The organism is Sutcliffiella sp. NPDC057660 (genome assembly GCF_042800035.1).
Classification (GTDB): Bacteria; Bacillota; Bacilli; order Bacillales; family Bacillaceae_I; genus Sutcliffiella_A.
Genome location: NZ_JBHVHV010000012.1, coordinates 57,672 through 115,342, shown reverse-complemented (window position 1 = coordinate 115,342; position 57,671 = coordinate 57,672). Strand labels below are relative to the sequence as shown.

Sequence of the window (57,671 nt, the reverse complement as noted above, 5' to 3'; positions counted from 1 at the left end):
CTTAACATAGTTATTGATATTGTCATCGCCGAACCACTTGGATCCGATGAAAACCATCATGGCATTAGGATGCTCCCGAATAATGGTAGGAAGAGCCTGCAAAAGAACATGCGGTCCCTTTACCTTACTTAATCTTCCTACAAACAGAATCACCTTTTTATTCGTCAGACCCAGCTCTTCCCGAACCTGATTTCTTGCCTGTTTCCCTTTTGCTGTCCACAATGGCTGAAATGTATCAAGGTCCACACCCGAATAAACGGTCCGGACTTTGGATTTTGCAAAAGGAAATCTGTCTGTGATGGTTCTTCCAATAAAATCACTGACTGTAACAACCTTTGAAACAATATTCAAGCATTCCTTTCCTTCTGCCTCACTCAATTTTTCAAAGGTGAACATCTCATTATGGACACTTAAAACAACCTTTGTCTGTGGAGCAGCTTCTTTAACCTGCTTCACCCAAGTTGGTCTATTACATAAATGGATCACGTCATAGTTCTCCTGGCTGATATGAGAAAGAATGGAAGGAAGGTACTTCTTTTCATCGAAACGGATATAGCGGACATGCCCTCTTCTTTCTTCCTGCTCCAGTTCTTCATGCTGTATGGATAAAATTGTGACATCATGCTTTGTACCAATGATTTTTGCAACAGAATCAATATAGATCTGTATCGCACCACCACGAATAGCCGGCACTGGAAGCTTTTCTGTTGCAATATATGCAATTTTCATATGTTACCTCCATTCACCTAAAAACGGTAGTTTATAAGTATCGTATGGATGAGCCGCCATATTTGAAGCTTTTCCCTCTTCCCTTTTCGAAAAAGGGCGTTTCCACTGTAACAAATTCCTCTTGTTCTTTAACACTTTCTCTTAAAAAACCATACCTTAAAGAAAATGCACTTCCCAAATCGGGTGCAAAAACAATCTTAGGTGTCTGCAGCAAGCTAAAAGCTGCAGCTTAATAGAGGATGGTGGATCGTTTGTCAGATGAAAACAAGCAAATTCTTAATGAAGCTTCAGAAGAGGAATATGTGTTATCACCAGAAGAAGAACAACGACTGATTTCCTTGGCGGAGACAATACTGAAGAACTGGGAGGTCACCGTTACTCAAATCGAGGTGGTACAAGGTGGGCAAATGGCGCTTGTATGGAAAATACATACGAGCGAAGGACCGATTTGCCTGAAAAGAATTCATCGCCCTGAAAAGAAGGCTTTATTTTCCATAAATGCACAAAACTATCTGGCCTTGAAGGGAACACGAGTACCCGGCATCATTCCAAATAAACACGGTGTGCTCTATACAAAGCATGGCCCCTTCCTGTTTGTTGTCTATGAATGGATCGAAGGGCGTCCATTTGAATTGACCGTCCAGGAAGACCTTGAATTTATCATGAAAGGATTGGCGGAATTCCATACGGCTTCCATCGGCTATCGTCCACCAGATGGCATTCCCATTTTCACCAAGCTGGGTCGCTGGCCGAACCATTATATCAAGCGCTGCCAGCAGATGGAAACATGGAAACTCATGGCTCAAACTATGCCAGAGGATCCATTCTCACAACTTTATTTAGCAGAGATCGATCCATTTATCCAAGAGGGCAGAAGCACATTGGCACGCCTGCTGCAGTCAGAATATCCGGCGTGGGTATCCGAACTAAAAGGTTCCCCGACTCTCTGTCATCAGGACTATGGAACAGGAAATTCCCTGCTTGGCGACGACGGACAGATATGGGTTATTGATCTGGACACGGTTTCCTTTGACCTGCCGATCCGCGACCTTCGTAAAATGATTATTCCCCTGCTTGACACTACTGGAGTATGGAATGAGGAACAGTTCCATATCATGATCAATGCCTATGAATCCATCTCGCCTTTAACAGAAAAACAAAAGGAAATCATGTTCATTGACATGCTCTTCCCATATGAACTGTATGATGTGATCCGCGAGCGCTATGTCCGGAAAACTCCGCTATTGGAGACGGAACTGGCAGAGGCTTTTGAATATGAAAGAATTAAATCCGGGGCATTGAATCAGTTGATAAAATGAAAGAAGGGCCTGGGACAAAACTAAAAAAATCTAACAAAAAGAGGAATAATTTAAGTGCCGGCTCAAAATACCGCTATTGATTTCCGTGCAAGACTTCGCTTTCAGCGGGTGACCCGCGAGCCTCTCCGGCTTCGCCTGCTGGGTCTTGCATTGACTACTGCTCCCGCAGGAGTCTTCGTCTTGCACTCCAATCAACCGCTAGTGTAATCTAAAACCTAAACGCATATTTTAATACTTTTAAAAAACCGAACCAATTTGAACGGAAACTCAAATTAGTTCGGTTTTTACTTAGGCTAAAACACTTTTGTCCCAGCCTCATTTTAAATTTGCCATGTATTATTTTACATCATTTACCATCAAAGTCTGGTATACAGCCCCTGGATCCTGACCACCATGGCCAGGATCTAACACTATCACTTTCATCCGTTTGTTTCCCTCCTTTCTATAAAATATCCTAGATTCCTGTGCCTAGTATGGGTAGAGGTGCGAAATCGGAAGGGAATATGTCCATTTTTTATTAGGGGTTTTATATCAGTTCATGCAAAAAAAACACCGAAGACCCGGAAGTCCTCGGTGGTGCTGTCATTCATATCACAAAATATGGTAACCGGAATCCACGTGCAGGTTCTCACCTGTAATGCCGCGGGCAAGGTCGCTGAAGAGGAATAATGCAGCATCTCCCACTTCTTCTTGTGTGGTTACACGGCGAAGCGGAGCTTTCTCTTCTATTTCTTTTAAAATGGAATTGAAGTCACTTACGCCTTTAGCGGATAAAGTGCGGATCGGGCCTGCGGAAATGGAGTTGACACGGATGCCAACCTTTCCTAGGTCGTTTGCCAAGTATTTTACACTTGCATCAAGGCTTGCTTTTGCAACACCCATCACATTGTAGTTGGCAACCACTTTTTCTCCACCAAGATAAGTCAGAGTTACTATACTGCCCCCTTCAGTCATCAGGCCTTTTGCTTCCTTCGCAACTGCAGTCAAGGAATAGGAGCTGATGTTGTGTGCCAGCATGAAGCCGTCCCTTGTAGTATTCATGTAATCGCCTTGCAGCTCTTCCTTGTTGGCAAAAGCGATGCAATGCGCAAGTCCATGAATGGTTCCAACCTCTGATTTGATCTGCTGGAAACACGTAGAAATATCCTCATCCTTTGTTACATCACAAGGAAGTACCAAGGAATCATTACGATCAAGGGATTCTGCCAATTCACGAACGCTTTTTTCCAAGCGTTCTCCTGCATAAGTAAATACTAGTCGAGCTCCTGCATCATGCAAGGAACGGGCAATGCCCCATGCAATACTTCTTTTATTCGCCACACCCATTACTACGTATGTACGACCATTTAAGGATAAAGTCATTTTTATATCCTCCTATTTATATAAGTTATTAGTACCTAGTCATAATTATAGCATAATCCTGTCGAAATGCGAACTTTTCTTTTTCTTCCATCATAATTAGCCGATTCATCTACCTGTAAAATCGGCCCATTCATAATCTCATTAATCATAATCCCGCTCGAGGAGCACTTCCTTAGGCAATTCTGTTCCACGCGTGCCGCGGAGGTCTTCTTTGGCTTCGGTAGGATAGTAGATGATGAAGCTTCCGGGATTAATTTTTGCGAGCTTGCCCGGTATCTTCTCGAGCTGTGGATGCCATGCTGTCGTACCTTTCCTGGCACTGATGACCACTACAATGTCATCTTCCATTAACTGCGGTAAATGGTCCTCATAGAGGGATGTCCATCCTTCCACCCACTCCACTTCTGTCGGAGGATTCGGTTTGATTTCCCTCATATGTGCTTTATAAGTATCTGGGAACCCTTTGATGGCATAACAATGAATGGTCGCCCCAAGATTACTGGCAATCTGTTTGATGGTGGCAAGTGCATCCCAATAACCCGGCTTGTGATCAATTCCATTCGGCAGAACAAGGATGATACGCTTTGTCGTGTTCAATGGGTGACCAAGCTTGGAGATGAGAACAGTTACATTGGATTGATCCAGCACCTGGTCGATGACTCCACCGAATATTTTCTGAGGAGCCCTTCTCTCCCCATTCCATCCGGCAACTAGCGTGGTAATTCTTTCTTCCGCTATCGCCCGGTTGATTCCGATGGCTATGTTTCGATCCACCCTTGTAGTGACACGGATCGGGACATCTGCTCCGCTGGAATACGAAACAGCCTGACCGAGCATTTTTTCCGCTTTTGCAACATCGCCTTCAGAAGCCCAAATGTCCCTCTGTACAACGCTAAGCGCATATAGTGGGTGCTCTTTTGATAGGGACTGCCGTATGACAAATGCCAGATCAAGAAGTGATGCCATTGTATTGGGATTGGCAATCGGAATCAGAATCCGTTCCGGCGCATCCCCTTTTTTGATTGGACGCTGGTCCTCGATCAAAGCAAGCTTCCGGCCATATTTTTCAACCAGGTAAGGACCGATGATACATGTAATCAAAATCATGATGATGACACCATTAACAGTAGCCTGATCAAGCAGACCAACATTAAAGCCGACCAAAGTCGCTGCAAGTGTGGCTGCCGCCTGTGGAGTCGTCAATCCAAATATGACAAGGCGCTCATCCTTTGAATATCGATAGAACTTGCTCGTAATGAATGAAGCCATATACTTGCTGAACAATAACCCAAAAACAATCGCCAAAGTCAATATCCATGCTTTCGGATTGCCAACCAGGACACTTAGATCCATGAGCATACCTACCGACAGCAGGAAGAATGGAATGAATATCGCATTGGCAGTGAAGCGTATCCGATTCATTAATGGCCCCTGTTCAAAGATGAAGCGATTCAATGCCAACCCTACCAAAAATGCTCCGATGATAGGCTGCAAACCTGCTATAAGTGCCAGTGATCCGGCTGTGAACAACAGTACCATGACATAAATGAATTCAGTCGGTCCTTCCGTTGAAACGTTGCGGAAAAACCACCGTGAAATAAAAGGTGTACCCAGGAAAATGATGGCAACAAACACGATGAGGGAAATGGTCAATTTGATGCCAAAGTAAATATCAAGCTGCCCTGCTGCTGCACCTGTGATGACAGCCAATACCAACAGGGCAAACATGTCAGTTAGAATACTTCCACCCACAGCAGTCGTGATGGCTTTACTTTTCCCAATCCCCAGGCGGCTTGCAATGGGATATCCCAACAAAGTATGAGAGCCAAGGATCGAGCCGATCAGTATAGCCGCTGCCAAATTGTAGCCCAGGAGAAGACTGATGAAAATTCCTACAGCTTGAGGAATCCAATAGGATAGCATTCCAAAAACAATACTCCGGTTTTTGTATTTCTTAAAGCCGTCCAAGTCCATTTCCAGTCCTGCAATAAAGATGATGAAAACAAGCCCCACTGTTCCCAACAGCTCTATGGTCGAACTTCTTTCCAATAGGCCAAGTCCATTTGGCCCGATGATCACTCCAGCCAGAATTGGCCCGATTAAACCAGGAATCCGCAATAATTTCATGAAATAGGGAAATATGAAAAATGTGATCATGGCTATCGTAAATACGAGAACAGGCTCTTTGATTGGCAGTTCAAACATCCATATCATCTCCAATCATATGTCTATGTAATAAGCTTTTTTCTTAAAGTTTGTTGCTTTTGTCCGTAAATAATCGGCTTTTGGATTTTTTACAGTTATTAGAACAAAAAAATCAAGTAAGAAAAAAAGCGAGCAAACCGGAAAAAAGCACGAAAGTAAAGACTGTTACGTGTGTATGTTGCATTAGTCAAAAGCAACAATGTATGCGAAAACAGCAATATTATAAGGAGAAATTATACCACGCTTTACCAATCGGGAGTATAATTAAACGTAAAAATTAACAGAAAGATAAAGGATGTCACATTCTTCATAACGAATAAGTTGCTTTATATTTAGTATTCTCTAGGTTTTTTTATTCACTCATTAATAACTGAAAGGTGAGATTGTTCATGAAAGTAGATATAATCGGGGATATTCATGGTTGCCATGATGAATTAAATAAGTTATTAGAAAAATTGGGGTACGGAAAAAGGGACAGCCTTTTTGTACATCCTGAAAGTAGAAAACTTGCTTTTGTGGGAGACCTAACAGACAGGGGCCCCGCTTCTTTGAAAGTGGTGAGCACCGTCAGTGATCTTGTGGCGAACGATCTAGCCTACTATGTTCCAGGGAACCATTGCAATAAGCTTTATCGCTTCTTTCTTGGAAATAAAGTTCAGCAAACACACGGACTTGAAACAACGGTTGCAGAATATGAACTGCTTTCCAAAAAAGATCAAGAGAAAATAAAAAACCGGTTTATTGCCCTATATGAAAATGCTCCCCTCTATCATGTATTGGATGATAAAAAGCTGATCATTGCACATGCAGGAATCAAAAAGGATTACATCGGCCAAAACAGCAATAGGGTGAAATCATTTGTCCTGTATGGTGATATTACGGGTGAGTTTCATGAAAACGGCATGCCGGTCAGGAGGGATTGGGCAGTCCATTACGATGGGGATGCATGGATTGTATACGGACATACACCGGTTCGGGAAGTCAGAGTGGTGAATAGGACGGCTAATATTGATACAGGTGCCGTATTTGGAGGCAAGCTGTCCTCATTAAGATACCCTGAAATGACAGTCGAATCGGTCCCGTCCAGTATGCCGTTTGTGAAGGAAAAATTCCGGGAATTGTGGGACTATGAAGAAGAAGGAAAAAAGCCATCCAACTAGCTTTCTTCTTTCTCCACAAGGCTTGACATGTCCTCCGGCAGTCTTGAATGGAAGGTTAGCTGCATTTCTCTGACTGGATGATAAAACGAGAGTTCAGAACTGTGAAGCGCCTGTCTGGCAATATGTGTTTTTTCTCCGCCATAAAGGGTATCGCCAGCCAATGGATGACCCAGATACGCCATATGCACCCTTATCTGATGCGTCCTCCCTGTTTCCAACCAGAGCGATACATGAGAATAATCCCGATGACCGCCTAGCACTTCATAGTTAGTAATCGCCCTTTGACCATCCGGTCTGACTTCCCGTTCAATGATACTTGTATCCTTCCGGCCGATAGGAGCTTCTATTCGTCCACTTCCGATTTCCATCCTCCCGTGTGCGATCGCTTCATATCTTCTTTTGATGGCATATTTCTTTTGCTGCAAAGAAAAAAGATGATGGGAATGCCGGTGTTTCGCAATCAGCATCAAGCCGGTCGTATCGCGGTCAAGCCTTGTCACAATATGTATGGTTGCCTCATAGCCGCAGGATTGATAGTAATGCAGCAGCGCATTAGCCAAGGTGCCCTTTCTATGCTCCCTGGATGGTATGGATGCCATATTGGCAGGTTTATCGATAACCAATAAATGATCATCTTCATAGACAATATTTAGCGGTATGGCTTCCGGCACCACATCTTCGCTCGGAATTTCCCTAGGGAATTCCACCATTATCTCGTCTCCCGCTTTTAACGGATATCTGACAGTCACTCTCTCATTATTGGCAAACAAGCCCCCACCGAAAAATTTAATCTCAGTGAGAGCCGTTTTGCTGATCTGTTTTTCTTTTAGAAATTCACGCAGAAGCTTTCCGGAATCCGCTTCATCAACTAGATATTTTAACGTAAACACGTTCACAATATACTCCTCTTTCTTACTTATCCGTGATAAATGAATCGCTGACCCGTTTCCAGAACGGAAAGGGACGGAAGCGCGCAAATCTGATCTTCTCTTTTGCCACCCTGCACTGTATGGACTTTACATCCTTATGCAGAAGCGTCAAATGGTCAATCGTTATCTGATAATCCACATCATTCACCGGTTTCAATAGGCAGGTATGGTGATCAGGCAAGACAAGCGGGGATCCGATCGTACGGAAGACCCGATTATTGATGGAAGCCATTTCAGCCAATTGGATCGCCGGCAAAGAAGGATGGAGAATGGCTCCGCCAAGCGCTTTATTGTATGCTGTACTGCCTGATGGAGTGGAAATGCATAGTCCATCTCCCCTGAACGTCTCGAAAAGCTGTCCTTTGATTTCCACATCCATGACGAGCGTACCTTCCACACTTTTCACTGTACACTCATTCAATGCAAGATATCTTGCTTCCCGTCCACCATCGATATAGCGGATGATTACCTCAAGTAGAGGATACTCCACAATCTGATAAGGAGTTTTGGCAATGGCGATGACAAGCTTTTCAATCTCTTCCGGTACCCAATCTGCATAAAAACCCAAGTGTCCGGTATGCACCCCGATAAATGCCGTTTTATCAAGCCTGCTGCGGTATCGGTGAAAAGCATATAATAATGTACCATCTCCACCTACCGACACGACGATGTCAGGCTGGTCCTCATCATAGATCAATTCAAAATCCTGCAAGTACGTCCGCATTTTATGCATGAGCGTATTTGACACGGAATCCCCTTTGGAGGTAATTGCAAACTTCATACTTCCACCCCTGAAATAAGATATTGTTCAAGAAGCCATGGCAAAACTTAATCTGTATCCTTGTTTTCTTTCTTCCTGGAGAATATGGCCTGTGCTTCCTGAATCTCTCCACGGATCTGTGACATCTCCGCATCAAGCAGATATGCCGCTTCAGCCGCACGTACCAGACGCTCTTTGATATCCTGAGGAAATTGCCCACTATATTTATAATTCAAGGAGTGCTCGATGGTTGCCCAAAAATTCATGGCAAGCGTACGAATCTGGATCTCCACAAGTATTTTCTTTTCACCGTCGATAGTCTGTACCGGATACCTGATCACGACATGATAGGAACGGTACCCGCTGCTTTTTTTTGTGGAAATATAATCTCTTTCCTCCACAATCTCAAAGTCATTCCGGATCCGCAGCAATTCCACAACCCGATAGATGTCATCCACAAACTGGCACATCATCCGGACTCCGGCTATATCCTGCATTTCCTCTTCCAGCTTCTCAAGCGAAAAGCCTTTTCTTGTCGCTTTGTCCAAGATACTTGCTATCGGTTTTACTCTACCTGTTACAAACTCGATCGGAGAATGCTCCGACTGCATGGTAAATTGGCTGCGCATCCCTTTCAATTTCACTTTCATTTCATCAATAGCCTGTTTATAAGGTGCTAAAAACAAATCCCAATGCTGTATCATAATTGGCCAAACCCCTTAGAAAATATCGTTTACTCGTTTCTCCATCTCTTCCCCGTAATTGGCGTTATCTTTTATGTTCTCTAGCAAATAGCCCAGTTCCTCTTCTATGTTTGTTAAAAGCAAGGCCATTTTATCAACGACAAGTACAATCGCCTTCTTTTCTTCCATCGCTTTTTTCAAATCTTGCCAATATGTATCCTTCACGCTTACATAGATGAATTCCGAAGGCGTTTCCAATATATAAATAAAGGATAAATTATCAGAGTCCACAAGCATTTTATTGCCCGCTGCCACTTGCTCCAATGAAAACGAAACAGGATCCGCTTGAAGTAAAAGCTGCTCTTCATTCCATGATGTGTGTGTGATTTCTATTCTCTTTTGCATAATAATCTCCTTCCAACCTAAATCCTACATTTATTTTATCATAATTCCCAGTTATCATCTAAATGGAAACGCTACTTTTTGATTTTTGGCTGTTTTATTTTGATAATTGTAACCATTAAATGGAGCCCGTTGATTTCCGCTACGAACACTTGCTTTCCGCGGGGACGGATTGGAGCCCCGCGGAAAGCGAACGCCTGGAACGGAGACCAACAGGGAGTTTATTGTTCACATTAATCTTTAGTTTAGCTCCCTATGCTTAAAGGAAATGATCTTGATTTTTTCATTCTTACAAGAATAACAGTTTATCGTTGCTATCTAAATAAAAGCAAGTGATAATGGAAGTATACCAATTATGAGAGGTAATAATATGAGCCATCAGGAAATTGAAATAGAATTTAAAAACATTCTCACCTTTGAGGAATTTACCACTCTATGCTCTAGCTTTCAAGTACATCCGGAAGATTTCTTTTCTCAGGAAAACCATTATTTTGATACGGATAGATTTGAATTGAAGGAATGTGGCTGTGCACTTCGCATCCGCAAAAAAGGGGAAACATACACCCTTACACTCAAACAGCCTGCGAACGAAGGATTGCTTGAGACCCATCAAGCCATTACAGGGGAAGAAAAGGATATTATGTTCGATGAAGACCAAGGACTTATTCCGGGAGTCATCGCTGATATTTTGAAGGATGAGCTTGGTATTGATTCATCAGATATTCATTACTTCGGATCCCTGAAAACAAATCGTGTGGAGATTCCTTATAATAATGGTCTTCTTGTATTGGATGAAAGCCACTATCTGCAGACCAGCGATTTTGAAATGGAATATGAAGTCAGCAATTACCAAGAAGGACAACAGGCTTTTCACGAGTTGCTAAGAAAGCATCAAATTCCAATCCGCGAAACGAAAAATAAAATTGCCCGCTTTTATGATGTAAAAGTGTGCAGACTAAATGAATAGGTGATTAGCAATGAATATTGATCAAGTTCGTTCCATGATCCAAATACAAGCCCTGCAGAATCTGCAGAGCAACAAGACATCCCATTCCCCGACTGCAAGCTATCAATCTTTTGCCAGTCTGTTTGAAGGGTTACTGCAACAGCCGAATAGCGGGGAGAAGAATGCTGGACCATTTGCATCTTCTCATCCATTGAACATGGCTCACCTTACAAGCCTATCCAACTATCTACCGGAAGCTGCCCTATCGAAAATAGCGGAAAGCAATGGCTCCAGTGTGGCCGTACGATCTGATTACGAGGATCTTATCGAGGAGGCTTCGGTCAAGTATGGAGTTGACCCCTCATTGATTAAATCAATCATTCAGCATGAATCCAATTTCAATCCCTCTGCAAAAAGTCATGCCGGTGCGCTAGGATTGATGCAGCTGATGCCACAGACCGCAAAAGGACTTGGTGTGCATGATGCAACCGACCCTAGACAGAATATTATGGGCGGTACCAAGTATATCCGTCAAATGCTCGACCGCTATGACGGGAATGTATCCCTTGCACTTGCAGCGTACAACGCGGGTCCAGGCAATGTGGACAAGTATAATGGGATTCCCCCTTTTAAAGAAACCATCAACTATGTTCGCAAGGTCACGGGGAGTTTGATGAGTTAAGCCTATTACAATCTTTTTAGAGCAAGCGCTTTTAGGCGCTTGCTCTTTTTTGTCCTTCCCCCACCTATTATTTGTAAGATTGGAAGCGAAATATTTGAGATATAATAAGCACATTGCTAAAATATACATACAATCACACATTGAACTGAATAAGGAGTTAAAGAAAAATGAATAACATACAATCACCCTTTGAACTAATCGGCGGAGAGCAGGTTATTCATGAACTTGTAGATGCATTTTACTTACGTGTCAGTCGCCATCCTGATTTAGCTCCCATATTCCCTGATGATTTGACGGAAACGGCAAGAAAGCAAAAGCAGTTTCTTACCCAGTATCTTGGAGGTCCCTCCCTTTACACAAGTGAACACGGACATCCGATGCTGCGTGCACGCCATTTGCCTTTTGAAATAACCCCAACACGTGCAAATGCTTGGCTGGCCTGTATGGAAGAAGCAATGGATGAAATTGGACTTGAGGGTTCATATCGAAAAGAATTTTTTCAGCGTTTAGTTTTAACGGCTCATCATATGGTTAATACCCCAGACAAACCTGAAGAAAAGGAAGATTCATGTGACCTGTAACGATAAACAGCTTTTCTATTTAAATAATATCCGACATACGACAAACAAACCGGTTGAAGTGTACTTTTTCATTGATCCCCTTTGCCCTGAATGCTGGGCATTGGAGCCGATACTAAAAAAATTGCAGATGCAGTACGGCCAGTACTTTACAATCAAACACGTATTGAGCGGCAGGCTGACCTCCCTTAATTTATCAAAAAAGCATTACGCCGCCTCCATGGCCCAGGTTTGGGAGAGGACGGCTACTCGTTCCGGGATGTCCTGTGACGGTTCACTTTGGCTTGAAAACCCTATCGCAACTCCTTATGCCGCATCCATGGCAATCAAAGCGGCGGAATTGCAAGGAAAAAAAGCTGGCACCAAGTTTTTGCGCAAGCTTCAGGAGGTACTGTTTCTCGAAAAGCAGGATATTTCAGAGCTTACTGTACTCATTGACTGTGCAGAATCGGTTGGATTGGATAAAGAGGAATTCATGGGTGATATGAACGGGGAAAGCGCCGCCAAGGCGCTGCAGTGCGATTTGAAGATTACAAATGAGATGGAAGTAAATGAAATACCGACGCTTGTATTCTTCAATGAAAATATTGAGGAAGAAGGAATCAAGGTATCCGGCTATCATTCTTATGATGTGTATGTCCATATATTACAGGACATGCTCGGTGAGTACCCCTTCCCTACAATGTTGCCACCTTTGGAGGACTTTCTGCAGCAGTTCCAATTTGTTGCCACAAAAGAAATATCGGTCGTCTATAACCTGCCGATTGTGGAAGTGGAACGGGAGCTGAAAAAGCTTCAGCTGGCACAGAAAGTCGAACAGGTACCTGTAAAATACGGTACGTTTTGGAGATATTTAGCTTGATAATTATCGTGATATAAAGAAAAGCCTTGGTCTGGGACCAAGGCTTTCTTCTTGTCATATAGACAACAAAGGGGATGGGAGAAATTTTTCACGGTCAAACAAAGGGGTATATGTTTGTTTGTGAATCGTTTCACGATATTAATATATCAAATTTTGTCGACTTTTGACAAGTACTTTCCCTTCAATTTCACAACATTGTCACAAACAGCAGTAAATTCATTTTTAAGGAAAAGATTGAGGACTTGTCACATACACATAACTAAGAGTGGACAAAACGCCGGGAAGGTGAGTTAAGTCATGAATAAATTGCCCTTTATTCTTGCGATACTGTTTATTGCATTCTGCTTTTATATCAACATATTAGGACTTTTGGAAATATACCCTCTTTATTTTACCTCGCCCCTATTGTTTTTTTCTGTGTTTCTGTTTATGGGCATGCTCAATAATAAGGATCGATTCCGAGGGTTTAGAAAGTGAAAGACTCCCCATTCAAATTGATGGGGAGTCTTTTTATATTTTGTCACCATTGAACACCGCTGTTGATTTCCGCACTAGGCTGCGCTTTCCGCGGGGCTTGCGAGAGCCTCCTCGGCTTCGCCTGTGGGGTCTCCACTAAACGCTACCTCCCGCAGGACAAGGAAGGCTGCGGCAGCGATACATCGCACGAAGAAAATGCTCGCATTTTCGAGGAGTCTTCGCCTATTGCTCCAATCAACAGCTAATATTCGCAAAAATCAACACTTCTAATTAGCAAAGCCTACATTTTACGACAGAAGCTCTTCCATTTCTTTCAGCTTCTCTTCAAACACTTTGCATGCCTCTTCGATCGGAGTGGACTGAGTCATATCCACTCCTGCTTTTTTCAATACTTCGATTGGATAGTCCGAGCTGCCCGCTTTCAGGAATTCAAGGTAGCGGTCAACTGCTGGCTGGCCCTCCTCAAGGATCTGCTTGCTGAGAGCAGTCGCTGCACTATAGCCTGTTGCATATTGATATACATAATAGTTGTAATAGAAGTGAGGAATTCTTGCCCACTCCAGACCGATTTCCTCATCAATATGGATGCTGTCACCAAAATATTTCTTATTCAGCTCATAGTAGGTTTCTGTCAACAGGTCGGATGTCAGAGCCTCACCACTCTGAGCAAGCTCATGGATTTTGTGCTCAAATTCTGCAAACATCGTTTGGCGGAATACAGTGCCACGGAATCCTTCCAGGAAGTGGTTAAGTAAATAAAGACGCTTCTTATCATCATCGATGGTTTTCAATAGATAATCATTCAATAATGCCTCATTACAAGTGGACGCCACTTCCGCGACAAAGATGGAATAGTTTCCATACGGATAAGGCTGAGTCTTTCTTGTATAATAGCTGTGTACGGAATGGCCGAACTCATGTGCAAGAGTGAACAGGTTATTGACATTGTCCTGCCAGTTCATAAGGATATACGGGTTGGTTCCATAAGTTCCGGAAGAATAAGCACCTGAACGCTTCCCTTTGTTCTCCTGTACATCCACCCATCTGTTTTCAAAGCCTTCTTTCAGAATCTCTGAATACTCTTCTCCAAGTGGAGTCAGCCCTTTCAGGATATATTCCTTTGCTTCATCATACGTAACAGCCATCTTAACATCCTTGATCAGTGGGGTATATAGGTCATACATATGAAGCTCTTCCACACCAAGCACCTTTTTGCGTAGTTCCACATATCGGTGAAGCAGGTGCAGGTTCTTGTTGACCGTATCGACTAGATTGTCATACACCGTTTCAGGGATATTATTATTGCTTAGCGCGGATTGACGCGCAGAATCGTAATTGCGGACCTTCGCCTGGAAGTTGTCCTTTTTGACAGTCCCACCTAAAGTGCTCGCAAAAGTATTTTTGTATTTCCCATAAGTTTCATAAACAGCTTTGAAAGCATTTTTTCTCACTTCCTGATTCTCGCTCTCCAGGAAACGTATATAACGGCCGTGTGTAATTTCCACTTCTTCCCCATTCTCATCTTTAACAGATGGGAATGTCAGATCTGCATTGTTAAGCATGCCGAAAGTATTGGAGGATGCGGATAACACCTCGGAAGCTTCCGCGAGCAATGCCTCTTCCTTTGCAGACAATACATGTGGACGTTGTCGGTTAATTTCGTCGAGTGAATGCTTATAAAGGGAAAGCTCATCATGCTCCTGAAGGAACTTAGCTATTTCCTCTTCCTTCATCGTCAAAATTTCCGGTACAACGAATGATAACGCGCTTGCCACCTGTGTATAAAGGTTCGTTGCACGGTCATTCAGGCCTTGGTAAAAGCTGTTTGTAGTATCCTGGTCATAGCGCATATGAGCATATGTATACAGCTTGCCTAGACGGCTTGAGATGGAATCCTGGTATTGAAGTGCTTCAAACAGGTTTTCTGCCGACTTGGATAGTGATCCTTCAAAGTCCTGTATTTTTCCGATCATCGCTTTTACTTCCTGGAATTCCTTTTCCCATGCCTCATCACTTGAAAAAATATCTTCCAATCTCCATGTATCTTCTGCAGAGATATCTTTACGTTCTTGTAGTTTTTTAACGGCTGTTTGTTCTGCCATAAATTGGTACCCCCTTGAAAAAAATTAAAAAATGCATCTTTTACCTATTCGACGCAAGCTTATTATTCCCTCTTTTCTTTTCATTAAATGTAGTTGTTCACACTTTCAAGACAATCCTGTCCAGAATGTCCTTATCATGTGCTGTTGCCTCTTCCATCGTGTTGTATCTTTTTTCACTTACTGCCTTCCTGAAGACCAGGTCGTTCTCTTTCTTCAGAATGCCAACTGCGCATAGTTTCTCCAGGTATTCTATAATAGCATTTGTATAATGTCCAAATCTTACTAATGGAAGCTGCTTGACTTTCACATGGGCATGTTGGATGCGTTGATTAAAACGGTTCATCAGGGATGGAATGTGAATGATGGAATCGACGGGGGTATGATAGATGGAGTCAAAATAAATCCAGGCCTGCCACTGGAGGACCGGGGTCTGAAACCAATAAGAAGAAGAAATCGGTATTCCAATAGCTGCAGGACATAATGACAGCGGGATTTGCATTTTCGTGTAGCAATAATTACGTAACTTCTGGTATGCCGGGTATAGACAGAAATCGTATCTCCATCTCCTTTTCGAATGTAGCCATTTTGTTTTCCAATAGCTTGGCGGGGTTTTTCTGTTATGTGGGGGATGCAGCTGCCATTCCTTGCTTGTTTTTGAGAATATATAGGAATCAAGGCTGTTAAATCCGAAAAGTGGGTGAAGGTAATGAAAGACCGAATATTGTGGACAAAAGCTTAAGATGTAGGGGGATTCGCCTTTTTTATGATTCTGTAAAAAAGACCATTGAAACGCGGATAGTTTCATATAGGGTTGGATGTTTCCGAGCTTTTCTTTGCCGATTAACCAGATGGGAATAATGGATTCTGATTCATATAGTGTGGATCTTTGTTCGATGATGGAAGGGTGGATGGTAGAGCACTGAAACTCAAATGCAAAGTCCTGCTTGGTTCTCAAAAATACATCCGCTCTTTGCATGGTCTGCGGGATATAGTATTCCAATTCGGGGGATCCACTTATTTTCAATGACTGATAGAGCTTTGCTTTTCCCTCTAAATGATAGAAGGTTTCTGCTTCGGTGGAAGCTCGGCATTCTGTGTTCAGATGAGCGAAATGCATTCTTCGTATATTCCCGCTTTTAAGTTTCACTTCCGAATCACATGCCGGGCAATTATACTTGTACTTTTTTATCGTCTCCTGTGATGACGTGTCTTTGTGATCATGCAAGGTTATAAGGATACCATCTTCTCTTTTTGCTACAAACATTGATTCACTCCTTTTTTTGTGTCATCTCCCTATATTCTGCATCTCTCGACAATATCCTTGTTATATTTGAAAATAGTATTTTGGAGTAAAATTACTAATAAAATTGATTTTTGGAGAAATTCAGTGCAGATGTTTGGGAGGGGTTTCGTTATAAAGTTTATGATGGACTTTTTATTGAGGATTCAGGGGAAAAAGGCTCTTCATTAAGGTCATGATGAGCATTTTTCTACCTTTCCTAACTCAAAAAGCCCTTCATAAAGGCAATGATGAGCTTTTCACTACCTTTCCTATCTCAAAAAGCTCTTCATCAAAGTCATGATGAGCTTTTCCCTACCTTTCCTATCTCAAAAAGCCCTTCATCAAAGTCATGATGAGCTTTTCCCTGCCATACCTATCTCAAAAAGCTCTTCATCATGGCGATGATGAGCTTTTTACTACCTTTCCTTACTCAAAAAGCCCTTCATAAAGGCAATGATGAGCTTTTCACTGCCATACCTATCTCAAAAAGCCCTTCATCAAAGTCATGATGAGCTTTTTACTACCTTTCCTAACTCAAAAAGCCCTTCATAAAGGCAATGATGAGCTTTTCACTGCCATACCTATCTCAAAAAGCTCTTCATCATGGCGATGATGAGCTTTTCACTACCTTTCCTAACTCAAAAAGCCCTTCATCAAAGTCATGATGAGCTTTTCACTGCCATACCTATCTCAAAAAGCCCTTCATTCAAACCCATGAGACACTTTTCAGGTCGCTGCCGCTCCACCCCACCCGCCCCAAACAAAAAAAACTGCCCAAAAGTGAAATCAAGTCACTTTCGGACAGCCTCAAGCTCCAATATTATAGTAGTGGTGAAGCAAGTCTTGCCAAGGATTCCGCGACTTTCTGGTAGAATGGCCGATTGGCAAACACACCCTTCACGATCGGGTTGCTCTCGAGAAGGTCCTTTTCAAAATCCTCCACCAAAGATAATACGCTTTCCGTATTATATAGAAATGCGTTCACTTCAAAGTTCAGGTGGAAGCTCCTCATGTCCATATTTGCCGTTCCGATCGAGGCGATTTCATCGTCCACTATCACGACTTTGCTATGCAGGAAGCCTTTTTCATATTCATAGATCTGCACCCCTGCTTCCATCATCTCTGGAAAATAGGAGTGGGAGGCATAATAGACGATTCGTTTATCGGGCCGTTTCGGAACCAGAAGCCTGACGTCCAAGCCGCTTAACGCTGCAACTTTCAGGGCTGTGAAAATATCATCATCCGGAACAAAATATGGAGAGGCAATCCAGATTGATTTCTGAGCCGAGGTAATCATGGAAAAGTACAGGCTTTTTATTACTTCCCATTCCTGATCCGGTCCGCCGGCTATCATCTGTACCCCGCCATGATTTCTCTCAGTTAAGGTTGGTGTCAAGTAACTCGGGGTCAGCAATGACTGATCGGTTGCATAGTACCAGTCCTGCAGAAATATCAACTGCAGCGTACGGACTGCCTCCCCTTTTACGAACAGATGGGTATCCCGCCAATAGCCGAAATATTCATCCCTTCCCAGATATTCATCCCCAATGTTAAGGCCGCCGACAAAGCCGACCTCTCCATCAACCACAATTATTTTACGGTGGTTTCTGAAATTAACTTTATTGTTGAAAACTGGAAATGCAACCGGTGAAAAAGAAACGATTTCCACACCGGCTTCACGCAATTCTTTCAAATACGATTTGCCAAGACCCAGACTGCCCACTGCATCAAAAAGGAAACGCACATATACGCCTGATTTTGCTTTTTCCATTAACAATTGTTTGATTTGATTGCCTATTTCATCATTTTTCACTATGTAATATTCCAAATGAATATGGTGCTTCGCCTTATTAATCTCTTCCAGGATTTTCGAGAAGGTCCGATCGCCATCTGTCAGCACTTCGGTATCCGTTTGAAAGGAAATGGGACTTCTTCCGATGTTTTGTGATAGTCGGAAAATGCTTCTTTTACTTTCTCCCAATAAAGCGATGTCTTCCTTGGTATAGATTCGTTCCCCTTCAATTTCCCTTATCGCTTCCTTATCCAATAGAGCCTTCCTCTGAAACAGTCTCCGCTTTCTTACATTGCGTCCGAACAGGAGATAAAAGAAAAATCCCAATACCGGAAAACTGCCGAGGACAACCAGCCACGTCAGGGTTCTAGTAGGATGCCGGTTCTCCAATGATATTAAAAATCCAATAAAGACGACGCTAATCGTAAAAAGTACAGATATCGAACCTAGCAGCCACCCTTCCCATATTCCCTGGGTGGCAAATAGTACAGCTCCTACCGCCAAAACAAAAACAGAAACCCTAACTGTATTCTTCAACAAACTTCATCTCCCTAAGTACATCTATCTGTCTGGAAAAAAAACCGATTTCAACAAAGTGAAATCGGTCTTTTTATTTAAGTGGAAAATGCATGGTCATTTCTTTCATTGCAGTATCTTTCACAACTTCGGAACCATACTCTTGGAGACGGTGGATGCTCATTGCCGACTCATCCCCATACTCAAGGAGAACACTAAGCACATTATCTATTTCCTCATCCGTATAATGCTCACTGGAAAAATCAACATATAAATAATAGCTGCCTTCATAAAAGTAAAGGCTATTACTTAAATTCTCCAAGTGCTGCAGACGATGACTGACAGAAATAATATATTCAAGATCCTTGAAACGGATCATGAACTGCAATAGATCTGTTTCTTCTTCGAGCTTATCATCTTTATTATCCACTTTAGGGTTGGAATTGAAATGCTGATCGATCAACGCTTCTATTCGCTCATCCACAGGGATATCGATTTTTTTGTCATCGGAAACAGGAACCTCAAAATTCTTCCCGTCCTTGGAAAGCTGAGCTCTTGTCACAACTACCTCCAAGCCTTTATCAAGAGCCTGTACCTGTATCCACAATGGCCCTTCCACCATAAAATCTTCTTCATCGTGGGCTTCGTCCATCATTTCCCAGAAAAGCTCTTCGCTTCTTTCACGATTGTACCAGATTTCTTCACGGTCAAAGCCTCTTTCCTCTATATCACCATATGAAATATAAAATTTTACCGTATGATCATTAATTCGTTCGATTTCCATCTAACAACACTCCCTTCTGATTAGGCAAATGATCAGCGCTCATCATTACACGAACCTCATAACCCTTGTACAAGCATGAGATAAGCTATCCTCTATACTGTCCGCTTCTCATTTTCCTCCGTTTTTCCTTGGAAGGGACCCTCCTCGAAACTTTTTAGCCTTTGTTACAATTTATCCATTTCACACAGCCCGTAAACCTATATCCTATGCAAAGATGGAATACCTTGTACTCTTATTTTATGATAAAAAAAGGAAGAATGGAAATAAAAAAGCTCATATTTTTAAAAATCGTTCATCTGCCTACTTTACGCTTCCCACACCCACAAACCGCCTGATTCAAGTCCAAGATTAAGTCATAAATCCAGACAAGCCTCACTATATTTATAGAGGAAAGGGACACAAGAAGGGGCGATAGTGTGGATTTGGAGCTGATAACTTCCATATTGATCATCATAGGCATAGACATTGTGCTTGGAGGTGACAACGCAATAATCATTGCATTGGCATGCAGGAACCTTCCAGAGCAATACAGGAATAAGGCAATAGTCACCGGAACTTTTTTGGCCATCATTTTTCGGATACTTATCACCATTGGTGCAGTATACTTGCTTGCCATCCCATTTTTGCAATTTGTAGGCGGTGTCCTATTGGTCTACATTGCCATCAATCTCCTGAAAAAACAAGACGAGTCGAAGATGATTACAGGTAGTACTTCTGTGGGAGTTGCAATCAGAACCATCGTAATGGCGGATATCATAATGGGAATCGATAATGTAATGGCCGTTGCCGGGGCCGCCCACGGTCAGTTTCTGCTTGTGGTCATCGGTTTGGTTGTATCCGTCCCGATAATAATATGGGGGAGTAAAATTATATTAAGGGTAATGGATAAATATCCTATTATTATCTATTTTGGGGCAAGCATTCTTAGTTTTACTGCAGGAAAAATGATAATACATGAACCGGTAATCCAAATATTGATCCATCAGGAAAGTTGGAGAACTGCCTTTCCCTTTATATTGACAATAAGCGTGCTTGCGGTTGCAGTCATTCAGAAGAAAACAGGCTGGAATAGTTAAAAAAGCTTCTACATTTGAATCATGTAGAAGCTTTTTTATTGTTCTATTAGCCGTTAACCAAGCGTTGAGCTTCTCGCAGCTGGAACGTTCTTACCTTTCTTGGTAAGAAGCGGCGAATTTCATCTTCGTTATATCCTACTTGCAATCTTTTTTCATCAATGATAATCGGTCGTCTTAAAAGACCAGGATGTTCCTTTATGACAGAATATAATTCTTGAAGAGGCATGGCCTCCACATTGATATTCAGCTTTTGAAAGATTTTTGATCTTGTAGAAATGATTTCATCTGTTCCATCCTCCGTCATGCGAAGGATTTCTTTGATCTCATCAATGGATAAAGACTCAGAGAAAATATTTCTTTCTGTATATGGAATGCTATGCTCTTCTAACCAATTTTTCGCTTTGCGGCAAGACGTACAACTTGGAGATGTATATAAGGTTACCATGAACTTTCCCTCTCCTTTTATTCTTAATTTATTCGAAAAAGAACATGCTGTAGGATTCTAATTGTGAATCACTCTCAATTTGAAATTACTATAAAAAAGGAATTTCTATTAAGTATTATACACGATTTAGGTGTAAAAAGGTACAGTATTTTATAAGTTAGACAAGTTGTCACAACATGTTCGCTTTTTCGTAGAATTTCTTTTTTTACCTACTTGTACAACTTTTCTTCTTATATATGACGTATAAGAGTGACGAAAAGTTTCATTTAAATGAGGTTAATTCTCATCATTTTTCACCTGTTCACATTTTGTTAACAAATGTGCTCTTTCCTTTTGGCTCGGATAGTTAGGAATTGTAAGGGTTTCAAATACATGTTAGTTTTATATTTAGACATGATAAGTATGAGGTGAAAGAATTTGAGAAAAACATGGTTGTTTCCTGCAATTTTTTTGCTAGTATTTTCGACAGCCTGCAGTCAAAAAGAGATTACGAGTCAAAACACGGAATCTAACAAAGTACCTGTTTCGGTCGCAGAAGTCATTGAACAAAACATTAGCAATACCATTGAATTAGTTGGAATGGCAGTACCTGAGACCCAAGTGCCACTCCTCACTACCTCCCCCCTGACCGTTGAAAAGGTTCATGTGAAAATTGGTGATATAGTCAAAAAGGGCGATTTAATTGTTTCATTGGATCCTACAGCTGCCAATGAGCAGGTGACTCAGGCCCAAAACGCAGTGTCGGAATTGGAAAATGCCCTCTCTAAAATGAAAGAAATGCAACAGGCTGCTGAAAGTCAAGCCTCTTTAACTGATATACCCAAGTTGCAGGGGGAATTAAACCAATCTTTAGAAAAATCTCAAGCACTTTTAGATGGAGTTGAAACAGGCGCTGTCACTTCCCTTGATCTACTCCAAAGCACGATGGAAGTGATGTTAAAGCAAGCCCAGCTCTCCACAGCAGCGAGCCAGGCTCAGCAAATGCCCTCCTTTAATACTGTAGAGATTGAAGCACAGTTAAATCAGGCACGCCAAGGTCTGAAACAGGCAGAACAGCTTGCTGAAGCTGCCAGCATCACAAGTCCGATAGACGGCATCGTTTCGGAGCTTAATGTAGTGGAAGATGGAATTGCCGCTCCCAACGTTCCGATCGGAACCATCATCAGACAGGACAACATATCTGCGACTTTTCAAGTAAACAGCTATCAGGTTTCAAAATTACAGGCTGGACAGAGAGTCACCATTTCTTTTGAAGGACTATCGGATTCTTATGAATCAGCGATAGAAACTGTTTCTCCGACCGTCAATCAGCAGACTAATATGTTTTCGGTCATCATTCCTGTAAGCAACACAGAGCAGTTCATTAAAGGCGGAATGCGTGCTACCGCATATGTGTCGGTTGATAATCTCGATGCACAGATTGTCGTCCCGAATGATGCGATATTATATGAAGAGGCCACCCCCTATGTTTATTTGATAGAAGACGGAAAAGCATTGCGCCGTGATGTTACTACCGGTTTTCGGGATGGAGAAATGATTCAGATTATCGAAGGCCTGATAAAAGGACAGAAAGTCGCCGTTGACGGAAAAGAACGGTTAAAAGACGGCACTGATATTTCAGAAAAAAAGTGAGTGAGCAACTTTTATGAAAATTGCAAAGCTATCTGTACTACGACCAATTGCGATGAGCATGGTGATTGTGCTTATGCTCATACTCGGCGCTGTCAGTATGAGGAGCATGACGGTCGATTTATTCCCTGAATTGACCTTCCCTATAGTGGCCGTCACGACTACCTATGAAGGCGCTGGACCTGAGGAAATCGAAAATTTGATTTCCTCTCCTATTGAAAATGCAATGGGCACTTTGCCGAATGTTGAATCTGTGACATCAATATCAAGAACTGGCGGCTCACTGGTCCTGGTTGCTTTCACATGGGGAACCAATATGGATTTTGCATCGCTTGATATGCGCGAGAGGATCGACTCTGTAAGGGACTTTTTGCCTCCAGGTGCCCAATTGCCGCGAGTTCTGAGATTTAATCCAAGTGACCTACCCATTGTACAGCTAGCTATTACAGACCCTTCAGGTGAAATGGTAAAAGCGAAGAGGCTGGCAGAAGAGGAAATCGAACCTGAACTGAATAGCGTGGATGGAATCGCCTCCATATCAGTCGAGGGCGGTGCAGAAAGTGAAGTTCGTGTCACCTTGGACCCGAATACACTTTCCACCTTTGGAATCTCCATTGATCAGTTGCAGCAAATCATCTCATCGGAAAACTTGAATCTTCCTGGTGGCGCTTTAACCGATCAGAACCAGGATCTGCCTATCCGGATTACGGGGGAATATGGCTCTATCACTGATATTCAGACGCTCCCTATCCCGACCTCTAAGGGGATCGTCCAACTCGATCAGCTTGGTGAAGTAAAGGAAACACTTCAGCCTACCACTCAGTTAAGCTATCTGAACGGAGAGCCTGCTGTAGGGATGTCCATCCTGAAGCAGTCGGGAAGCAATACCGTTACAGTGGCCAATGATATCAATAAGAAATTGGAAGAAATCAAGGAAACGCTTCCTGAAGGCGTTGAAATTAAGCCAATCTTTGACCAAAGTCAGTTTATCGAACAGTCCATTCGTGCTGTAGCTTCCAACATGATCCTCGGAAGCCTGCTCGCAGCTCTTGTTCTTTACTTTTTCTTAAGAAACTTGAGAAGTACGCTGATTATCCTGTTCTCCATCCCCCTTTCCATAGTGACCACGTTCATCTTTATGTACTTCAGCGGCCAGACGCTTAACCTTTTGACGCTTGGCGGGTTGGCATTGGGAATTGGAATGATGGTGGATAACGCAATTGTAATTCTGGAGAATATATATCGTTTAAGGCAGAAAGGGTATTCATTAAAAGATGCGGCAATCGAGGGGACAAGTGAGGTCGGACCTGCCATCATAGCCTCCACTCTTACTACCGTCATTGTATTTTTACCGATCGTTTTTGTCGACGGATTGGCTGCACAGCTATTCAAACCTTTGGCACTTGTTGTATCGTTCTCGCTTTTAGCTTCTTTGTTCACAGCTTTGATTATAGTACCTTTGTTCTCATCCCTACTATTAAAAGTCAATAAGAAAAGCTCGCGATTCGAAGAAAGATTCAGCTCGTTTTCTTTATGGTATAGAAACGTACTACATAAGGCCCTCCAGCATCCGAAGAAAACGATATCACTAGTATTATTGCTCCTGGTGGCTTCCCTTTTTGGTACACCGTTTATCGGAAAAGAATTTTTACCTCAGCAGGACCAAAGCTTTATTTCCATGACAGCGCGGTTGCCGGAAGGAAGCTCGCTTGATGCTACCTACGGTGTGATGGAGGATATCGATCAGAAACTGAAAAAGATAGAAGAGATTGACCTTTCCTTTGTTACGGTCGGTGGAACTGATAACTTCTCTGTTTCTGCCGGTACACAATCAAACAGGGCTAATTACAGTATTTTGCTTGTACCCTTGAGTGAAAGGAACAGGTCTGATACAGAGGTCGGAGATGAAATCAGAGTGCTGCTGCAGGACATTCCCGGAGTGGAAATTTCCATATCCTCCGGTGACTCAGGTATCTCGCAAAACCCTGTATCCCTTAGCATTACTGGACCTGATCTTGATACATTAAAAGGTATGGCGGATCAGACCATTACGCTTTTATCCGATATTGAAGGGATCAGAGAGCCGAGCTCCAATTACACAGAGGGCAATCCGGAAATAGTCGTCGACATTGACCGGGTCAAGGCCAGTCAGTTCGGAGTTGGAAGTGCCCAGATCGCCTCGGCCGTATCCAGTGCAACAAGGGGCGTTGTGGCATCCAGAATGGCCCGTGAAGGGGAAGAGCTGGATATCCGGCTGACAATCGAGGACACGTACACAAGCTCCATTCAAGATTTGGAAACCCTGCTCATCAGTACACCAACAGGGGAAAATATTCCGCTTCAAGCCGTTGCATCAGTAAGCCGGGGACAAGGTCCAAGTCAGATAAACCGAACCGACCGCCTACGTGAAATAACAGTAAATGCTGATATTGTGAACCGCGATCTGGGCAGTGTGGTGGATGATATTGAGAAGACACTAAAAGAAAATGTCTATATTCCCACCAAACAATACAAAATTACCATCGGCGGACAGGATGAGCAGATGAATGACGCTTTCTTCAAATTGGGAGGGGCACTTGCGCTTGCTGTCGTACTGGTTTATATGGTAATGGCTGCACAGTTTGAATCTTACTATTATCCTTTTATCATCATGTTTTCAGTTCCGCTTACCATTATCGGAATTATCGTGGGGCTGTTAGTTACTTTCCAGCCACTTGGGGTTGGGTCCCTGGTTGGGATGCTCATTCTTACCGGTATAGTGGTGAACAACGCGATTGTTTTCGTGGATTACGTCAACTTGTTAAAGAAAGATGGGAACTCCACTGTCGAAGCTATTTTAATAGCCGGACCAACACGGATCCGTCCCATCCTGATGACCACCCTTACCACGATATTAGGATTGATCCCTCTTACATTGGGAATCGGGGAAGGGATGGAAATACAGCAGCCGATGGCGATTGTCATCGTATTCGGACTAAGCTTTGCCACTTTAATCACACTGGTTCTTATTCCGGTATTGTACTACCTTTTGGATAGATTTAAAGAAAAAAGACAAGCGAAGAAATTGGAAAAAGCGGAGATATAAACTTTTGTGTCTTGTAGAGAGGATGACATAACGATGGGCAGAAAATTTTTGCTGACTGCATTTCTGATACTCGGCAGTTTCTTCATGTACCCTCCTGCAACAGCGGAGTCTCCTAAACAGTTGACTTATATCGCATTAGGGGATTCATTGACTGCAGGTCTCGGCTCATCTGAAGAGAACTACTTGCGCATCCATGGATTTGTGCCCCAATTTACAAAGTATCTGAGAAAAGATAATACTGTCAAAGTAGAAAACTATGGTATCCCAGGATTGACTTCGACTGGACTTCTCGCACTGCTTTCAGGGGATGAAGGGCTTAGGAACCGACTAAAAACCGCAAATATCATTTCCATCTCCATTGGCGGGAACAACTTTTTACAGACTGTCCGGTCCCAGCCTGACCCGGAGGAGGAGCAGTTGGATTTTAATATGCAGTTATTAGAAACTTCCTTGAAGGAAACCTATGGAATGGTAAGGGAAATAAATCCGACAGCCACCATCCTGCTGATTGGACTATACAACCCGTATCCTTCTGGTCATCCCCTTCATCAGCTTGGTAAGGAATATGCACCTAAATTCAATGCAGCCGTAAAAAAACTGGCTTCAGAATCCACGCTATTCATAGACCCTTATCAAGAATTCGTCAACAAAGAAGTGGACCTCACCCATATAGAAAAGGATGACATCCACCCAAATGACCAAGGATATCGAGTAATAGTAGCGCTCATGAAAAAAGCATATGAAGAGACACAATAAAAAGTGCTTCCGATTTGGAAGCACTTTTTTGGTTCTATGTACTTATGATTAAAGTTTGGAAAGTATGTTATTATCACCATTATCCTCTTCGTCAAAACTCAACACTTTATCGACCGTTTCATAGGACTCTCCGTACAGCTCCTTGTCCTTGTATGTATGAACCTGTTCATACATCTGTTTCATCCCCTCAAAGATTGCCGCCTCGTCCTGGTTGTTCGGTGACCAATACAGTATCTCCATCTGATTTACTTCATTTGTCGCCAAGGATCTTCTGCTATATCCGATGGAGGATGCATGATCAAAGCCTTCCCTTTTGTAAAACTTCAGCCTTTTTTCGGTATCCGTATCTTCATAGTCAACCGGCTCCACTTCCAGGATGATCGGCTTCCCTTTCCTTTTCAGCTTTTCAAGGAGTTTATGGCCTAGTCCCTGCCCTCTCGATGCCTTTGATACAAACAGATAGTCGATAAAAATAAACTGGTCAAATTCTGCATACATCAAAACATGATGCTCGCCTTCATCCTTATGGTACATATGCCCTTTTTCTTTTAACAAAAGCTCCATATGCTCTTTTGATTTCATCTCTTCTACCGGAAAATATTGATTTAATTTTTCATACCAATTCATCTCTTTATACTGATCCCCTTTCATCTTTTTCTTTGGCTGTTTTCGCATTCATTATTGTTAAATAGCATTAAATGCAGCCCGTTGATTTCCGCTCCGGACACAAGATTCCCCGGGGACGGATGGGAGCCTCCTCGGCTTCGCCTGTGGGGTCTCCCATGTCCTCTACTTTCCCGCAGGAGTCAAGTGTCCTCCGCTACAATCAACTCAGTTTTTTAACATTATTTGCTCTACTGAAAAAAAAATAAGACAATGTCCAATTTTTCAAACTTTAGGAAGGCAAATATTATACTTTGAGTCACCCCTGTTGGTTGGAGTGCAAGGCGTGAGACTCCTTGAAAATGCAAGCATTTTCTGCGTGCGATGTATCGCTGCCGGAGCCTTCCTTGTCCTGCGGGAGCAGCGTGTCAAGGGAGACCCCGCAGGCTCAAAGCGCCGAGGAGGCTCCCGAGGCCGCCCGCGATCGCTGCCGCCTGGAACGGAGACCAACAGGGAGTTTAATATTGACACCTTATCTTTAGCCCATCCTATACTTAAAAACAACAATCTTTACGAAAGATCCTTTTCTTTCTCCTACTTAAGCATAACATACATAAACTTACCTCAACGTTAATATACCCTCTTTCTTTTATGATAGTCATAATTTACAATAGAAGCAGGATGTATTTATACATAAGGCAAAGGGGATGTCAGTGTGATTGAATACTTTATTGATTTTGGACTTGTAGCTACGCTGATTATAGCAATTACGGCAGTAATGGGTGTCCTGGTCAACGGTATCGGTGAAAAATTGTTCGGCCGCAATAAAAAAGGCTCTGAAAGCTTCGATAAATCCGCCAGCATGCAAGCAGGCTGGAAAAGCGTCGGCGGCGGAAAAAAGTGAATAGATAAGAAAAAGCTGCACTCTTAAAAATGAGAGGCAGCTTTTTGTTTGTTCCGTTTATTCTCCGAGTGGTTTAAAGTTCACACCCTCAGTATATGTGTTGCCGGCATTCCATAAAAGGAACTCATCAATTCCATTTTCATTCAATGCTCGTATCTGATCTTCCACTTGTTGCTTGCCATAAGGAATATAATTTCCTGCTCCAAGCCAACTGGCTGTGAAGTCCTGGATCCATGGCCTTGATACCGGGCGTTCCTCCAGCTCATCCAGCTTGGCATTTTCAAATTTTGCGTATTCTGCAATAATTTTATATGGCTCCGTATCAGGTTTGGCAACTCCAAAATAGGAGGTCCAATGACTTGGATAGATCATGGATGAGATAACATCGACATGTTCTGAGATGCGGCTGAAATTCTGTCCGATCCCAGGTGCTTCAGGAAGGGTTGCCGTATAGCCGAATATGTCCACAGAAACCTGAACATTGTATGGTTCAAGCTTTTCTCGTGCGTATTCCACAAAATTCGTTACCGCTTCCACGCGCTTTTGAACATTATCAAGGTCGAGATCTTTATAATCACCGTAGCCATATTGAAGGGTCGTATCCCTGTTTTCGAACCCTTCCGGATAGCGTACATAATCGAACTGGATTTCCTGGAAGCCCATTTTTGCAGCTTCGATTGCTATATTGACATTATAATCCCATACCTCTTTCATGAATGGATTAACGAAGGATTCTCCTCTTCCATTTTTCCAGACCTGACCATTTTCTACAAAAGATAAATCGGGACGCTTTTCTGCAAGAACAGAATCCTTGAAAACTACGATTCTACCGATAGGATAAATCTGCTTTTCTTCTAGCTTTTTCATCATTTCCTGAGTGTCCCCAATATAAGGCTGCGCAATATCCATATATGGCGACCCCTCTTCTGGTATGTACGTCAGATATCCGTGATCGTCCTTGATGTCAATAACCATTGAATTAAGATCAGTAGAATCTAGCAGATTGATCAGACGTTCAAACCGTTCACCTCCAGCAGAGTGCGCTGTTACATAAATTCCACGCACTGCATCAGGATACGTAAACTCATAGCCTGAATCAAATGCGAATCTCGCCATGGATACCGGCAATTCTTTTTCTTGTACTTCTACTTTTTTTGTCATGTGCTTCCCAACCTGAAGACTTTCCTCTTCAGCCTGAACTGGAGAGAAACACATCATACTTAGTGCCACTGCAGCAGCTAAGCCACCGAACCATTTTTTCATCATTCTCCCCCCTTTTCATCCAATTTCCTGTAAGTTCTATTATAAAGGAAAATCGTCTTCTTTTTGGCTTTTTCAGCAAATTTCCTCAAAATAATCCAAGAGTACCATAATGGTGATGCATACTAGTGGAACCTTCTGTATATTTTATTAGGGATGCCGAACTATTATTAATTGATTATCCACGAAAAAAAATAACCGATCCTTAATATGGACCGGTTACTTTTTATAGATTTATTGAACAACAGCGTTTTCTGCCTGATACTGCTTGAACTCTGCCTCAGAACATAATACGAAATGTCCTGGCTTTACTTCACGAAGCTCAAGTTCCTCGTTTTCACCATATCCGTGTGCTTTAGGGTCGTATGCAAAACGCTTACGAGTGCGCTCGGAATCAGGATCCGGTTGAGGGATAGCGGATAATAGAGACTTGGTGTATGGGTGAATCGGGTTGTTGTAAAGCTCATTGCTATCAGCAAGCTCGACGATTTTCCCAAAATACATAACACCGATTCTGTCACTGATGTATTTTACCATCGACAAGTCATGGGCGATGAAAAGATACGTTAATCCTTTTTCCTTTTGCAGCTTTTTCATCAGGTTGACAACTTGTGCCTGGATGGAAACGTCCAGTGCAGAAATCGGTTCATCCGCAATGATGAACTCAGGCTCTACAGCCAATGCTCGGGCTATACCGATACGTTGGCGTTGACCACCACTGAATTCATGAGGATATCGACCAGCGTGATCTTTGTTTAGTCCTACTGTTTCCAGAAGATCGTAAACCTTTTGCATGCGTTCCTTTTTGTTCTTAGCAAGCCCATGAATGTCGATGCCTTCTGCGATAACATCAGCAATCGTCATTCTTGGATTCAATGAAGCATAAGGATCCTGGAAAATCATCTGCATTTTACGGTTGAACTTCAACAGTTCTTTTTTTGATTTTTTGCCGTGGACATTTTCGCCCTCAAACAATACTTCACCATCTGTAGCATCATAAAGGCGGATGATGGTGCGGCCCGTTGTAGATTTACCACAACCGGATTCCCCAACAAGTCCTAGTGTTTCACCACGGTAGATATCAAAATTCAATCCATCCACAGCGCGAACCATATTAGGCTTTCCTTCATTGAAATACTGTTTCAAATTACGGATTTCCAATAATTTTTCACTAGTGGCCATTGTTATTCACCGTCCTTTATCATAACAGGCTTATCAAAATTGTTAGGCATGTGACGTCTGCGTTTTTGAACAGCCAGCGGCGGTTCAACCTTTGGCGCGTCTTCATGCAATAGCCATGTTTTCGCAAAGTGAGTTTTTGAAATCTGGAACATCGGTGGCTCCATTTCTAAATCAATCTGCATCGCAAATTCATTACGTGCTGCAAATGCATCACCCACTGGTGGGTCTGTCAGATCTGGCGGAGTTCCTGGAATTGCATAAAGTTCCGCGTCATCTCCAAGCTCCAGATCAGGCATGGAGCTCAACAAGCCCCAAGTATACGGGTGCTGTGGGTTATAGAAAATTTCATCCACGGTCCCCATTTCTATAATCTGACCGCCATACATAACGGCAACACGATCTGCTACGTTAGCTACAACACCTAAATCATGTGTAATAAAGATGATGGAGGTTTCGATCTTTTGCTGAAGATCCTTCATCAAGTCAAGAATCTGTGCTTGTATGGTTACATCCAGTGCAGTTGTCGGCTCATCGGCAATCAATACTTTTGGGTTGCAGGAAAGGGATATTGCAATAACAACCCTCTGTCTCATCCCACCTGAGAATTGGTGCGGATATTGCTTAAAGCGTTCTTCCGGCATCGGAATACCTACTAAACGCAATAGGTCGATCGCTTTTTCTTTTGCTGCACTTTTGCTTAGTTTCTGATGTTTGATAATTCCCTCCATGATCTGTTTTCCAACAGTCATCGTCGGGTTAAGTGAAGTCATCGGATCTTGGAAGATCATCGAGATATCTTTTCCGCGAATTCCTTGCATCGCTTTCTCGGAAAGCTTCGAAAGGTCTTTTCCGTCAAACAGAATCTCACCATTTTTGATATGGGAGTTATTTTTTGGCAATAGTCGCATAATGGTTTTTGTTGTAACCGATTTTCCAGAACCGGACTCCCCAACAATCGCTAGCGTCTCCCCTTTTTTCAAATCAAAGTTAACGCCACGAATTGCTTTTACTTCCCCACCGAATGTATCAAATGAAACGTGTAAGTTCTTTACTTCGAGTATTTTTTCCATGTTCATATCACCTGCCTTTAAACTAGTCCTTCATTTTAGGGTCTAATGCATCACGCATACCGTCTGCAACAAGGTTGAATGCTATCATCAGCATACTGATGATTATTGCAGGATAGATCATGATGTGTGGGAAAATCTGTAACGATTTATATCCATCTTCAATCAACGTACCAAGGGAAGCCATAGGAGGCTGCAGCCCTAAACCAATGAAGCTTAGGAATGCTTCAAAGAAGATCGCACTTGGGATTGTGAACATTGTGTTTATGATAATTACCCCTACTACGTTAGGCAGTAAGTGCTTTGTAATAATCTTTCTATCAGATGAACCGAGTGTCCTCGATGCCAAAACAAACTCCTGGCCTTTCAGCTTTAATACTTGTCCCCGGACTACCCGGGCCATTCCGACCCAACCGGTTATGGTGAGGGCGATGATGATTGCCAACATACCCCGCTCCATGACAAGTATCATCAGTATTACGATTACAAGGTTAGGAATACCAATCAATACTTCGATGATACGTTGCATGATATTATCGACGCGGCCGCCATAATATGCGGAGATTCCACCATATGCAACCCCGATCACCATATCAATCAATGCTGCCAATAAAGCGATAAAGACTGAAACCCGGGTTCCTTCCCAAATCCTTGTCCATAAATCGCGACCTAAACCATCAGTTCCGAACCAGAAATAATCCGTGACGCCTCGTTGCTCATAAATATCTACACCATTTCTTGTACCATCCATGATTCCAAGGTTTTCAATTCCAGGAACCTTGGCCGGCAAATTGGCTCTCATCAGGTCTTGATCATTGAACCCATGGCTATTCATAAATGGTCCAAAGATCGCTAGGAACGTGATTAAGAAAAGAATGAAAACACCAACGATTGCGGCTTTGTTTTTCTTTAATCTCAGCCAACCGGTCTGCCAATAGGTTAAACTTGGTTTTGAGATTTTCTCGCCTCTGTTTGGATCTTGCTTTGCTGGTTCAAATAGATCTTTAGGAAGTTTTTCATAATTATTATTCATTATTTTTTACCTCCTGCCAAACGGATACGCGGATCGATGACTCCATATAGGATATCAACAATCAGTACAATCAAAATGAAAAGTGCAGCAAAGAAAAGCGTGGTTCCCATGATAACCGGGTAATCGTTCGTAGTGATGGATCGTACGAACTGTTCCCCTAATCCTGGTACTGCAAATATTTTTTCGATTACAAGCGTACCTGTCATTAAACTTACCGCAAGTGGCCCAAGTACGGTTACCACTGGAATGAGTGCATTTCGCAAAGCATGTTTGAATGCGATATCAAAAGAAGATGCACCTTTTGCTCTTGCAAGCGTTATATAGTCAGATCCCAAGACTTCGATCATTTCTGTACGCATGAAGCGTGCAGCTATGGCAATCGGGAACATGGAGAGTGCAATTGTAGGGAGTACGGTATATTCCCAGCCATTCCAAAAGGCTACCGGGAACCATCCTAATTTTACTGCAATATAATATTGTAATAATCCTGCAAAAACGAAAGAAGGAATGGATTTACCCAATACCGCCAATACTGTAGAACCGTAATCCACCCATGTGTTTTGCCTTAACGCTGCAACCACACCAAGGAAGATACCAATGATTGTTCCAACCAGCATGGCCTGGAAACCTAATTGTGCAGAAGGTCCGATACGCTGCATGATCAGATCGGTAACACTTCTGTTGTCATATTGAAAGGAAATACCAAGATCCCCTTGTGCTAGACTTAGGATATATTTTGCATATTGCACTGGGACAGGATCATCAAGACCATATTTGGCAAATAGGATTGCTTTTTGGGCCTCTGTCATTTTTTCCTGCATGGTAAAAGGAGTACCTGGCATTAGTTTCATCAAGAAGAATGTAAATGAAGCGATTAGAAATAAGGTGATGATCATATAGAGAATACGCTGCAATAAATACTTAGTCATTTTTGCACCTCCTAAAAAAGTAAGAATAATCAAACTATCTATAATTTTCCCTATAATTCGACAATTTGTTTACAGGGAAAAAGAGAGTATATATTTCAATATACTCTCTTTTTCTGAAGTTTGGAAGTAATAATTTTATACTGAAATAACTTTATTATTCTTTTCCGGTAATGTAAGCCCACTTGTAGCTGAAGTCTGGACCAAAGTTATGTTTGTATACGTTTTGCACGTATGGCTGCCATAATCTTGTAGTACCACGTTGGTAGATCGGTGCAATCGCAGCATCTTCTTCAAGAAGGATGCGCTCAGCTTCTTGCATAGCTTCGAAGCGTTTTACAGGATCGTTCGCATAAGTAGTCATTACATCATTTAAAAGCTTGTCATACTCAGGGTTGGAGTAACCCATTTTGTTGTTTCCACCATCAGTGATCCAAAGGTTTGCGAATGAAATTGCATCTAGGTAGTCAGGACCCCAACCAGCTAATTGCATGTCATAGTCCATCGCTGAATCTAGATCTAGACGTTGTGCAAATGGTACTTCTTTCAATTTGATTGTTAAACCTGGAAGGTTCGTTTCAAATTGGTTTTGAAGATATTGTTGCATGTTTTTCGCTGTTTCAGTGTCTCCACCAAGAATTTCGATTGTAACTGCATCTGTTCCTAACTCTTCAAGACCTTTTTCCCAGAATTCTTTTGCTTTTTCAGCATCGAATTTGTTGAAGTCGCCGTACTTTTCACGGAAGTCTTCACCAGTTTCAGGGTGTTGAACGAATTCAACTGGTACAGAGAAGTTAGCAGGTACAGAACCGTTGTTCAATACAACTTTTGCAAGATCTTCTTTATTGAAAGCCATAGATAGTGCTTTACGGATGTTTAGGTTAGCTAATGCTTCATTTTTTGTTTGGTTCATCTTAAACCAGAAGATTGTTGGCTCTAAGTATTGAATCAAGTTCGGATCTTCTTTGTATAATTCAACAAACTCAGAAGTTAAACCAGGTGAGATATCAATTTGTTTAGCAGTATAAAGGTTAACCCCAGTGGATACTTCTTTAACTACTTTTACATTGATTTCATCTAATTTTACAGTGTCTTTATCCCAATATTTATCGTTCTTCGTCATTGTCCAGCCTACTTCATGCTCCCATTTGGATAGAACGAATGGTCCGTTGTAAACTAGGTTTTCTGCTTCTAGAGCATAGTTTTCACCTTGCTCTTCAACAAAACCTTGGTGTTGCGGGAAGAAAGTCGGGAATGTCATTAAAGATTCGAAATAAGCAACAGGTTGCTCTAATGTTACCTCAAGTGTGTAATCATCAACTGCTTTAACGCCAAGCTCTTCTAAAGGAAGTTCTCCTGCAGATACTTTTTCAGCGTTCTTGATTTTGCCATTCATCATATATGGCCCATACTCGGATCCAACTGTCGGATCTACAGCACGCTGCCAACCGTAAACGAAATCTTTAGCAGTTACAGGGTCACCATTGGACCAAACTGCATCTTCACGTAGTGTAAATGTGTAAACAAGTCCATCTTCGCTTGCTTTATGTTCTTTTGCGATACCTTCAACCACTTCATCATTTTCGGTAAGTCTGTAAAGACCTTCAAAAACGTTGTTCATTACGTTGAAAGCTACTGCGTCTGTTCCTTTAACAGTATCCATTGTAGGAATTTCCGCAGAATCTAAAACATTAAGTACTTGTGGTCCAGTTGCTTCACCTTCACCAGCAGGTGGTTGTTCTTCACCTTTTCCACTATTGTTTTGGCTTGAGTTTCCTCCGCCACAAGCAGCTAAAAATGCACTAAGTACAAGTGAAAGCGCTAAAAGAAGTAAAAATTTTGACTTTTTCATTTACTTGACCCCCCATAAGAAATGTGTCGAATTTTGTGAGTAATTCGAGGTAACGATTTTTATTATACAAGTTTTCTAAACATTGTGCATTCATTATTTTAACAACAAATTTACAAAATACTAATTTTTCAACTATTATCATTACAAAAATAGTTCTTTAGACCTATAAATAAAGCATTAATTCTGTTCGTTTTATTGCAATATCTTTACAAACATTGCAATAATTTTACAACATGTTTTTACAGGTTATACCTTTTATAGTCTCTTTAAATTTGTCATATTCTATTCATTTCTTTACAATACAATTTAGCAACTTATTTAGGAGGAATTATGAATAAGACATTTAAATCCGCGGCCATCTACTTTTTGATTCTTTTGTCATTAACCTTATGTGCCGGATATTTCTATTATGGTACTTTCTCTTTACTTGTATTTATTAATACATCGTTCTTCTTTTCCGGAAGTACCCTATTCTTTTCACTGCTCATCTTAGTCACTCAAAAAGGATTTTTTGACGGAATTACCTATGGATTCAGAAAAATCTTTGCTTCTAAACAGGCTGATAAGCAATTGGAAGAGGACCTTGCGACAGAGATGAGAAATCCTTCCGAATTACTTGATCCAATAAACATTTTCCCGATGGTTATCGGGGCATCCACTCTTTTTACTTGTATGCTTTTAGGTTTATTCGTGTATTATAATAGTTGATATTTACCAATAATTAAGCTATAATAAAGTACAATTTATTACAAAATGCAATGAAAAAGAGTAGTACTGATCAGTTTAGTTTTTAGAGAGTTTGTGGGTGGTGGGAACAAACAACTAACGTTCAGGAATGGACTTTTGAGCATCTAGCTGAAAAGAAATGAGTAGGCGAAGACGTTACCTTACGTTACAGGGTCAAGTGATTTCTGCAAATTATTGCATGAAATAATAAGGGTGGTACCACGGTCCATTCGTCCCTTTTTTTGGGATGAATGGGCCTTTTTGTATGGATTTTTAACTAATTTTACATTGGAGGAGTCAATATGAAGACAATATTTTCCGGCATTCAGCCGAGCGGCAATGTTACATTGGGAAATTACATCGGGGCAATGAAGCAATTTATTGAATTACAGGATGAATATAACAGTTATTTCTGCATTGTAGATCAGCATGCGATCACTGTTCATCAAGATCCAACAGAACTTAGAAAAAGTATTCGAAAACTCGCCGCCCTGTATGTTGCTATCGGACTTGATCCAGAGAAGGCGACATTGTTCATCCAATCGGAAGTCCCTGCACATGCACAACTGGGCTGGATGATGCAATGTGTTGCATACATCGGTGAGTTGGAGCGCATGACTCAATTTAAGGATAAATCCGCTGGAAAAGAGGCCGTAACTGCTGGTCTACTAACGTATCCGCCATTGATGGCGGCAGATATTCTACTCTATAACACAGACCTTGTGCCTGTTGGGGAAGATCAGAAGCAGCATCTTGAATTGACTCGTGACCTGGCCGAAAGGTTCAATAAGAAGTACCGTGAGATTTTAACCATTCCGGAAGTGAAAATCCCTAAAGTCGGCGCTCGCATCATGTCTTTGACAGAGCCAACCAAGAAAATGAGCAAATCAGACCCTAACCAAAAATCATTCATTTCCTTGCTTGATACACCAAAACAAATGGAAAAGAAGATTAAAAGTGCAGTGACGGATTCTGAAGGAATTGTAAAATTTGATAAGGAAAACAAACCAGGTGTTTCCAACCTCTTATCCATTTATTCTATTCTTGGTAATAAATCAATCGAGGAACTGGAAACTTATTATGAAGGAAAAGGATATGGCGAGTTCAAGGGTGACCTTGCTGAAGTGGTAGTAAACGCATTGGAGCCAATTCAAACTAGATACTATGACTTAATAGAATCCGATAAATTGGATATCATCCTTGATGAAGGTGCGGAGAGAGCAAATCGTGTGGCCATGAAAACTTTAGCAAAAATAGAAAATGCAATGGGATTAGGTAGAAAGAAAAGAAGATAAACAAAAAGAGTAGGAGGTGTTCATGCACCTTCTACTCTTTTCTTTATTCCCTCGGAAACAATTAATTCACTTTTGGGTGTTGCTCCAATTCCCACAGCTTTTCAAAGAATGGTTGTCCTTTTACTAATGATTCACAGAAGAGCTGATGCTTCAAGGACCATCCATCCCTGGTCTCTTCAAATAATTGTGTCCAGACTTCTTCAAAAGTCATTCTTTGAATCTCCCTATAGTGCAATGGATTCCACTCTGTATACCAGTAGCGGACTTCAGCAACATTGCTCGTCGACCTTAGCTGATCAAGCGCCATAAATAGCAGCTGTTTCAATTGTCTTTCCTTGCGGGTCAGCCCGTTCATAATCTCCGGTGATGGTGATAAAATATGATAGTCCTTCTCCGTTTTAGTGCTGGCCGAGAAGGCAAACACCGAATAATCGTGGCTTTCCACCATGTCATATACTAATTGTTCCTGTCTAGGAATCAATCTGCTTTTTCTGATCGGAATGTTATATCCGATTGTATCCACAGCTAAAATCCCTTTCCCATCTGTTACAACAAAACAATAATCTAACTGAATCCGCTCATGATTTTTCCTGATATAGCTTTTTTGAAAAATCTCTTCTAGTAAAGATGGAGGCAGCTCTTGGAGGTCGTTTTCAATGTAGTTGAATAGAACAGACTCTACTTTTAATAATGGTACCTGATCTAGCAGTTCCACAATATCGTCTTTTCTCCATTCGTGAAAATGGCAAACATTATATCCGTTTTCTTCTCCTTCAAACCAATTTACCCATACGTCATGAAGATACAACATATCATACCCCTCACTTCACATCTACTCTTTATTTATCCAACAGTATGGGCAGTGAGGTGCAAAATTATTCCATATAAGCCATATATTTTTCCATTTCAGTCTTTTTCTATGAATGTCGGCCTCTTCTTTTGCAACGCAAAGAGTGTCCAGGTTACAGTACCTATTCCAATTGGAAGCAGATAACATTCTGGACGTAAAAGTATAAATTGAAGAAACTCTTCTATACTGCTGCCTGTGGCAAAAAGATTCAAATAGGCCAGGATACTGATCCCTCCGGAAACTGCCATACCAAAACCACATAAAAAGAAAAAGCCTCTTATCATCATCCGTCACTCATTGATAAATCGTCATATTTCATAATCAACGAACTCCTTGTCCATTCTTGTACTACTAGTTTATGTTTGCGTATTGGGATGATGACACTTTCCTATTAAAACAGGCGATTTTTCCGATTTTTTGCAAAAAAAAGAAAAGTCAAGAGTTCATCTTGACTTTTCTTTATTCGTTGATTCTTGGATCCAGCGCATCTCGAAGGCCGTCACCGATAAAGTTGAAGCTTAGTACTGTCAATAGGATCGCTAAACCTGGGAATAATGGATACCACCAGTGCTTAAGCATGATCGTAAAGTTCTGTGCATCCTGAAGCATGTTTCCCCAACTTGGTGTTGGCGGCTGGATACCCAAACCTAAATAACTCAATGCAGACTCTGCAAGAATTACTGCACCTACCGCGAGTGTAGCAGATACGATGATTGGGCCAAGAGCATTCGGCAGGATATGTGCAAAAATAATTTTATAGCTTCTTGTACCAATTGTTTTAGATGCAAGAACAAATTCCCGTGTTCTAAGTGATAGAAATTCTCCACGCACTAGACGTGCTGTACTTGTCCAACCAGTCAAGGCAAAGATTAGAATTAGTTTATCGATGCCTGGATCAAAAATTGTTACGAGTGTGATTAGCAAGAATAATGTCGGAATGGAAAGAATTATATCTACCAGCCTCATTAGAATAGAATCAATAAATCCTCCAAAATAACCTGCGATAGCACCTACCACTGTTCCAATTGTTATTGAACCTATTACTGATGCAAATCCTACAAGTAAGGAAATTCTTGCACCATATAGCATTCTGGCAAAAACGTCACGACCAAATCTGTCTGTACCCAACCAATGCTCTGCACCAGGTGACTGGAGCTTGTTCAGCAAATTCTGATTCTCATAAGGATGAGAAGTAATCCATGGAGCAAATAGTGCACCAAACATGATAATTCCTAAAATAACTGCTCCGATGACAGCAAGTTTATTTCTCAAAAACTTGCGGAACATAATCTTCGTTAATGTGTCCGGTTTAGCTTTTAAATTGGGGTCTAACGACAGGTTAGTATTGTTTTGAGGCGATGTTTGTGTTTGCATCGATGTTCCCCCTCCTAATATTCGATTCTCGGGTCAAAGACTGCATAGAGAATATCTGCAATCAGGTTGCCGATAACTACTAAGACCGCTGAAATTACAGTTAAGGCCATAATGACAGGATAATCACGTTGAAAGGCGGATTCGAGAAATAGCAAACCAATCCCTGGCCAGTTAAATATTCTTTCCGTAATTGCTGCACCACCAATAAAGGATGGGAGCATTAGCCCGAATATTGTGATAACAGGAATTAACCCATTTCGTAATCCATGCTTATACACAACTTTCTTTTCTCTTAAACCTTTAGCACGTGCTGTACGCATATAATCCTGGCTCAATACCTCGATCATACTTGAACGAGTATAACGGGTAAGACCTGCCATGTCCGCACTTGCAAGTACAAATGCCGGCATGATCAAGTGCTTGATACGGTCCATGATGCTGAAGTCGGCATTCAGTGTCGCAACTCCACCAGTAGGCAGCCATCCTAATTGAACAGCAAATACCATGATAAGGATCAGACCTACCCAGAAGTTCGGGGTAGCCAACCCGATGAATGATGTGACGGTGACACCATAGTCTGTCAATGTATAACGTTTTCTAGCGGAAATTACCCCAAATGGCACTGCGATAATTACTGCGAGAACTGTAGAAACAATCATCAGCAGCAATGTGTTAGGTAGACGGTTCATAATCATTTCACTTACAGGTACACCCCGTTTGATCAAAGAAGTTCCAAAATCACCCTGGGCCATGTTGCCTACCCATTTGATGTACTGTTCATGTACTGGATCATTCAAACCGTATTTCTCTTCAAATTTCTTCAGGTCCTCTTTACTTATATTTGGGTCCATCATCAGGGAAGATGGTCCGCCTGGCGCCATCTGGATAATGGCGAAGGATAATATCGTGATACCAATAAGCAAGGGAATAGCCATTAAAGAACGGCGGATAATGTATGAGATCATAGCTGATTCTCCTTTTCTGTCTTTACTTTAAGCGGAGTTAAACGTGTCAGGGATTATATGATTATCAGAGCTCCATCCGGCATGCCCTGATATTACTGTCAAATTCATGAAAAGAGGAAAGGGATTGCTCCCTCCCCTCCAATACTACCTGTAACTATTAGTTAGCAGGCTTTAACCACCATTCATTAACCTTGTAGAAGTCATCTTTCGCGTGGAAAACATAACCTTCTAAGTTTGCAGGCATCGCACGGTGTACGTTTGGATAGTACAAGAACGTGTATGGTTGTTCTTCAGCGATAATGTTGTTAACTTCAACGATATAGCCTTTACGCTCTTCTTGATCCATAGTGCTTAAGTTTTTGTCCATAAGCTCATCGGCTTTAGGGTTAGAGTAGTTGATGAAGTTCAATCCTTCTTCAATTTCTTTAGAGTGGAAGATACCAGATGGATCTGGATCAGTTCCTAAGCTCCATCCAAGGATGATAGCGTCGAATTTCCATGCTGGAGGGTTAACATCCGCTAAGAATGCAGACCATTCCATGATGTTTGGCTTAACTTCGATTCCAACTTCTTTCAATTGTTGTTGAACAACAACTGCGATATCTTCACGAACTTTGTTACCTTGGTTCGTTTTTAATTCAAATGAGAATTTTTGTCCGTCTTTTTCAAGGATTCCGTCAGCACCAGGAGTCCATCCAGCTGCAGCTAACATTTCTTTAGCTTTTTCAGGATCGTACTCGAATTTAGGAGTTTCGGAATCATCATATGCCCAGCTAAGTGGAGACTCAGGGAAGTGAGCTACTTCTCCGTCACCGTTCATTACAGAAGATACGATAGTCTCTCTGTCGATTGCATGAGTTAAAGCTTGACGTACAGACTTGTCTTGGAATAATGGGTTACGTAGGTTGTATCCTAGGTAAGTGTAAGAAAGAGCAAGACCGGATTCGATCTTCAATTTCCCTTGACCTTCCCATTCTTTAACTGTTTCTAGGTCAGTAGAAGGAACAAGTGAATACTGAACATCTCCAGTGCTTAATTGAGTTAACAATTGGTCACCGTCAGTTACGATTTTGTAAGTAAGTGTATCAAGGTAAGGGCGGCCTTCGTGATAATCATCAAAAGCTTCAACCTTTACATATTGTCCGTCAACCCACTCAACGAATTTGAATGGACCAGAACCGATAGGAGCTCTGTTGAACTCATGCTCACCCATTTCAGCAACAGGAACGTCACCAAGAATGTGCTGTGGTAGGATACCGTAGCTTAAAGTGATGTGGAAATCAGGAGCTACACCGCTTAAAGTGAACTTAACTGTTAGATCGTCTACGATTTCAACAGAAGTGATTTTTTCGAAAGAGCTAGCACGAGGACCATCATAGTCTTCATGTAAAGGAATTTCGAATGTGAACTTAACGTCTTCAGCTGTTACAGCTTCGCCGTCATGGAATTTTAAACCTTCTTTTAATTTAACTGTGTGAACTAGACCGTCTTCAGAAGGCTCCCAGCTCTCAGCCATTGATAATTCAGGTTCGAATTCAGTGTTTCCGCCAACTAGAGAATCGTAAACGAAACCTTCGATCGCAGAAGATGCAGTATCTGCAGAGAAAAGAGTATTGAATAGAGTTGGGTTACCAGTAGAACCGATTACAAGGTCTCCACCTTGTACTGGCTCATTGCTTTCAGCCGGTTCTTCTTCTTTGTCACCAGAATTTGTACCGTTGTTGTTTGCAGGTGCATTGTTATTGTTGTTGTTCGACGTAGTGTTGGAAGAACAAGCAGCTAAGAACAATGAAAGCACCAATGTTAAAGCGATAAGTAATAATGACTTTTGCTTCACGTTTAACTCCCCCTTGAAATTTTTAAATGTTCTGAAAATGAAAGGTAAAGAATGGTAGCCTATCTAGATTATCTCCCCCTTTCAATGGGTATATATTTGATAACCTGTCACCTATTCGTATAGGTGACAAGCGACAAAATGATTTGGTTTTACTTCTTTGAATTCAGGAATGATCTGTTTGCATGATTCCATTGCTGCCGGGCAGCGTGTATGGAATACACAGCCTGTCGGCGGATTTGCCGGACTTGGAAGCTCACCCTTCAACACGATGCGCTCTCGCTTCACCTGACCTTTGCGACGAGTGGAAGGTACAGCCGATAGCAAGGCTTGTGTATATGGATGCAACGGCTCGTTGTACAAGTCGTTTTTGCTTGCAAGCTCCATCATTTTCCCTAGATACATAACGCCAACCCTATCACTTATATGTCGAACGACACTCAAGTCATGGGAGATGAATATGTAGGATAATCCCATTTCCTTCTGTAAATCTTGCATAAGGTTGATAATCTGGGCTTGTATCGAAACATCCAATGCTGATACTGCTTCATCAGCAATGATCAGTTCCGGATTCAGTGCCAACGCTCTTGCAATACCGATACGCTGACGTTGACCACCGGAGAATTCATGTGGATAACGGTTGATATAAGAAGGATCAAGTCCTACTTTTTCAAGCAATTCCTGCACTTTCTCTTCTCGCTCTTTCTTTGTGAAAAGATTATGAGTATTGTACGGCTCTTTTAAAATGGAACGCAGTGTTTTCCTTGGATTCAGCGTTGCGAATGGATCCTGGAAAACCATCTGGATATCACGTCTTACCGTCTTTCTGAGCTCGCTCTCGCTCATTTTAGCAATATCGCGGCCCTTGAAGATTATTTCCCCTTCAGTAGGTTCATATAGACGGATAAGTGTTCTTCCGGCAGTGGATTTACCACAGCCTGATTCCCCTACGATACCAAGCGTTTCGCCTTTTTTAATGAACAGGTTGATGTCATCCACCGCTTTTACGTTACCAACGTTTCGCTGCAGCAAGCCTGCTTTGATCGGAAAGTACTTCTTAAGGCCTCTTACTTCAAGAAGGTAGTCGGAAGAGCTGTCTGTCTGTAATGTGTTGGTATTTTGCGTATCTGTTGAAATCATGCTTACGCCTCCTTCCCTTCATACAAGAAGCATCGTACTGAACGATTCCCTTCTTTCTTTTCAAGCGTCGGCACTTCGTTGAAGCAGCGGTCAAACGCTTGCGGGCAACGTGGTGCAAAACGGCAGCCTGGCGGCAGATTCGTCGGTGGTGGAACATTCCCTTGAATGGACTCAAGCCTTGAAATATCCGCCTCGATGCTTGGGATCGAATTCATCAATCCTACTGTATATGGATGTAACGGTTCATCGAACAGATCATCTACGGATGCTTCCTCCACTACCTGACCGCAATACATAACTACCACTCTATCTGCTATTTCTGATACGACCCCAAGGTCATGTGTAATCAATAGGATGCTAGTATCGAATTTATGGCTCAGGTCTTTCATCAAGTCAAGGATCTGCGCTTGGATTGTTACATCCAATGCTGTTGTAGGCTCGTCTGCAATGAGGAGTTTTGGATTACAGCTCATTGCCATTGCGACCATTACCCTTTGTCTCATCCCGCCCGAAAGTCGATGCGGGTAGTCATTTATAATTTGCGCCGCTCTTGAAAATCCAACGAGTTCAAGCATTTCAATCGCTTTCTTCACCGCAGCTGTTTTAGACATTTTTTGATGAAGCATCAATACTTCCGTAATCTGTTCCCCGATGGTCAGCACGGGATTCAGGGAAGTCATCGGCTCCTGGAAAATCATTGAAATATCATTCCCGCGCACCTTACAAAGCTGACTCTCAGTAAGCTTTGTTAGATCTTTTCCATCAAACATTATTTCTCCGCCTACTATCTTTCCTCCTGGGCTTGGAACCAGACCCATAATAGATAGGGAAGTAATCGATTTACCTGATCCGGATTCACCAACCAGTGCGACAGTCTCTCCTTTCTTAATGGAGATATCTACACCGTCAACTGCTGGAATAGCTTGCTTTTTTCTAAAAAAGTGAGTCTGTAGGTTTCTCACTTCCAATAAAGCTGACATTTAGCCTTCACCATCCTTTTCTCTTTCGATGCATGGTCTGTTGATGCTACAGTAATCCACTTTGTAAATTCATTGTTAAAAATATTCTGCTAATTTTTAACGCAAATATTACAAAATTATTAAACTAACAATCTTTCGCCTGATATATTGATTCTTTTTGTAGGCTTTCCATGCTATTTATTACAGGATTGCTTCAATATAAGCTTGATATTATTCTGTAAAAACTAAATTATCGGAAAATAATTATCGTCTGTTTGTATATTATTACAGTTTCGTTACAGAATCAAGCTAATTTTGAAAATTAACTAAAAATTTTTTTAATTTGGACTTGTAACAATCTTCTACAAAAACTGATTATATACAAAAAAATGCAAAAAAACTAGCTTTTTTTGCTAGTTTTTTAATATTTTTGATATTTTTACACTATTCCTCAAAGAATTATATCCCTAATAGTTTTCGAACCTCAGAGAGACTTTTCTTCATCAGGGTTGGATAGTTCCATCCCTTTTCCTCCAATAGCCGCTGAATCAGGTAATATCCTACGCAATATCCCAACATTTTGGGATAGAACCCTTTACCATATAAAATTTTCATGTGCTCTCTTTCTTTTTTAATTAGATCTTTATTAGGCAATATATATCTATCCAAGAAAAAGTTCAGCTCTTTATCCGAATAGTACTTCGTCCAATTTGCTGTATAGCTGTCACCCAAGCTGTATTTTACTGCACTCTCCGCAAAACCTTCTATTAATATCGACTCCACAAGGGTATAGTGATCGTCCTTCTTGCGATTGTTGGCCAACACGCAAATATGATTATATTCATGTGTAAAAAGGGCCTTGAGTTCATTGTGTTCAATATCCTTGGGAAGAAACAGAAAAAGCTTATCCTTGAAAGCTACTCCTGATTTCCCTTTAAAGTCCCTTTTTATCTGGGGATTCTGTTCATCGGACGGAAAAATGAAGATTGGTATGTCCGGACCATTCCACATTTTCTTCAATCGCTTCCACTCTTTGAGTACTACATTCCAGCAATCAAGCTGAATCAGCTTCTCCACTGTTTCTTTTCCATTTTCCAATGGTCTGTACATTCCATGCATGATCAGGTATTCGTATAGTTCTCGTTCCGTAACATCCTCAAAGTATTTCAGAAGTTTTTTGGAAATGTTCAAGGGTTGATGGTAATCCTCTTCCAACCATCGATCCGTATGAATTATGCTCATTTTCTACAGCCCTTTTCTTCACTTTTTTCCCATTGTATGTTTGGGAGGGGGAATTGGTGAGATGGGGGTAACTAATTCAATCTTCCTTCTATTCATCAAAAAAAACACCAATCCCCTAATTTAGAGTCTGGTGCATTCAATATAGATTGATTAGTTTTCGTATCTTTTGAATACTATCGTAGCGTTATGTCCGCCGAAGCCCAATGAGTTGCTCATAGCTGCTTTGACCTCTTTTTTGCGTGCTTCGTTTGGAACATAGTCCAGGTCGCATTCAGGATCTGGTGTTTCAAGGTTGATGGTTGGAGGGATGATGGAGTTCTCGATCGCTTTGATCGTGAAAATCGCTTCCACTCCCCCTGCCGCTCCAAGCAGATGGCCAGTCATGGATTTAGTGGAGCTTATTGCAACGTTATGCGCATGCTCTCCCATCACTTCCTTGATTGCCAATGTTTCGAATTTATCATTGTATTCGGTACTTGTACCATGGGCATTGATATAGTCGATTTCTTCAGGCTTGAGACCAGCATCGTTTATAGCCATTCTCATCGCACGGACGCCGCCTTCTCCGCCTGGAGCTGGTGCTGTAATGTGGTGAGCGTCACCAGTTGCCCCATATCCTACGATTTCTGCATAGATTCGGGCTCCACGTGCAAGAGCATGCTCCAGATCTTCAAGTACCAGAATACCTGCTCCCTCTCCCATTACAAAGCCGTCACGATTTAAATCGAATGGTCTGCTTGCTGTTTTCGGATCAGGATTTAAGGAAAGCGCCTTTGCGGAACTGAAGCCGGCAAAAGACATTTCCGTCAATGGAGCCTCTGTCCCTCCGGAAATCATCACGTCTGCATCCCCACGCTGAATTACTTTAAATGCATCACCTATGGAATTCGTACCTGTCGCACAAGCCGTTACCGTACAGGAGTTTACACCTTTTGCTCCTAAGGCAATGGAGATCTGTCCCGCAGCCATGTCAGGAATCATCATCGGTACAAAGAAAGGACTGACGCGGCGTGCGCCTTTTTCAAGGAATGTCTTATACTGAGTTTCAAATGTCTCCATTCCACCTATCCCGGAACCAACCCAAACCCCGACTCTTGGAGCGATTTCTTCCGTGATCGTCAAGTTTGCATCCTTTACTGCCATAAGGGAAGCGGCAATTGCGTATTGTGTAAAACGGTCCATTTTGCGTGCTTCTTTTTTATCCATATAATCTTCTGGCTGGAAGTCATTGATCTCTGCTGCCACCTTTGCGGGGAATTTTTCACTGTCCACACGTGTCAGTGGTCCTACCCCTGATACACCATTGATTGCATTTTCCCAAGCCTCATTAACATCTTTTCCTATTGGTGTCACTGCACCAAGACCTGTTACTACTACTCTTCTTTTTTGCATTAGAATATACTCCTTCCAACATCATGTCCAATTATGTTCATTATCTTCCCCATCTGATTGCGATTGCACCCCAAGTCAATCCTCCACCAAATCCTACCATAACTATCAGGTCGTCGTCTTTGATTTTACCGTTTTCCAGCTCTTCCACAATGGAAATCGGAATGGATGCAGCAGATGTGTTGCCATATTTATTTATTGTCATTGACATTTTTTCTTCCGGCAGTCCCAGTCGCTCCCTTGCCGCCTCCATGATCCGGATGTTTGCTTGGTGAGGTATGAGGAAATCAACATCCTCTCTCGTCAACCCAGCCTTCTCTAATACATTTACGGATGATTCCCCCATTTGTCGGACCGCAAATTTAAATACTTCACGGCCGTTCATGATGATGGTTTCATCCTGGTAAAGATGTTTAGCACCTGTACCATCTGCGCCAAGTTCAAACGAGAGGATACCTCTACCTTCGGATACTGGCGAAATGACCGCTGCTCCGGCACCATCCCCGAAAAGCACCGCTGTGTTGCGATCTTCCCAGTCCACGATTTTGGATAGCTTTTCCACACCTACCACCAATACATTTTTATAGGTTCCAGCTTCCACAAATTGTTTGGCCGTAATGATGCCATACATGAAACCTGCGCAAGCAGCGCTGATGTCAAATGCGTTGGCTTTTTTTGCCCCGAGCCTTTCCTGGATCATACATGCAACAGAGGGGAAGGGATGATCCGGCGTCACTGTTGCCACGATAATCATTTCCACTTCTTCTGCAGTAATTCCTGCATCCTTCAATGCTTTTTCAGCTGCGTAAAAGGCCATATCGGAAGTATCCACTTCATCACTTGCTATTCTTCTTTCCTCTATTCCTGTTCTCGTCTTTATCCATTCGTCCGTTGTATCTACCATCTTTTCCAAATCAGCGTTTGTCAGTACCTTTTCAGGTACATATCTTCCGATTCCAACAATCCCTGCATTCATTGATATAACACCTAACTCTCTTTTAATATGGCTGAATATACTGCGATGGTGCAACACTCATGCGCCATCCTTTATAAGGTAGTTTTTATTATCAAATATTATGACTTGGTACTAATTTTAACTTATTTTTAGCTTCTTGACAATATATACTTATCCCATTTTCACTTCCCAACCGTGTAATAAGGCAAATGCCCAAGCCTTTTATTTGAGGATGCATACACTATTTTGACAACCCAGTAATACAATGAGGTGATTAAAATGAGTGAGGATCAGGCTAATGGGGAAAAGGAGTATGTGGATGCAGACCCTTTTACAAGATTGATGTTCGGTCAGCCAAGGAAAAGTGAAAAGCCGCCAGAGCAACCAGAAGAAAGCAATCAGAAGAAGTTCGGAGAAGACTATTACGCGTTGATTGAGCAGGTGGACTCCATCATGGAATCTGTCAATAAATTAAAGCCGATGCTAAAAGAGTTTTCCCCTATCATCGATTACTTTAAGAAGAAATAAAAAAAGGATGCCCTATTTTTTCACATAGGGCCATCCTTTTTTATTCGATATCTAAAGCATTCTCTTTTCCCAGCTCATAAGCATCGTCCATTACTTTAGTAAGCAGGGATAAAAGTGGTTGGATGTGCTGGGGTTCAAGTGTCAGTCCTGTTTCATCCAGCATCTGTTTTGCTTCGGGTAAATATTTCATGGCGATTGCCATGTATTGCATCGTTCTATCCTGTTCCATTTATTCTTTCCCACTTTCTGTCTGATTAGGTAATAAGCCAGTTTCTTTATAATTCTTGATATGATCCATTATGTCCTCTTGATAATCCTCGCTGACAAGTGGACTGAAAGTGCCCAGGGAAATGACTCCATCCTCAAAGTCGAAATAACTGTTGCCCGGCTCTAGCTCACCTGCCAGAAAACGCTTTGCCACCAATTCATATAAAGCGGGGACATGCTGAACGGTACTTGTCAATACAGTATTCTCCCCCAAATCCGATTGGTCGGATACAAATCCAATGGCAAAAAGCCCTCTATCCTTTAATGTGTTGATAATGGGAACATTGAACCCATCACCGGCAGGATAAACAATGTCCACACCACTGTCCAGCATTTTTTCAAGCTTGGAATTGGCCAGTTCAGGATCATTCCAGTCCTGTGTATATTCTATGTAGACTGTTGCATCCGGATTTTCATAGAGGACACCTTCAAAAAAACCGTTTACTTCCGGCTGCCATTCAAAAGCTGCAATGATTCCTATATGATTGGATTGCGACATCTTTCCAGCAACCATACCACCGAAAAATCCCATTGCATTTGCTTTGAAATTCAGACTTGTCACATTATCCCCACTTACATCTGAATTAAAACAAACAAAGTGAATGTCTGGATACTCGTCCCCTATTTCGCTGAACACTTTTGCATATTCACTGCCATGACCGAATATGAGATTGATTCCTTCATTTTCGAACTTTTTAACCGCTTTGATGATTTCCTCTTCCTTATGTATTCCTTCTTCATAGAAGACATCCACACCAAATTCCGACTGTATCCTTAAAAGGCCTTTATACCCTTTGGTTCCCCAAACTTGATCATCAATGGAGTCAGGTACGAGCAGTCCCACCTTCTGAAGCTTGGTTTCGGTATCAGGTTGTCCACATGCAGTTAAAAAGAGAAAAACAAGAAGAATGAACCATATTGGCTTTTTCATGATGAAGCACCACCTTAGTTCCCGGAAAAAACTCCCATGTAGTTGCTGATTTTTATTACTCTTATATTGTACCTCTCGGGATGCGAAAGGAAAAGTTAAAATTTCAGTTTATTGTTATGCATTCCATTAAATACTATCTATTTTCAGCCTCTTGGCTACGTGATTCCTCTGGATTGCCAATGCTTCGGTCACATTTAACGAAGATTCCACACAGATTATCTCTGCCCTCTTTTCCCACTCGTTAGCAGGCTTTGATTCAGTATCCTTAATGGAAATATCTAACTCATGAGCAAGAAGCTCCAAGGCTTTTTTGTCTTTATTAGCCAAGCGGACAGTGTGACTCTTTGTGTCAATTTCTTTTTCAGCAAGACTTATAAGCACTTCTGCAATATCTTCAACAAATAGAATATCCTGGTTTTCCATTTCCAGCTTGTCGCTGTTTGGCTTTCCTTTCAGTTCATCCAGTATTTTTCTCTGAATCGGTTCCTTATCCGGCTGCCATGGACCAAACAAAGCAGGATGGATCACCAATGTTGTTTGCATGCCCTCTAGATGCTTCTGCAGGAGAGTTCCTCTTTGTGCCAAGTGGTGTGGAGCAACAAGAAACACCTTTCGCGATAGGTTGGACAGATAGGTTAACCTGTCGAGATATTCCCTTCCATACAGTTCCTCAGCCTCTAGACAAAAATAGGCAGCATCAATCTTTTCATCGCTATTTAAGTGATCCTTATCTATTTTGCCTTGATAATGAAAGAAGGCATTCCTTCCAATTTCCATCAGCTTATCTTCCTCTTGGTCAAACTTCTTTTCTTGAAGTTCCAACCCGAACACTTCCACTTCTCCCCGTATCAGCTTCTGACATAATGAGAAGCCGACAAAACCTGTTGCGCCAGTCACTATTGCATTTTTCATCACGGTTCACTCCAACCAATAGTTTAATACTGTATCGTATGCATTTGGCCATAATAATAGTCCCTATCAATGGATAATCGGATAGGGACTTTCTATAAATGCTGTTCAAATTTTTTAAAAAATTGGCAGATGGATCCTCCATATGAATAACGCTTTTCCACAAGATGATAGGTGACTGCAATCGGAAATCCGCTTTTTTGTCGGAATTCTTCGTACCTTTTACAATGAAGGTTTGGGTCATAGCTGATATTGGTGGTTGTCTGCCAAATTTTCACCGGCAGGGAAATCAGCAATTGCTCCAATGCCGGGAAGTCAGTAAAGTTCTTGACCTCATCCACAGAAACATCGTATGCCATAGCCAGCTCCTTTTGCAGCTTTTTATAAAAGAACTTCCTATCCTTTTCCTGTTCCATTTGGGCACTGAGATCAATGCAGGGATTGATAAGTGCGATCGATCGGATCTGCTCTTTCAGCATTCCCGCCAATTGCAGCGCAGTCAGCGCTCCCATTCCTTCGGCCAGAATATGAATCTTATCATTCAGGATTTCCTGCTTTTGAATAATATGATAAAGCTGCCTTGCAAGCAGGACGGATCTCGTACTTCCCCAGTGCATCCCATATAAATTGGAGTAGAAAACGGTATATCCAGCTCTTACAATTTCATCTATAATACGTTTTCTTCCGATATGCTGGATCCATAGGCTGTTATGATCATCAACGAAGTGATTTGTATCACCGATTATCAATACACCAAAGCCATTTGGTTTTTCCGGCACATGAACGGCATTCCATTGTCCGCCCATTTGAAAAAAGCGTTGATTTTCTTCCATATTCCTCACCCAGCCTCCGGATTACAAACTTGTATAGAATATGCTATGTAAAAGAATCCTGCTCTGTTAAAGGCAAAAGGCTTAATTTTACTAAAAATAAAAAGGAAAGATTAGCTTGATCTTCCCTTTTTCATTCAGATCCGTATTGAAGCTCTTGCTTAAGCCTATGCAAGGTTTCTATTCCTAGCTCAGTCAAATTGCTCTGTTCCTGGGATAGGAGCATTTCAAGCTCCTGCATCTTTTCTTCACTATTCATAAATATTCAACCCCTTTTTCTTCAAGCTTAAACATTTTACATTTATTATATGCGCTGGTTGTGGTAAAATATCCGATGGATACACAAAAGCTGTGCACCTGGCTTCTTAAAGGTGTTGAACCAACGTATTTAATGCTTTATCTATCAAAAGAGAATGGAGGGGAAGTCAAGATGCGAGTATTCTGGACTGTTTTCTGGTCACTTCTTCTGATAAACATGCTTTCATATGTTGTTGCAAACATGGTGGGTGATACATATAATTACATGTTAGCTTCAACTGTTGCTATCGTCTTTTCCGTAATTGTTATGTTAATTGGGGAAGCGCTGCCAAACGAGCCTGTTGAAAAACACTAATAATCACGATTGAAAAAGAACTTGGCCTTCTGGGACAAGTTCTTTTTCTGTTTTACATATTTAATTAGTCACAATCGCCAATTTTCCTGCTTGGAGGTCAATAATAATTTCTTGAAAATCCTGGATGGACCCTTTGATGATTTCTTTTGCAATCAGCGTTTCGATATGTTTCTGGATAAAACGCTTCAGGGGGCGTGCGCCGAATACAGGATCAAAAGCACGGTCAGCGATATGCCTTTTTGCTTCCTCAGTAATCTTAAGTTGAAGGTGCTTGCTTTCGAGCCTTTTTTGCAAATCGTTGATCAGCTTTTCAACAATCAGTCCAATATCATTTTTGGAAAGCGGGGAAAAGATGACTGTATCATCTATCCGGTTCAATAATTCTGGTCGAAAATGAGCTTTCAATTGCTGCAGTACCCTATCCTTCGTTTCTTCGGTAATCTCCCCCTCAAGAAGAAAATGTGATCCTATGTTGGAGGTCATGATGATGACAGTATTCTTAAAATCCACCGTTTTCCCTTGTGAATCGGTTATTCTTCCGTCGTCCAAGAGCTGCAGAAGGATATTGAAAACATCCGGATGAGCCTTTTCGATTTCATCGAGCAATACGACGGAATACGGTTTTCTCCTCACTGCTTCAGTCAGCTGGCCCCCTTCATCATAGCCGACGTAACCGGGAGGTGCCCCGATAAGCCTGGAAACAGCATGCTTTTCCATATACTCGGACATGTCCATCCGGATGATATGACTCTCATCGTCAAACAAGGACTGTGCCAATGCTTTTGCCAATTCGGTTTTCCCAACACCTGTCGGACCGAGAAAAATAAAGGAGCCGATCGGACGGTTCGGGTCTTTTATCCCTGCCCTTGCACGAAGGACTGCTTCTGAAACAAGCTGTACCGCTTCTTCCTGGCCAACTACCCGTTCATGGAGAATATCCTCGAGCTTCAAGAGCTTTTCACGTTCTCCCTCCACAAGCTTCGTAACTGGGATTCCGGTCCATTTAGCCACTATCCCCGCTATTTCATCCTCTGTCACTTCTTCTCTCAGCAGGGAATGTGCCCCTTTTTCGGCCTTCGCCTGACCTTCAAGCTGGAACAGTTCCTTTTCAAGAGCAGGGATTTTCCCGTGGCGGAGTTCTGCCGCTTTATTCAAGTCATATTTGCTTTCCGCCGCTTCGAGATCCCTTTTCGCCTTCTCCAGTTCTTCGCGTTTTTGCCTTATATGCCCAATGGCATCTTTCTCCTGCTGCCATTGCATTATCATTCCGGAGGACCTTTCCTTCAGATTCACCAACTCCTTTTGCAGAAGTTGCAGCCTATCCAAGCTCGCCTGATCCTTTTCTTTTTTGAGGGCAGCCTCCTCAATCTCAAGCTGCATCAATTTTCTTGTCACTTCATCGAGTTCAGACGGCATTGAGTCGATTTCTGTCCGGATCATGGCACAGGCTTCATCAACAAGATCAATGGCTTTATCCGGTAAAAAACGTTCGGAGATATAACGATCGGAAAGTACGGCGGCCGACACTATTGCCCGATCATGGATATTAACCCCGTGGTGGATTTCAAATCTCTCCTTAAGTCCCCGTAAAATCGATATAGTATCCTCAACAGTAGGTTCTTCCACAAGAACCTGCTGGAAACGGCGCTCCAGTGCAGGATCCTTTTCAATGTATTGACGGTGCTCATTCAATGTCGTGGCTCCGATACAATGCAACTCCCCACGCGCAAGCATCGGTTTGAGCATATTCCCTGCATCCATTGCACCTTCCGTTTTTCCGGCCCCTACAATGGTATGGAGCTCATCGATGAACAGGAGGATCTGACCATCACTTTTCTTTATTTCCGAAAGGACCGCCTTCAATCTTTCCTCGAATTCCCCGCGGTACTTGGCTCCAGCGACCAAGGAACTCAAGTCGAGAGAAAAGATCGTCTTATCCTTCAAACCATCTGGTACATCCCTTCTGACAATTCGCTGTGCCAAGCCTTCCACTATGGCTGTTTTCCCAACGCCAGGCTCACCGATCAGTACAGGATTATTTTTGGTTTTCCTGGACAGTATCCTGATGACCCTGCGAATTTCCTGATCACGGCCGATAACCGGATCTAGTTTCCCTGCCTTTACCTCCTCAATCAGATCTCTGCCATATTTCTTTAATGCCTCATATGTATTTTCCGGTTCCTGTGATGTCACTTTTTGGTTCCCCCTTATCTCTAAAATCACTTTCTCAAGCTTTGCTGCCGTAACAGAAAATTTCCTCGAGAGTTCCTGCCATTGTAAAGGTTGGTAGGCTGGATCGAATAGCCCCAATAGGACATGTTCGACCGAAAGATACTCATCCTGCCATTTTACCTTCCACTCTTCCGCCTTCTGAAATACCTTTTGCAAATATTTTCCTATATACACGTCTGTGGTACCGCTTATTTCAGGTTTGCTCTTCAAAAGGTTTTTCATTTCGATTATCAGCATGGGTACATCTATGTTTAATTTTGAGAGAATTCTTTTCCCTAACCCATCTTCCTGCTGCAGCAATGCAAGTAACACATGCTCCGACTCTACCTGCTGATGATTCATGCTTACCGCCAAATCCTTTGCCTGGATAATTGCATCCTGCAGTTTAGTCGTCATGCTTTGAATGTCCACTAATCAACACCTACCCTCGGTTTGACCTTTTTTGACCTTTTTGTTTTTATTATAAGTCAAAAAACGCCACCTCTGCAAGAAAGGTGACGTTTTAACCTATGGTCTACGCTTTTTAGCCCACAGTCGGTTATGATTGGCAGTCTCCGGAAAGGTATCCCCCGCTTTAAGATTGATTTTCTGCGGGTTTTTCACCATACTTCCCGTTTCGCCTATTTCCAAGTATATTCCATTGTTCGGAGCTTTCTGTCCAGGTCTGAATTGATGATTTTGTCCCATTCCGATTCCCTCCTATAAAAAGAGCCATGTCTATTCACTTCAGGTAAATGGGGTTACATGAGATAACCTATCTCGTTTCTATTTTTCCCAAAGTCCAGATTTTCATGTCATCATTCCATTTAGAGGGGAAGTGATTTTAGGCAATGGTCAGGACTTCATATTCCGTTGCCAGTTCAATAAAGTGAGACATTCCACTTATTTCCCCACTTATTAACTGCTCTTCCACCTTGTAGTGGTCCACACATGTTTTACATGCATAGACAGGAACACCAGATTCATGGATCTCCTTTAAATGCACGGAAACAAGGGATTGCTCCGTAAGGGTATACACTCCTGTATTCATCAGAAAAATGGCTTCCGGCTTTTCATCCCTTTGTTTAATAAGGGTGAAAAAAGTTTCGAGAACGCCTTCCCCAAGGGTCTCGTCCCCTTTGCCCAATTGATTGGAACTGACTAGGATTAGTTTGTTTTTCATGCTTGATCATCCCTCTCCAATTTTTTATGTAGATTATTAATCGGTCACATTCAAGGCGATTTTCGCAAGACGTGACATTCTCTCTTTGCCCCAAGGCGGATTAAAGGTGATGTTTACATCCACTTCATTGACTTCTTCCATTGGTGACAGCTTATTTTTTACTTGCTCCACAATTTCGCCTGCAAGGGGACATCCGATGGAAGTTAAGGTCATCGTTATCAATACATTTTGCTGTTCATCCATTTCTACATCGTAGACAAGGCCCAAATTGATGATATCTACGCCAAGCTCAGGATCCTCCACTTCTTCCAGCACTTCCATTATTTTATTTTTCAATTGTTCGTTCATCTAAAAGCTCCTCCACTATTTATTTTGCAATTGGCTTTCAATCGTCTTCCCATATGTAGGGCAAACCAATCCACTGCAGCAAGAACACCTTTACGGGACACCTTATGATCTGCTTGCTCATCAATAATCAGGCTGATATTTTCCGGTCTATTCTTATAATAACCTCTTAAAGTTTTTACAAACCCGATTACAGGTTCAGCTGGCACTTCCTGGTCCTGTGAGCCGTGCCAGCACAGGACTGGACGTTCATTCATTTTTTCAGGTTCAAGCGCCAGATCATACGCTGAGAGTTTATCCAGATAATGCTTTATCTGCTCTTCCTCAAACGGCAATGTAAAGCCCATTTCCAGCACTTGATCGATTTTCCACTTGGCAAATTCCTGATATGCCGGACATCCCATCAAGCTTACCGCCGCTTTAATCCAAGGATATTTTTTCAATGCACCGAAGGTAATGATCGCCCCCATGGAGGTACCAGCTACACCAATTTCATCTTCCATGGTCAATCTCTCGTTTATCAAATGATTTTTCAGTATTTCCAGTTCATGAATGGACTGTATGACAACTTCCCAGAAGGATTGTGTCAATTCAAGAGACGATAGACCGCTATCGCGATCACCATGGTGGATACAATCCGGCAAAATGACCCGGAAACCCTTTTCCGCCAACAGATAGGCATAGTGCAGATTGTTTTCTTTGGCACTTTTAAAGCCATGGAAAAAGATGACGGTCGGTTTCGGCGCATCTGCAGATAAGGCTTCATATATATGTAAAAAAGAAACGGCTCCTGCTTTCCCTTTGCTTACATGTATCAAAATACTTTCCCTCCTAAGGATCCAACTTATCAAGTATCTATTAAGTGTAACATGTAGACAGTTAAAATTGAAAAAGGTTACACTTGGAATTGTATAAATGAACAGTCGATATTTTAAAGGAGTTGGATCTCGTTGGAAAAACATTTAATAGCAGTCGATTTAGATGGAACATTATTAACCGACGATAAAAAAATTTCAGCCCGGAATAAACTTGCGCTTCAAAAAGCGCGTGAACAAGGCCATGAAGTAGTCATCGCTACAGGTCGCCCATATCGCGCAAGCTCCATGTACTATGAAGAACTGGGACTGACCACTCCAATCGTCAACTTTAACGGTGCCTTTGTGCATTTTCCCGGAAACGATGATTGGGGTGTCTACCATGAGCCTCTTGACCTTTCAACAGTAAAGGAAATCATTGAAGTCAGTGAAAAATATCAAATACATAATATCCTTGCGGAAGTGATCGATGATGTTTATTTTCATTTTCATGATGAAAAGCTGTTGGACATTTTCGGCTTTGGTAATCCCAAAATGGAAACCGGAGACCTGCGACAGGTACTAAAAAAGGATCCAACATGTATTTTGATCCACGCAAGCGAAAGTGAAGTAGCAAAAATCAGGAAATACCTGACGGAGGTCCACGCAGAAGTGATTGACCACCGACGCTGGGCAGCACCATGGCATGTCATTGAAATTGTACGTACCGGTATGAGTAAAGCGGTGGGGCTGAAACGGATATCCGACTATTATAATATACCCAAGAATAACATCATTGCTTTCGGAGATGAAGACAATGACTATGAAATGATTGAATTCGCCGGGATGGGGGTCGCAATGGGAAATGCGATTGACGGCCTTAAAGGGAAAGCAAAGGAAACCACACTTTCCAACCAGGAGGACGGAATAGCCGTGTTTCTCG

At 42.0% G+C, this 57,671-nt stretch carries 55 protein-coding genes and 1 other annotated feature (2 of these 56 cut by a window edge); of the genes, 16 read left to right on the top strand and 39 right to left on the bottom strand.

What is annotated here, in order from left to right; all coding sequences use genetic code 11:
* Positions 1–729, bottom strand: the 5' portion of a protein-coding gene (locus ACFVAD_RS15260) for a glycosyltransferase family 4 protein (RefSeq protein ID WP_386641720.1). 411 nt of this gene lie to the left of the window's left edge; the window shows 729 of its 1,140 coding nt (coding positions 1–729); it begins with the start codon at positions 727–729; its stop codon lies off the left edge, out of view.
* Positions 730–980: 251 nt separating this feature from the next.
* Here ACFVAD_RS15260 and ACFVAD_RS15255 point away from each other — a divergent pair, with 251 nt between their 5' ends.
* On the top strand, positions 981–2,048 hold the full coding sequence (locus ACFVAD_RS15255; RefSeq protein ID WP_386641717.1) for a spore coat kinase CotI: 1,068 nt from the start codon (positions 981–983) through the stop codon (positions 2,046–2,048).
* A gap of 591 nt (positions 2,049–2,639) precedes the next feature.
* Here ACFVAD_RS15255 and fabI read toward each other — a convergent pair.
* Both fabI and ACFVAD_RS15245 read right to left on the bottom strand, forming a co-directional pair.
* Positions 2,640–3,410: an enoyl-ACP reductase FabI gene (gene fabI / locus ACFVAD_RS15250; RefSeq protein ID WP_386641715.1), complete on the bottom strand. Its 771-nt coding sequence runs from the start codon at positions 3,408–3,410 to the stop codon at positions 2,640–2,642.
* Positions 3,411–3,551: 141 nt separating this feature from the next.
* Positions 3,552–5,615, bottom strand: a complete 2,064-nt coding sequence (locus ACFVAD_RS15245; protein ID WP_386641713.1) for a cation:proton antiporter domain-containing protein — start codon at positions 5,613–5,615, stop codon at positions 3,552–3,554.
* 389 nt (positions 5,616–6,004) lie between these two features.
* On the opposite strand from ACFVAD_RS15245, the gene prpE reads away from it, so the two are divergent.
* On the top strand, positions 6,005–6,775 hold the full coding sequence (gene prpE, locus ACFVAD_RS15240; RefSeq protein WP_386641710.1) for a bis(5'-nucleosyl)-tetraphosphatase PrpE: 771 nt from the start codon (positions 6,005–6,007) through the stop codon (positions 6,773–6,775).
* Here the strand turns inward: prpE and ACFVAD_RS15235 are convergent.
* The 4 genes from ACFVAD_RS15235 to ACFVAD_RS15220 are packed head-to-tail and all read right to left on the bottom strand — an operon-like array spanning position 6,772 to position 9,552.
* Entirely contained in the window at positions 6,772–7,665 is an 894-nt protein-coding gene (locus tag ACFVAD_RS15235; RefSeq protein WP_386641708.1) for an RluA family pseudouridine synthase, read from the bottom strand. The genes prpE and ACFVAD_RS15235 overlap by 4 nt on opposite strands.
* A gap of 22 nt (positions 7,666–7,687) precedes the next feature.
* A complete protein-coding gene (locus tag ACFVAD_RS15230; RefSeq protein WP_204419192.1) occupies positions 7,688–8,485 on the bottom strand; it encodes an NAD kinase in 798 nt (265 codons plus the stop codon).
* A 47-nt stretch (positions 8,486–8,532) separates the two neighbouring features.
* Positions 8,533–9,168 carry a GTP diphosphokinase gene (gene yjbM, locus ACFVAD_RS15225; RefSeq protein WP_386641705.1) on the bottom strand — a complete coding sequence of 212 codons (636 nt, stop codon included), beginning with the start codon at positions 9,166–9,168 and terminating at the stop codon, positions 8,533–8,535.
* 15 nt (positions 9,169–9,183) lie between these two features.
* On the bottom strand, positions 9,184–9,552 hold the full coding sequence (locus ACFVAD_RS15220; protein ID WP_386641703.1) for a UPF0738 family protein: 369 nt from the start codon (positions 9,550–9,552) through the stop codon (positions 9,184–9,186).
* 367 nt (positions 9,553–9,919) lie between these two features.
* Here ACFVAD_RS15220 and ACFVAD_RS15215 point away from each other — a divergent pair, with 367 nt between their 5' ends.
* From ACFVAD_RS15215 to ACFVAD_RS15200, 4 genes are all read left to right on the top strand, one after another.
* Positions 9,920–10,516 (top strand): CYTH domain-containing protein, encoded by a 597-nt coding sequence (locus ACFVAD_RS15215; RefSeq protein ID WP_386641700.1) that lies wholly within the window; start codon positions 9,920–9,922, stop codon positions 10,514–10,516.
* A 10-nt stretch (positions 10,517–10,526) separates the two neighbouring features.
* Positions 10,527–11,177, top strand: a complete 651-nt coding sequence (locus ACFVAD_RS15210; RefSeq protein WP_386641697.1) for a lytic transglycosylase domain-containing protein — start codon at positions 10,527–10,529, stop codon at positions 11,175–11,177.
* Between the two features lie 167 nt (positions 11,178–11,344).
* Positions 11,345–11,758: a globin domain-containing protein gene (locus ACFVAD_RS15205; protein WP_386641694.1), complete on the top strand. Its 414-nt coding sequence runs from the start codon at positions 11,345–11,347 to the stop codon at positions 11,756–11,758.
* Positions 11,748–12,617, top strand: a complete 870-nt coding sequence (locus ACFVAD_RS15200) for a ClpXP adapter SpxH family protein (RefSeq protein WP_386641691.1) — start codon at positions 11,748–11,750, stop codon at positions 12,615–12,617. Before ACFVAD_RS15205 ends, ACFVAD_RS15200 begins: the two co-directional genes overlap by 11 nt.
* A 764-nt stretch (positions 12,618–13,381) precedes the next feature.
* Here ACFVAD_RS15200 and pepF read toward each other — a convergent pair.
* The 4 genes from pepF to mecA form a co-directional block, all read right to left on the bottom strand.
* Positions 13,382–15,196, bottom strand: coding sequence for an oligoendopeptidase F (gene pepF / locus ACFVAD_RS15195; protein WP_386641688.1), 1,815 nt, complete (start codon positions 15,194–15,196; stop codon positions 13,382–13,384).
* 97 nt (positions 15,197–15,293) lie between these two features.
* A complete protein-coding gene (locus ACFVAD_RS15190; protein WP_386641686.1) occupies positions 15,294–16,460 on the bottom strand; it encodes a competence protein CoiA in 1,167 nt (388 codons plus the stop codon).
* A gap of 838 nt (positions 16,461–17,298) precedes the next feature.
* Entirely contained in the window at positions 17,299–18,807 is a 1,509-nt protein-coding gene (gene cls / locus ACFVAD_RS15185) for a cardiolipin synthase (protein ID WP_386641683.1), read from the bottom strand.
* Between the two features lie 73 nt (positions 18,808–18,880).
* Positions 18,881–19,570, bottom strand: a complete 690-nt coding sequence (gene mecA / locus ACFVAD_RS15180) for an adaptor protein MecA (protein WP_386641680.1) — start codon at positions 19,568–19,570, stop codon at positions 18,881–18,883.
* A 416-nt stretch (positions 19,571–19,986) separates the two neighbouring features.
* Here mecA and ACFVAD_RS15175 point away from each other — a divergent pair, with 416 nt between their 5' ends.
* The gene (locus ACFVAD_RS15175; protein ID WP_386641678.1) at positions 19,987–20,646 is read left to right on the top strand and encodes a TerC family protein; all 660 of its coding nucleotides are present in this window, start codon (positions 19,987–19,989) and stop codon (positions 20,644–20,646) included.
* A gap of 46 nt (positions 20,647–20,692) precedes the next feature.
* Here the strand turns inward: ACFVAD_RS15175 and spxA are convergent, their stop codons facing one another.
* Positions 20,693–21,091, bottom strand: a complete 399-nt coding sequence (gene spxA, locus ACFVAD_RS15170) for a transcriptional regulator SpxA (protein WP_386641675.1) — start codon at positions 21,089–21,091, stop codon at positions 20,693–20,695.
* 417 nt (positions 21,092–21,508) lie between these two features.
* Between spxA and ACFVAD_RS15165 the strand changes: the two genes are divergently transcribed.
* From ACFVAD_RS15165 to ACFVAD_RS15155, 3 genes are read left to right on the top strand one after another with little or no spacing between them, the layout of a single operon-like run.
* Entirely contained in the window at positions 21,509–22,723 is a 1,215-nt protein-coding gene (locus tag ACFVAD_RS15165) for an efflux RND transporter periplasmic adaptor subunit (protein ID WP_386641673.1), read from the top strand.
* Between the two features lie 13 nt (positions 22,724–22,736).
* On the top strand, positions 22,737–25,805 hold the full coding sequence (locus ACFVAD_RS15160) for an efflux RND transporter permease subunit (protein ID WP_386641670.1): 3,069 nt from the start codon (positions 22,737–22,739) through the stop codon (positions 25,803–25,805).
* A gap of 33 nt (positions 25,806–25,838) precedes the next feature.
* Entirely contained in the window at positions 25,839–26,561 is a 723-nt protein-coding gene (locus ACFVAD_RS15155) for a GDSL-type esterase/lipase family protein (RefSeq protein ID WP_386641668.1), read from the top strand.
* A 48-nt stretch (positions 26,562–26,609) separates the two neighbouring features.
* Here ACFVAD_RS15155 and ACFVAD_RS15150 read toward each other — a convergent pair whose 3' ends face one another.
* Complete coding sequence (locus tag ACFVAD_RS15150; protein WP_386641666.1) at positions 26,610–27,188, bottom strand: GNAT family N-acetyltransferase; 579 nt, start codon at positions 27,186–27,188, stop codon at positions 26,610–26,612.
* Positions 27,189–27,879: 691 nt separating this feature from the next.
* On the opposite strand from ACFVAD_RS15150, the gene ACFVAD_RS15145 reads away from it, so the two are divergent.
* Entirely contained in the window at positions 27,880–28,068 is a 189-nt protein-coding gene (locus ACFVAD_RS15145; protein ID WP_386641664.1) for a hypothetical protein, read from the top strand.
* Positions 28,069–28,125: 57 nt separating this feature from the next.
* Here ACFVAD_RS15145 and ACFVAD_RS15140 read toward each other — a convergent pair whose 3' ends face one another.
* From ACFVAD_RS15140 to ACFVAD_RS15115, 6 genes are all read right to left on the bottom strand, one after another.
* Positions 28,126–29,334, bottom strand: coding sequence for a putative glycoside hydrolase (locus ACFVAD_RS15140; protein ID WP_386641662.1), 1,209 nt, complete (start codon positions 29,332–29,334; stop codon positions 28,126–28,128).
* 228 nt (positions 29,335–29,562) lie between these two features.
* A complete protein-coding gene (locus tag ACFVAD_RS15135) occupies positions 29,563–30,510 on the bottom strand; it encodes an ABC transporter ATP-binding protein (RefSeq protein ID WP_386641659.1) in 948 nt (315 codons plus the stop codon).
* Between the two features lie 2 nt (positions 30,511–30,512).
* Positions 30,513–31,580, bottom strand: coding sequence for an ABC transporter ATP-binding protein (locus ACFVAD_RS15130; RefSeq protein ID WP_386641656.1), 1,068 nt, complete (start codon positions 31,578–31,580; stop codon positions 30,513–30,515).
* Between the two features lie 22 nt (positions 31,581–31,602).
* On the bottom strand, positions 31,603–32,610 hold the full coding sequence (opp3C, locus tag ACFVAD_RS15125) for an oligopeptide ABC transporter permease (protein ID WP_386641653.1): 1,008 nt from the start codon (positions 32,608–32,610) through the stop codon (positions 31,603–31,605).
* Positions 32,610–33,539: an oligopeptide ABC transporter permease gene (gene opp3b / locus ACFVAD_RS15120; protein ID WP_386641650.1), complete on the bottom strand. Its 930-nt coding sequence runs from the start codon at positions 33,537–33,539 to the stop codon at positions 32,610–32,612. Before opp3b ends, opp3C begins: the two co-directional genes overlap by 1 nt.
* A 154-nt stretch (positions 33,540–33,693) precedes the next feature.
* Complete coding sequence (locus tag ACFVAD_RS15115) at positions 33,694–35,388, bottom strand: peptide ABC transporter substrate-binding protein (RefSeq protein WP_386641648.1); 1,695 nt, start codon at positions 35,386–35,388, stop codon at positions 33,694–33,696.
* A gap of 330 nt (positions 35,389–35,718) precedes the next feature.
* Here ACFVAD_RS15115 and ACFVAD_RS15110 point away from each other — a divergent pair, with 330 nt between their 5' ends.
* Positions 35,719–36,096 carry a DUF3899 domain-containing protein gene (locus ACFVAD_RS15110; protein ID WP_386641646.1) on the top strand — a complete coding sequence of 126 codons (378 nt, stop codon included), beginning with the start codon at positions 35,719–35,721 and terminating at the stop codon, positions 36,094–36,096.
* A 41-nt stretch (positions 36,097–36,137) separates the two neighbouring features.
* Positions 36,138–36,355 (top strand) — a binding site (T-box leader).
* 61 nt (positions 36,356–36,416) lie between these two features.
* Positions 36,417–37,409: a tryptophan--tRNA ligase gene (gene trpS / locus ACFVAD_RS15105; protein ID WP_386641643.1), complete on the top strand. Its 993-nt coding sequence runs from the start codon at positions 36,417–36,419 to the stop codon at positions 37,407–37,409.
* A gap of 61 nt (positions 37,410–37,470) precedes the next feature.
* Here the strand turns inward: trpS and ACFVAD_RS15100 are convergent, their stop codons facing one another.
* The 10 genes from ACFVAD_RS15100 to ACFVAD_RS15055 form a co-directional block, all read right to left on the bottom strand.
* Positions 37,471–38,220, bottom strand: a complete 750-nt coding sequence (locus ACFVAD_RS15100) for a YjbA family protein (protein ID WP_386641640.1) — start codon at positions 38,218–38,220, stop codon at positions 37,471–37,473.
* A 95-nt stretch (positions 38,221–38,315) separates the two neighbouring features.
* Positions 38,316–38,543 carry a YuzI family membrane protein gene (locus ACFVAD_RS15095; RefSeq protein WP_483887612.1) on the bottom strand — a complete coding sequence of 76 codons (228 nt, stop codon included), beginning with the start codon at positions 38,541–38,543 and terminating at the stop codon, positions 38,316–38,318.
* 175 nt (positions 38,544–38,718) lie between these two features.
* Entirely contained in the window at positions 38,719–39,633 is a 915-nt protein-coding gene (opp4C, locus tag ACFVAD_RS15090; protein WP_386641635.1) for an oligopeptide ABC transporter permease, read from the bottom strand.
* A gap of 14 nt (positions 39,634–39,647) precedes the next feature.
* Positions 39,648–40,598 carry an ABC transporter permease gene (locus tag ACFVAD_RS15085; protein WP_386641632.1) on the bottom strand — a complete coding sequence of 317 codons (951 nt, stop codon included), beginning with the start codon at positions 40,596–40,598 and terminating at the stop codon, positions 39,648–39,650.
* Positions 40,599–40,755: 157 nt separating this feature from the next.
* Positions 40,756–42,435: a peptide-binding protein gene (locus tag ACFVAD_RS15080; RefSeq protein ID WP_386641630.1), complete on the bottom strand. Its 1,680-nt coding sequence runs from the start codon at positions 42,433–42,435 to the stop codon at positions 40,756–40,758.
* A gap of 111 nt (positions 42,436–42,546) precedes the next feature.
* Entirely contained in the window at positions 42,547–43,572 is a 1,026-nt protein-coding gene (locus tag ACFVAD_RS15075; protein ID WP_386641627.1) for an ABC transporter ATP-binding protein, read from the bottom strand.
* A gap of 2 nt (positions 43,573–43,574) precedes the next feature.
* Positions 43,575–44,552 (bottom strand): ABC transporter ATP-binding protein, encoded by a 978-nt coding sequence (locus ACFVAD_RS15070; RefSeq protein ID WP_386641621.1) that lies wholly within the window; start codon positions 44,550–44,552, stop codon positions 43,575–43,577.
* Between the two features lie 438 nt (positions 44,553–44,990).
* Positions 44,991–45,773, bottom strand: coding sequence for a DUF2268 domain-containing putative Zn-dependent protease (locus ACFVAD_RS15065; protein ID WP_386641619.1), 783 nt, complete (start codon positions 45,771–45,773; stop codon positions 44,991–44,993).
* Positions 45,774–45,923: 150 nt separating this feature from the next.
* Positions 45,924–47,165, bottom strand: a complete 1,242-nt coding sequence (gene fabF, locus ACFVAD_RS15060) for a beta-ketoacyl-ACP synthase II (protein WP_386641616.1) — start codon at positions 47,163–47,165, stop codon at positions 45,924–45,926.
* Between the two features lie 40 nt (positions 47,166–47,205).
* Positions 47,206–48,138, bottom strand: coding sequence for a beta-ketoacyl-ACP synthase III (locus ACFVAD_RS15055; protein WP_386641613.1), 933 nt, complete (start codon positions 48,136–48,138; stop codon positions 47,206–47,208).
* A 258-nt stretch (positions 48,139–48,396) separates the two neighbouring features.
* On the opposite strand from ACFVAD_RS15055, the gene ACFVAD_RS15050 reads away from it, so the two are divergent.
* Positions 48,397–48,645: a hypothetical protein gene (locus tag ACFVAD_RS15050; protein ID WP_386641611.1), complete on the top strand. Its 249-nt coding sequence runs from the start codon at positions 48,397–48,399 to the stop codon at positions 48,643–48,645.
* A gap of 40 nt (positions 48,646–48,685) precedes the next feature.
* Here the strand turns inward: ACFVAD_RS15050 and ACFVAD_RS15045 are convergent, their stop codons facing one another.
* The 5 genes from ACFVAD_RS15045 to ACFVAD_RS15025 all read right to left on the bottom strand — a co-directional run bounded on the left by ACFVAD_RS15045 (position 48,686) and on the right by ACFVAD_RS15025 (position 51,841).
* Entirely contained in the window at positions 48,686–48,874 is a 189-nt protein-coding gene (locus tag ACFVAD_RS15045; protein WP_386641609.1) for a ComZ family protein, read from the bottom strand.
* Positions 48,875–49,843 carry a BMP family ABC transporter substrate-binding protein gene (locus ACFVAD_RS15040; RefSeq protein ID WP_386641607.1) on the bottom strand — a complete coding sequence of 323 codons (969 nt, stop codon included), beginning with the start codon at positions 49,841–49,843 and terminating at the stop codon, positions 48,875–48,877.
* A gap of 126 nt (positions 49,844–49,969) precedes the next feature.
* Positions 49,970–50,755 (bottom strand): Rossmann-fold NAD(P)-binding domain-containing protein, encoded by a 786-nt coding sequence (locus tag ACFVAD_RS15035; RefSeq protein WP_386641604.1) that lies wholly within the window; start codon positions 50,753–50,755, stop codon positions 49,970–49,972.
* A gap of 92 nt (positions 50,756–50,847) precedes the next feature.
* Positions 50,848–51,585, bottom strand: a complete 738-nt coding sequence (locus tag ACFVAD_RS15030; protein WP_386641601.1) for an alpha/beta fold hydrolase — start codon at positions 51,583–51,585, stop codon at positions 50,848–50,850.
* Positions 51,586–51,715: 130 nt separating this feature from the next.
* Complete coding sequence (locus tag ACFVAD_RS15025) at positions 51,716–51,841, bottom strand: hypothetical protein (RefSeq protein WP_386641598.1); 126 nt, start codon at positions 51,839–51,841, stop codon at positions 51,716–51,718.
* Between the two features lie 75 nt (positions 51,842–51,916).
* On the opposite strand from ACFVAD_RS15025, the gene ACFVAD_RS15020 reads away from it, so the two are divergent.
* Positions 51,917–52,195, top strand: a complete 279-nt coding sequence (locus tag ACFVAD_RS15020; RefSeq protein ID WP_386641595.1) for a YjzD family protein — start codon at positions 51,917–51,919, stop codon at positions 52,193–52,195.
* Positions 52,196–52,255: 60 nt separating this feature from the next.
* Here the strand turns inward: ACFVAD_RS15020 and clpB are convergent, their stop codons facing one another.
* The 5 genes from clpB to ACFVAD_RS14995 all read right to left on the bottom strand — a co-directional run bounded on the left by clpB (position 52,256) and on the right by ACFVAD_RS14995 (position 56,752).
* Positions 52,256–54,838 carry an ATP-dependent chaperone ClpB gene (gene clpB / locus ACFVAD_RS15015; protein ID WP_386641592.1) on the bottom strand — a complete coding sequence of 861 codons (2,583 nt, stop codon included), beginning with the start codon at positions 54,836–54,838 and terminating at the stop codon, positions 52,256–52,258.
* Between the two features lie 96 nt (positions 54,839–54,934).
* Entirely contained in the window at positions 54,935–55,114 is a 180-nt protein-coding gene (locus tag ACFVAD_RS15010; RefSeq protein WP_386641589.1) for a YjzC family protein, read from the bottom strand.
* Between the two features lie 136 nt (positions 55,115–55,250).
* Entirely contained in the window at positions 55,251–55,589 is a 339-nt protein-coding gene (locus tag ACFVAD_RS15005; RefSeq protein WP_386641587.1) for a DsrE family protein, read from the bottom strand.
* A gap of 36 nt (positions 55,590–55,625) precedes the next feature.
* Positions 55,626–55,937, bottom strand: coding sequence for a metal-sulfur cluster assembly factor (locus tag ACFVAD_RS15000; protein WP_386641584.1), 312 nt, complete (start codon positions 55,935–55,937; stop codon positions 55,626–55,628).
* Positions 55,934–56,752 (bottom strand): prolyl oligopeptidase family serine peptidase, encoded by an 819-nt coding sequence (locus tag ACFVAD_RS14995; RefSeq protein WP_386641582.1) that lies wholly within the window; start codon positions 56,750–56,752, stop codon positions 55,934–55,936. Before ACFVAD_RS14995 ends, ACFVAD_RS15000 begins: the two co-directional genes overlap by 4 nt.
* Positions 56,753–56,884: 132 nt before the next feature.
* Between ACFVAD_RS14995 and ACFVAD_RS14990 the strand changes: the two genes are divergently transcribed.
* A protein-coding gene (locus ACFVAD_RS14990) for a Cof-type HAD-IIB family hydrolase (protein ID WP_386641579.1) crosses the window boundary here: on the top strand, positions 56,885–57,671 show its 5' portion. Its footprint extends 20 nt past the window's final position; only the first 787 of its 807 coding nucleotides appear in the window; its start codon is at positions 56,885–56,887; its stop codon lies off the right edge, out of view.

Bases quoted from the DNA above. Each gene is read 5' to 3' on its own strand.
- fabI (WP_386641715.1), bottom strand. From the start codon at position 3,410: ATGACTTTATCCTTAAATGGTCGTACATACGTAGTAATGGGTGTGGCG.
- ACFVAD_RS15245 (WP_386641713.1), bottom strand. From the start codon at position 5,615: ATGTTTGAACTGCCAATCAAAGAGCCTGTTCTCGTATTTACGATAGCC.
- prpE (WP_386641710.1), top strand. From the start codon at position 6,005: ATGAAAGTAGATATAATCGGGGATATTCATGGTTGCCATGATGAATTA.
- ACFVAD_RS15230 (WP_204419192.1), bottom strand. From the start codon at position 8,485: ATGAAGTTTGCAATTACCTCCAAAGGGGATTCCGTGTCAAATACGCTC.
- yjbM (WP_386641705.1), bottom strand. From the start codon at position 9,168: ATGATACAGCATTGGGATTTGTTTTTAGCACCTTATAAACAGGCTATT.
- ACFVAD_RS15220 (WP_386641703.1), bottom strand. From the start codon at position 9,552: ATGCAAAAGAGAATAGAAATCACACACACATCATGGAATGAAGAGCAG.
- ACFVAD_RS15215 (WP_386641700.1), top strand. From the start codon at position 9,920: ATGAGCCATCAGGAAATTGAAATAGAATTTAAAAACATTCTCACCTTT.
- ACFVAD_RS15210 (WP_386641697.1), top strand. From the start codon at position 10,527: ATGAATATTGATCAAGTTCGTTCCATGATCCAAATACAAGCCCTGCAG.
- ACFVAD_RS15205 (WP_386641694.1), top strand. From the start codon at position 11,345: ATGAATAACATACAATCACCCTTTGAACTAATCGGCGGAGAGCAGGTT.
- pepF (WP_386641688.1), bottom strand. From the start codon at position 15,196: ATGGCAGAACAAACAGCCGTTAAAAAACTACAAGAACGTAAAGATATC.
- ACFVAD_RS15190 (WP_386641686.1), bottom strand. From the start codon at position 16,460: ATGTTTGTAGCAAAAAGAGAAGATGGTATCCTTATAACCTTGCATGAT.
- mecA (WP_386641680.1), bottom strand. From the start codon at position 19,570: ATGGAAATCGAACGAATTAATGATCATACGGTAAAATTTTATATTTCA.
- spxA (WP_386641675.1), bottom strand. From the start codon at position 21,091: ATGGTAACCTTATATACATCTCCAAGTTGTACGTCTTGCCGCAAAGCG.
- ACFVAD_RS15160 (WP_386641670.1), top strand. From the start codon at position 22,737: ATGAAAATTGCAAAGCTATCTGTACTACGACCAATTGCGATGAGCATG.
- ACFVAD_RS15155 (WP_386641668.1), top strand. From the start codon at position 25,839: ATGGGCAGAAAATTTTTGCTGACTGCATTTCTGATACTCGGCAGTTTC.
- ACFVAD_RS15150 (WP_386641666.1), bottom strand. From the start codon at position 27,188: ATGAATTGGTATGAAAAATTAAATCAATATTTTCCGGTAGAAGAGATG.
- ACFVAD_RS15140 (WP_386641662.1), bottom strand. From the start codon at position 29,334: ATGATGAAAAAATGGTTCGGTGGCTTAGCTGCTGCAGTGGCACTAAGT.
- ACFVAD_RS15135 (WP_386641659.1), bottom strand. From the start codon at position 30,510: ATGGCCACTAGTGAAAAATTATTGGAAATCCGTAATTTGAAACAGTAT.
- ACFVAD_RS15130 (WP_386641656.1), bottom strand. From the start codon at position 31,580: ATGGAAAAAATACTCGAAGTAAAGAACTTACACGTTTCATTTGATACA.
- opp3C (WP_386641653.1), bottom strand. From the start codon at position 32,610: ATGAATAATAATTATGAAAAACTTCCTAAAGATCTATTTGAACCAGCA.
- opp3b (WP_386641650.1), bottom strand. From the start codon at position 33,539: ATGACTAAGTATTTATTGCAGCGTATTCTCTATATGATCATCACCTTA.
- ACFVAD_RS15115 (WP_386641648.1), bottom strand. From the start codon at position 35,388: ATGAAAAAGTCAAAATTTTTACTTCTTTTAGCGCTTTCACTTGTACTT.
- ACFVAD_RS15110 (WP_386641646.1), top strand. From the start codon at position 35,719: ATGAATAAGACATTTAAATCCGCGGCCATCTACTTTTTGATTCTTTTG.
- trpS (WP_386641643.1), top strand. From the start codon at position 36,417: ATGAAGACAATATTTTCCGGCATTCAGCCGAGCGGCAATGTTACATTG.
- ACFVAD_RS15100 (WP_386641640.1), bottom strand. From the start codon at position 38,220: ATGTTGTATCTTCATGACGTATGGGTAAATTGGTTTGAAGGAGAAGAA.
- ACFVAD_RS15095 (WP_483887612.1), bottom strand. From the start codon at position 38,543: ATGATAAGAGGCTTTTTCTTTTTATGTGGTTTTGGTATGGCAGTTTCC.
- opp4C (WP_386641635.1), bottom strand. From the start codon at position 39,633: ATGCAAACACAAACATCGCCTCAAAACAATACTAACCTGTCGTTAGAC.
- ACFVAD_RS15085 (WP_386641632.1), bottom strand. From the start codon at position 40,598: ATGATCTCATACATTATCCGCCGTTCTTTAATGGCTATTCCCTTGCTT.
- ACFVAD_RS15075 (WP_386641627.1), bottom strand. From the start codon at position 43,572: ATGATTTCAACAGATACGCAAAATACCAACACATTACAGACAGACAGC.
- ACFVAD_RS15070 (WP_386641621.1), bottom strand. From the start codon at position 44,552: ATGTCAGCTTTATTGGAAGTGAGAAACCTACAGACTCACTTTTTTAGA.
- ACFVAD_RS15065 (WP_386641619.1), bottom strand. From the start codon at position 45,773: ATGAGCATAATTCATACGGATCGATGGTTGGAAGAGGATTACCATCAA.
- fabF (WP_386641616.1), bottom strand. From the start codon at position 47,165: ATGCAAAAAAGAAGAGTAGTAGTAACAGGTCTTGGTGCAGTGACACCA.
- ACFVAD_RS15055 (WP_386641613.1), bottom strand. From the start codon at position 48,138: ATGAATGCAGGGATTGTTGGAATCGGAAGATATGTACCTGAAAAGGTA.
- ACFVAD_RS15050 (WP_386641611.1), top strand. From the start codon at position 48,397: ATGAGTGAGGATCAGGCTAATGGGGAAAAGGAGTATGTGGATGCAGAC.
- ACFVAD_RS15045 (WP_386641609.1), bottom strand. From the start codon at position 48,874: ATGGAACAGGATAGAACGATGCAATACATGGCAATCGCCATGAAATAT.
- ACFVAD_RS15040 (WP_386641607.1), bottom strand. From the start codon at position 49,843: ATGAAAAAGCCAATATGGTTCATTCTTCTTGTTTTTCTCTTTTTAACT.
- ACFVAD_RS15035 (WP_386641604.1), bottom strand. From the start codon at position 50,755: ATGAAAAATGCAATAGTGACTGGCGCAACAGGTTTTGTCGGCTTCTCA.
- ACFVAD_RS15030 (WP_386641601.1), bottom strand. From the start codon at position 51,585: ATGGAAGAAAATCAACGCTTTTTTCAAATGGGCGGACAATGGAATGCC.
- ACFVAD_RS15025 (WP_386641598.1), bottom strand. From the start codon at position 51,841: ATGAATAGTGAAGAAAAGATGCAGGAGCTTGAAATGCTCCTATCCCAG.
- ACFVAD_RS15020 (WP_386641595.1), top strand. From the start codon at position 51,917: ATGGATACACAAAAGCTGTGCACCTGGCTTCTTAAAGGTGTTGAACCA.
- ACFVAD_RS15010 (WP_386641589.1), bottom strand. From the start codon at position 55,114: ATGGGACAAAATCATCAATTCAGACCTGGACAGAAAGCTCCGAACAAT.
- ACFVAD_RS15005 (WP_386641587.1), bottom strand. From the start codon at position 55,589: ATGAAAAACAAACTAATCCTAGTCAGTTCCAATCAATTGGGCAAAGGG.
- ACFVAD_RS15000 (WP_386641584.1), bottom strand. From the start codon at position 55,937: ATGAACGAACAATTGAAAAATAAAATAATGGAAGTGCTGGAAGAAGTG.